Raw genomic sequence first — 57,671 nt, forward strand, 5'->3', positions numbered from 1 at the left:
GGCATGCCGGATACGCTGATATCCGGCACGCCGCATCGAAAAGAAATGTTGGAAGCAGCAAGGGAAATTCTTGACGGCACGCCCGCTATGCACCGGTCCGCAGATACATGCTGGTGCGCATGGGTGAGATAGGCCCTGGAGACGTCAGGGAAAGGTCATGACCGACAGGGCCGAGTCCGGCCCGGTGTCACGAAGAAAGGCGGCTCAGATCACCGCGGAAAAAGGGGTGGCACCAAAGTGCGCACTCCTGGATTTACCCCCGACACTCCTCGCCCCCCGGTGCGAGAAATCACTTTCGAACCCCCCAATACTCAGCCCCGGTCGAGGGCTGACACCCGTAGTCCTGCTATTTCAGCGTATCAGCAGATCGACAGCGCAAAATCGTCCGGTTCTTTTCTTTGCGATTGCTTGGCGATTGCTTGACGTGCCGTCTGGCAAGGGAACGCATAAGCGGGCACTTTCGGTGCCGGGCAGGTCGGAATTTCTCATTCCTTCACAAGGCGAGGCCGCGCCCTGCGAACCCCCGACCGCCGGTCGGCTGTACCGCTGTAGAACAGTGTACGAGTGTCGTACGGCAAGCTCAAGCCTTCTGGCGCATAGCCTCCAGCTAATTTTTTCGCTGGCAGGCGCACGGTCGACCGTGCGATTCCGGCCCGTCGGCCCGGCGGTGATCCACTGGAAGATGTCCGGATCTTGATGCGCCGTGGTGCAGCGGCTCATCAGGGGAGGTGTGGCGCCGTGGCGCGGGCGCCGGGCGCGCCACCGCCCCTCGCGGCCCCGTCAACTCGCCCTGATCGTGCGGTGTCCGTCAGCCCGCGCGCATGAACCCGCGCCGGTGACCGTCGCGTCGGCCGCGCACCGGCCCCCTCGCCGGCTGCTCCTCAGAGCCAGTCCCGCCGCTTGAAGATGAGGTACAGGCTGGTGCACACCACCGCCATGAGGACGATGGCGAAGGGGTAGCCGAACGCCCAGTGCAGCTCGGGCATCTGGTCGAAGTTCATCCCGTAGATGGTCCCGACCAGCGTCGGTGCGAAGAGAATGGCCGCCCACGACGAGATCTTCTTGATCTCCTCGTTCTGCTCGAAGCCGGCCTCGGCCAGGGCGCGCATCTCCGCGTTCTGCTGCTGGTTCACCAGCGTCGCGTTGACGGTGAGGATGTCCTGCAGGGCCTGGCGGAACCCGTCCACGCGGTCCGTGGTGTGCAGCACGTGGTCGGCCACATCGCGCAGGTAGCGGCGCAGCTCCGCGTCGATGGCGTACTTCTCGAAGCCGGCGGTGAGGCTCTCCAGCATGGTGTTGAGGGGGCGGGTCGCGCGCTGGAACTCCACCACCTCGCGGGAGAGTTCGTAGATGCGGCGGGAGACGCGGGGATCGCCGCCGAAGACCTCGGTCTCGATCTCGTCGATGTCGTTCTGGACGCCGGCGACGACCGGCGCATAGCCGTCGACGACCGCGTCGAGGATGGCGTAGAGCACGGCTTCGGGGCCGCGCTTGAGGAGTTCGGGGGCGTCCTCCATGCGGCGGCGCACGGCCGACAGGTCGGGGGCGCCGCCGTGCCGGACGGTGATCACGAAGTCGCGGCCGACGAAGATGTGCAACTCGCCGAAGTCGACCTCCTCGGCGTCGTCCAGATAGCGCGCGGCGCGCAGTACGACGAAGAGGGTGCCGCCGTAGCGCTCCAGCTTGGGGCGCTGATGGGCCTCCAGGGCGTCCTCGACGGCGAGCGGATGGAGGTCGAACTCCGAGGCCAGGGTGACCAGTTCGGACGGAGTGGGGCGGTGCAGCCCGATCCAGGCCAGGGTGTCGGCGGTGGTGCGCTGCTGCCGGCAGGCGTCGGCGAGGGTGTCGTGGGTGCTGACGCGGTGCCCGTCCCGGTACAGGGCGGCACTGATGATGCTGCTGTTGTTCTCGGTTGACGGTTCGGGCGCCTCGGCACCGCCGGCGGGCTCGGCGGGCGGGGGCGCGGCGGCCCCCTTCTTCTTCGCGGGTTTGCGCAGGCCGCGCAGGCCGCGGGGCCGACGGCCGGGAGGTTCAGTGCTCACGACAGAACCGACCTCCGTCACAAGGGGGGATGAACGGGCACACAGAATCTCGACGCAGGATATCTGCCGGGGATGTCGGCACAGGTCAGGGGGCATGGTGCAGGATGGAACGGGCGCGGCGCGGTGTGTGTCGCGTCCCTCAGGCTTTGTATGTTTATCTCTAGAATTGTGCGATGCAGATACCGCAGACAGCCAGCGCTCCTCTGAGTGAGGTGATTCGGTGAACGGCCCCGATGCCACCGACGAGCAGTGGGAAGGGCTCGCCGAGGTCGTCCCGCTCCGCAGCAGCCGTGAATGGCCTTCCTGGCCCGACCACCGCGCCCTCCCCGAGGAGGAGTCGGCGGAGGAGACGCGGCGGTTCATCGTCATCCGCGTCCAGACCTTCGCGGACGCCCGTGAGGTCGCCGAGTACTTGATGGCGCAGATCCCGGTCCTGTTGGACCTCAGCAGCGCGGACACCGATGTCGCCAAGCGCATCCTGGACTTCTCCAGCGGCGTCGTCTTCGGGCTCGGCAGCGGGATGCACCGCGTGGACACCAATGTCTTCCTGCTGGCCCCGGTGGGCACCGAGGTCGACGAGGCCGCAACGGGGGCCGTCCCCCGTTCGTAGGAAGAGCTGTCGGGCGTAACGGTTCTCCGGCCGGGCCGCTGCATAGCTTCCACGCATGAATACCGACAGTGTGCGGCCCGCCGTCACCGAGTTACGGCTGTCCGCCTTCAAGACCCATCGCGGCGTCACCCTGCCGCTCGGCCCGCTGACGCTGCTGAGCGGCGGGAGCGGAAGCGGCAAGTCCAGTGTGCTGCAGGCGTACGAGATGCTCGCCCGGCTCGGTAGCGGGGAGCCGCTCGCACGCGCAGTACAGGAGGTGGTGGGCGGCCCGTCGGCCTGTGTGCCGGCAGGGGCGCGCCCCGATGGGCAGGGGCGGCGCGGGTTCCGTATCGGCTGCACGGTCGACGGCCCGGCCGGCCCCGTCAGCCTCGATCTCGCCGTACAGGCCGAGCCCGAACTCCGCATCGTCGGCGAGCGGTTGACCGGCGGCGGGGAGACGCTGCTGAGCACCGCGCTCACCGACCCCACCCGCCCCGCCGTCCAGGCGGCCTGGCACACCGCGGGCGCGACCCCCGTGACCCGCGCGCCGCTGCCCGACGACCGGCTGGGCACCTCGCTGCTGCCGCTGCGGGTGGCGGGGAAGACCGAAGGCCAGCGGCTGGTCCTGGCGGCGGCCGAACAGGTCGTGGTCGCGCTGCGATCGGCGTTCGTCTGCGATCCCCGACCGGAGGCCATGCGGCTGTCGGGCGCGGGCGAGTTGAGCGGGGGCGACCCCGGTGGACGGGGGCCGGACGGCGGCGCGGGGCGGGGCAGCGGGGCCCGGGGCGGCCGGGCGGGGGGCGCGGGAGGCTGTGCGACGAAAGCGGGCGGGGCCGGTGGGGGCGATGGGGCCTGGGGCACGCGGGGGCGCAGGGGGAGTGGTGGGGTGGGCGAGGCCGGCGGCTGGGGCCGGGCCGCGGAGGAGGAGCGCGACGAGGGGCGGTTGCGGTCGTCCTGCGACAACCTGCCCGCGGTCTTGGAGCGCACCAGCCGCGAGTGCGCGCGCCGGCATGCGGTGCTCGTCGCCGCCGTGAGGGAGGCGTGCACGGGGCCGGTCGACGGGCTGCGCGCCGTGCCGCGCGAGGAGGGTGCCGCGGAGGAGGGGGCGGCCGCGACCCCGCCGGTGCCGGGCCGAGGTGGGCCGGCGGCCGCTCGGCACAAGGGGCAGGAGCCACGGGAATCGGGCGTGCGGGCCGTCCTCGACCGGGGCGCCCTGGGGGAGATGCCCGTCGAGCAGCTCGGTGACGGGGAGCTGCGCTTTCTGGCGCTGGCGCTGGTACTGCTGACCGGGCCGGGGGTGCTGGCGATGGACCCGGCCGGCGAGATCCCGTCGGCCCAGCAGCAGATGACGGTGATGGCGGACGGCATGGACCGCTGCATGGACCGCAGGCAGGCGCGCGAGCTGGTGTCGCTGGCCGTCCGCATGGCGGATCGGGGGCATGTCCGGCTGCTGGGGACGGTGCGCGATCCGTCGGTCGCCGAGGGGCTGCCCGGCGTACAGGTGCTACACCTAGGGACATGAGCGAGGATCTTCATGCGCTGCAGCGGCGGCTGGCCGAATTCGCGGCCGCCCGGGACTGGCAGCAGTACCACACCCCCAAGAACCTGGCCGCGGCGCTGAGCGTCGAGGCGGCGGAACTCGTCGAGATCTTCCAGTGGTTGACGCCGGAGGAGTCGGCGAAGGTGATGTCCGATCCGCGGGCGGCCGGCCGGGTCGAGGACGAGGTCGCGGACGTGCTGGCGTATCTGCTGCAGTTCTGTGAGGCGCTGGGGATCGACGCCCTGGCGGCGCTCGCCGCGAAGATCGAGCGCAACGAGTCGCGTTTCCCCGCGGTCCGCAGGGCGCGGCCGGACCGGGCGAGGGAGGGCGAGGAGCCGCGGGAGGGCGAGGAGTAGGGAGCGGCGCCGTCGCTGTGGAGTGGGGGCGGCCGCCGGGGTGGCGTCGGAGGCCGGTCGGGGCGGGGGTGGGAGCGGTGTCCGTTCCCACCCCGCCCTTTCGTCACGGTGGGCTCCGGGCGCGTCCGGTCCGTACCGGCGCGCCGATTCAGGCCGTTCATGCGTTTTCCGTGACTTATGTCCGTCGTGTGAGCGGTGGGGGCGTTGTGGTGGGTGAGGAGGGGGAAGGGTCCGTACTCGTCAGTCGTCACTCTCCGGAGTGATTGATCTCTCCACAGCGCCTTGGTTGTCCACAGATTTGCGAATTCCCCTGGCTTTTTTGGGCGTTCACCCTCACTCTGGGTAGTGGAAGAAGGAGCAGGGTGCATGCGAATGAGCGGGAAGGAGGGGAACGGATGGATGCGGTGCGGATCATCGAGGCCGGCCGGCGCGGCCTGGCGGAGGCGACCACGGTTCAGGATGTGATCGTCGAGGCGTGGCAGGCGCAAGCGTTGGCGGAGGCGATAGGAAGCCACCTCGCGATATTCGGGCCGTACGAAGTGCGGTCCAGGGCCCAGACTCTGGGTGACGCGGGCGGGCGGTTCAGCGGGGGACTGCTGTGCCCGGCATCGGTCACCGGCGGCCTGCGCGCGGCCCAGCTGACCGAGGTGCGCGACGTCAGAGCCGCCTTGACGAGCCTGAGCCGGCTGCTGCGGCAAGCGTGCGAGGCGCTGGTGGGAGTGGTGCTGCTCGCGGACGAGGAGGGGGCGTACTGGACCTGTGTCGAGGCGATGGACGCCCTCGATGAAGCGAGGGATCGCGTCGCCGGAATCCTGGAGAAGCTGGAGGTGCGCGACCGGAACCCGGCCTGAGCAGGGACCGGGCAGGACAGCAACGCTCACGCTTCACGCGTCGACGGCGCTCACGTCCGCCGACAGGTCACGGTAGGCCCACCGCCGTGCTTGCCTTCCTCACTGCCACTGCCACTGCCACTGCCACTGCCACTGCCACTGCCACTGCCACTGCCACTGCCACTGCCACCGCCATCGCCGCTGTGTGGCTGCTAGCGCCTTCCGTCTCCTCTGCTGCTGACGCCGGTGATCGTCGCCTTCGCGCTTGTACGGTCGCCCCGTGCAGGGGGCTTCGGGCCCCGACGTGCCACGCCACGCAGCCCCCCATGCCACCCGCGTCGGCTGCGTCCCGCCCATCGCCCACACCGTCACCATGACAAGGTCTGACCCGAATTCACCCGGTCCTGACCAGCACTGACCCGAACTGACGTAGCGACTTGATGCATCGACACACCTAACGGTTGGTTTGCCGATCGGTGTGCAGGATGGAGGTATGGACCTACGAATCTTCACCGAGCCCCAGCAGGGGGCTTCCTACGACACCCTTCTGGCGGCCGCCAAGGCCACGGAGGATCTCGGCTTCGACGCGTTCTTCCGGTCCGACCACTACCTGAGCATGGGAAACGTCGACGGGCTGCCCGGCCCGACGGACGCCTGGATCACACTGGCCGGCCTCGCCCGTGAGACCCGGCGCATCCGGCTCGGCACGCTCATGACGGCCGGCACGTTCCGACTGCCGGGCGTTCTGGCCATCCAGGTCGCACAGGTCGACCAGATGTCGGGCGGGCGGGTCGAACTCGGCCTCGGGGCAGGCTGGTTCGAGGAGGAGCACAAGGCGTACGGCATCCCCTTCCCCAGGGAGAAGTTCGCGCGAATGGAGGAGCAGCTGGACATCATCACCGGCTTGTGGGCCACAGAAGCGGGGAGGGAGTTCAACTACGACGGGGCCTATTACCAGCTGGAGAATTCGCCCGCGCTGCCCAAGCCGGCTCAGGGCAAGGTGCCGGTGCTGATCGGTGGGCACGGTAAGACGCGTACGCCGCGCCTCGCGGCGCAGTTCGCCGATGAGTTCAACATCCCCTTCGCCTCGCTCAAGGACACGGAGCGCCAGTTCGGACGGGTGCGGGCGGCCGCCGAAGCCGCCGGGCGGAAGGGGGACGAGCTGGTGTACTCCAACGCCCTCGTCGCCTGCGTCGGCAAGGACGACGCCGAGGTGGCGCGGCGGGCCGCGGCCATCGGGCGGAAGGTGGACGAACTGAAGGCCAACGGCCTGGCGGGCACACCCGCGGAGGTCGTCGACAAGATCGGGCGCTATGCCGCGCTCGGTGCCTCCCGTGTCTACCTGCAGATCCTGGACCTCGATGATCTCGACCACCTTGAGCTGATCTCGGATCAGGTCCAGTCGCAGATGCGGTGAGGTGCGTGGGGTGAGCCGAGGGGAGCTGGCATGAGGGGAGCTGGCGTGAGGGGAGCTGGCGTGTGGGGAGGCGAGGGGAGGGGGGAGGGGAGGGGGAGATGAGGTGAGGTGCGATGAGGTGAGGTGAGGTGAGGTGAGCCGGGTTCGGGCCGGTGCGACCGGCCGGTGCGGGTCGACCGGGGCCCGGGGTGTGAGGGGCGACGCGGTGGGAAAACCGGTGGGGAATCGGGACGGATTGCGGCAATACTCGGGCATGTGTTCCTGACGATAACCACCACTGGCAGCGCCGACCGTCCCGCGACCGACCTCGGGTTTCTGCTGCACAAGCATCCAGACAGGTCGCAGCAGTTCTCGACGTCGCACGGCACCGCACACGTCCTCTACCCGGAGGCGGATGCGGAACGGTGCACGGCCGCGCTGGTGTTGGAGGTCGACCCCATCGCCCTGGTCCGCCGGGGGCGGGGGAAGGGTCGCGGCGGCGCTCCGGACTCGGCGCTCGGGCAGTATGTGAACGATCGGCCGTACGCGGCCTCCTCGTTGCTGGCGGTGGCGCTGCGCAGCGTCTTCGCGAGCGCGATGAAGGGGCAGTGCACGGCGCGGCCCGAGCTGGTGGCGCAGGCGATGCCGTTGCGCATCGAGGTGCCGGTGCTGCCCGCCCGGGGTGGCGCGGAGCTGGTGCGCCGGCTGTTCCAGCCGCTGGGCTGGACGGTGCTGGCCGAGCCGGTGCCGTTGGACGAGACGTTCCCGGAGTGGGGTGACTCCCGCTACGTCCGGCTCGTCCTGGAAGGCGAGCGGACGGTCGCCGAGGCGCTGCGGCATCTGTATGTGCTGCTGCCGGTGCTGGACGACGCCAAGCACTACTGGGTCGCGCCGGACGAGGTCGACAAGCTGCTGCGGGCCGGTGAGGGCTGGCTGGAGGACCATCCGGAGCAGCGGGTGATCGTCGGACGCTATCTCGCCCGGCGCTGGTCGCTGACCCGCCAGGCCATGGAGCGGCTGGAGCTGGAGCGGCTGGCCGAGTCGGACGGGGTGGCGGCCGAGGAGATGGACAACGCGGTGGACGAGGAGGCGGATACCGAGGAGAAGCCGGTGCCGCTCGCCGTACGGCGACGGGAGACGATCCTCGCCGTACTGCGCGGGGCGCAGGCGGCACGGGTGCTCGATCTGGGCTGCGGACAGGGCCAGTTGGTCGGTGCGCTGCTCAAGGAGGGGCAGTTCACCGAGGTCGTCGGCGTGGACGTGTCGATGCGGGCGCTGCACGAGGCGCGGCGCCGGCTGCGACTGGACCGGATGTCCGAGCGGCAGGCCGAGCGCGTACGGCTCGTACAGGGGTCGCTGGCGTACACGGACAGCAGGCTGAAGGGGTACGACGCGGCGGTGCTGAGCGAGGTCGTCGAGCATGTCGACCCCGCGCGGCTGCCGGCTCTGGAGTACGCGGTGTTCGGGTCGGCCAGGCCGCGGACGGTCGTGGTGACGACGCCGAACGTCGAGTACAACGTGCGATGGGAGTCGCTGCCGGCCGGCCATGTGCGGCATGCGGACCATCGCTTCGAGTGGACCCGCGAGGAGTTCCGGCAGTGGGCGCGGGGGGTTGCCGCGCGGCACGGCTACGAGGTGGTCTTCGCCCCGGTGGGGCCGGACGACCCGGAGGTGGGCCCGCCCACCCAGCTCGCGCACTTCCGTCTCTCCGGCGACGACGGCGATGGCGGTGAGGGAGCAGGTGCCCGCGGCGCACGGAACAGCGGCGCACGGAACAGCGGTGGGCGGAACGGCGGTGTGCGTGACGGCGGTGCACGTCACGGCGGTGCGGGTGACGGTGGTTCGGTGAGCGGGAAGGAGGTCGCGGCATGACGGACGCGGATCGTACGGAGTACCAGGACGGGAAGGCGCACGGGCACGAGGACAGCCCGGAGGCGGGGCGGCGCACGCTCGGCGTGCCCGATCTCTCGCTGGTGGTGCTGATCGGGGCCACCGGCTCCGGTAAGTCCACCTTCGCCGCCCGGCACTTCAAGCCGACCGAGGTGATCTCCTCCGACTTCTGCCGGGGGCTGGTCAGCGATGACGAGAACGACCAGAGTGCGAGCGCCGATGCGTTCGACGTGCTGCACTTCATCGCGGGCAAGCGGCTGGCGGCCGGGCGGCTGACGGTCGTCGACGCCACGAATGTGCAGTCCGAGGCGCGGGCGCAGCTGGTGCGGCTGGCCCGGGAGCATGACGTACTGCCGGTGGCGATCGTGCTGGACGTGCCCGAGCAGGTCTGCGCCGAGCGCAACGCGACGCGCGATGACCGAGCCGGGCTCCCGCGCCGCGTCATCCAGCGTCATCAGCGCGAACTGCGCCGTTCCCTGCGGCACTTGGAGCGCGAGGGCTTCCGCAAGGTGCACATCCTGCGCGGTCAGGCGGAGGTGGCGGCCGCCGAGGTCGTCCTGGAGCGGCGGTTCAACGATCTGCGCCATCTGACCGGCCCCTTCGACATCGTCGGCGACATCCACGGATGCCGTTCCGAGCTGGAGACGCTGCTCGGCAGGCTCGGCTATGCGCTGGAGCGCGACGAGCTCGGCAGGGCCGTGGACGCGGTGCACCCGCAGGGCCGGACGGCCGTCTTCGTCGGCGACCTCGTCGACCGCGGACCGGACAGCCCCGGAGTGCTGCGCCTGGTGATGGGCATGGTCGGGGCCGGGCACGCGCTGTGCGTGTCCGGAAATCACGAGAACAAGCTCGGCCGCTACCTCAAGGGCCGCAAGGTCCAGCACACCCACGGGCTCGCCGAGACCGTCGCGCAGCTGGACGGGGAGGACGACGCCTTCCGCGCCGAGGCCGGGACGTTCGTCCAGGGCCTGGTCAGCCACTACGTCCTGGACGGCGGCGGGCTGGTGGTGTGCCACGCCGGGCTGCCGGAGAAGTACCACGGCCGGACGTCGGGCCGGGTGCGGTCCTTCGCGATGTACGGCGACACCACCGGCGAGACCGACGAGTTCGGCCTCCCGGTGCGCTATCCGTGGGCCGAGGACTACCGAGGCCGCGCCGCCGTCGTCTACGGTCACACGCCCACCCCGCGGGCCACCTGGCTCAACAACACGATCTGCCTGGACACCGGCTGTGTCTTCGGCGGCGCGATGACCGCGCTGCGCTGGCCGGAGCGCGAGCTGGTGGAGGTAGCGGCGGAGCAGGTCTGGTACGAGCCGGCGAAGCCGCTCGCCACGGAGGCACCGGGCGGGGCGGACGGCCGCCCCCTCGACCTGGACGACGTGGCCGGCCGGCGGATCGTGGAGACCCGCCAGATGGGCCGGCTCGCGGTCAGGGAGGAGAACGCCGCGGCCGCGCTGGAGGTGATGAGCCGCTTCGCGATCGACCCGCGGCTGCTGCCGTACCTCCCGCCGACGATGGCGCCCTGCGCGACCTCCAAGGGCCGGACCCACGAGGAAGGCGGCGACGAGGGCTTCCTGGAGCACCCCGTGGAGGCGTTCGCCGGGTACCGGGCTGATGGCGTACGGGAAGTGGTGTGCGAGGAGAAGCACATGGGATCGCGCGCGGTGGTCCTGGTGTGCCGCGACGAGTCCGTCGTCGGCGAGCGCTTCGGGGTGCCGAAGGGCGTGTCGGGCGCGCTCTACACCCGCACCGGCCGGCCGTTCTTCGACGACCCGGAGACGACCGAGCGGCTCCTGCGGCGGGTCGGGGCGTGCGTGGAGGAGGCCGGCCTCTGGGCGGAGCTGGAGACGGACTGGCTGCTGCTGGACGCGGAGCTGATGCCGTGGTCCCTCAAGGCGACGGGCCTGCTGCGCAAGCAGTACGCCGCGGTCGGCGCGGCGTCCGGAGCGGCCTTCCCGAGCGTGCTCGGCGCGCTGGAGGCGGCCGCCGCCCGCGGTGTCGAGGTGGGACCGCTGCTCGACCGGCAGCGCGACCGAGCCGCGGACGCCGCGGCGTTCACCGAGGCGTACCGGCGCTACTGCTGGCGCGTCGGGGCGACGGAGCAGGAAGCGGAAGGCGCGGCGGAAAAGACAGCGGAAGGCGCGGCGGGGGAGCCGGCGGCCGGCGCGGATCCGGCCGCGGCGGCACCGTCCGGCGGGCTCGGCGATCTGGAGGGCGTCCGGCTCGCGCCGTTCCAGATCCTCGCCGTGCAGGGGCGCAGCCTCGCGGGGCTGCCGCACACCGAGCAGCTGGCGCTGATCGACCGGATCGTCGCGGCCGAGGGCGCGGTGCTGTCCCGGGACCGTGCGGCTGCACGGGACGGTGCGCAGGACCGGCCGGGGCTGCTCGCCACGACCCGGCGGATCCTCGTCGACACCGAGGACGAGGAGTCGGTCGCGGCCGGTGTCCAGTGGTGGCTGGAGCTGACCGCGGCCGGCGGTGAGGGCATGGTGGTCAAGCCGGTACAGGCGCTGGTCCGGACGGCGGACGGGCGGCTGGTCCAGCCGGGCGTCAAGTGCCGTGGCCGCGAGTACCTGCGGATCATCTACGGTCCGGAGTACACCCGCCCGGAGAACCTCAAGCGTCTGCGCGACCGCCATCTGGGGCACAAGCGCTCGCTGGCCCTGCGGGAGTACGCGCTCGGCCTGGAGGCGCTCGACCGGCTGGCGGAGGGCGAACCGCTGTGGCGGGTGCATGAGGCGGTCTTCGCGGTACTGGCCCTGGAGTCCGAACCGGTCGACCCGAGGCTGTAGGCGGGCCGGAAAGGGGGAGGGGCGATCGCCGTCCCTCCCTCCCCGGGGCCGTCGTCGTGCCCCGCGCCTTGGTCACGCCGCCCGTGCCGTCCGGTACGACCGTCGGTAGTCGATCGGCGGGACGCCCATCACCCGGGTGAAGTGGCGGCGGAGGTTTGCGGCGGTGCCCAGGCCCGAGACCTCGGCCACCCGCTCCACGGGGAGGTCGGTGCCTTCGAGCAACTCCCGTGCGCGGGCGAGGCGTTGGCTCTGGAGCCACTGCATGGGCGTGGTACCCGTCGCGGCGTGGAAGCGGCGGACGAGGGTGCGGGGGCTGGTGTTCGCCCGGCGGGCGAGGTCGGCCACGGTCAGCGGCCGGCGCAGCTGCTCGGCGGCCCACTGCAGGACGGGCGCGAGCGAGTCGTCCCGGCGCTCGGGCAGCGGCGTCTCGATGTACTGCGCCTGGCCGCCGGGGCGGTGGGCCGGGGCGACCAGCTGGCGGGCCAGCGAGTTGGCGACCTCGGTGCCGAAGTCCTCGCGTATCAGGTGCAGGCAGACGTCAATGGCGGCGGTCGAGCCCGCACCGGTCAGCACATCGCCGTGGTCGACGTAGAGGACCGACGGATCGACCCTGACGGCCGGGTAGCGCTCGGTGAGCAGGGACGCGTACATCCAGTGAGTGGTGGCGGTCCGGCCGTCGAGGAGGCCGGTGGCGGCGAGGGTGAAGGCGCCCGAGCAGAGGGAGACCACCCGCGCGCCGCGGCGGTGGGCCTCGCGCAGTGCGCTGACCAGTTCGTCCGGAGGATCGCCGTGCACATCCGCCTGCCCCGGCACGAGGACCGTGTCGGCGGTCACCAACTCCTCGGCCCCGTAAGGGGTCCGGGTGTCGAACCAGGGGCCGGTGCGGGGCGCGGCGCCGTCCGAGCCGATCGCGCACACCCGCAGGTCGTACCAGCCGGGGGGCGCCTGGATCCGGTCGAAGCCGAAGATATGGCAGGGGATGGCGAGTTCGAAGAACGGCATTCCGTCGGTGGCGGCGACCGCGAGGGTGGGCATGGCGCGAGTATGGCAGGACGAGTGGCAGGAATGTAGCGGGTGTTGTCAGGGCTGCCACTCGTGACGGTGGAGCGCGCGGTCGATGCTTGATCGACATGACCACTCCTCTTCCGTGCCGCCGGGGGACGGGTGTGCCCACCGGCACGTCCGACCTGCGCGAACCGTCCAGCCGACCTGAACCGTGCGACGCCCCCGCACCGCCAGGCGCCCCCGCCTCCCGAAATCCGTCCCCGACCCCCGACCCCCGCCGCTGGCTCGTCCTCGCGATCGCCTCCGCGGCCCAGTTCCTGGCCGTGCTGGATCTGATGGCCGTCACCATCGCCTTCCCGGCGATCGGCCGGGACTTGGCGCCGGTGTCCGCCTCCGCGCTCTCCTGGGTGCTCAACGGCTACACCGTCGTGCTCGCCGCGCTGCTCGTCCCGGCCGGCCGGCTCGCCGACGAGGTGGGGCGGCGCCGGTGCTTCCTGACCGGCATGGTGCTGTTCGGGCTGGCCTCGGCGGCCTGTGCCGCGGCACCCGGCCTCACTCTGCTCATCGCGGCCCGTGTGGTGCAGGGCATGGCGGCCGCCGTCCTGATCCCCACCTCGCTCTCCCTCGCCCTGCCCGCCTTCCCGCCCCGGGAGCGGCCGACCGCGGTCGGGGTGTGGACGGCGGTCAGCGCCGTGGCGGCAGGGTCGGGCCCGGTGGTCGGCGGTCTGCTGACGGCCGTCGACTGGCGGTTGATCTTCCTGATCAACGTCCCGGTGGTGCTGCTCGCGGTCGGCGCGGGCGTCCGCGTCCTGCCCCGGTCCGTACGCGGCGAGCGGCACCCGCTCGATCTGCCGGGGGCCGCACTGGTACTGGTCTGCATCGGCGCGTTGGTGACCGCCTGCGTGCAGGCTCCCGAGTGGGGGTACCTCAGCCCGGCCACCCTCACGGTGCTGGCCACCGGAGTGCTGGCCGGCGCGCTGGGGGTGCGCCATGTCCGCCGTGCCGCAGAGCCCGTGGTACATCCCGCGCTGTTCCGGACGCCCGGGTTCACGGCCGCCACGCTGGGACTGCTGAGCTACTTCGTGGCGTACTCGGCCATGGTGCTCGGCGCCAGCCTGCTGTTCACCGACGTCTGGCACTACTCGGTCCGTACCGCCGGCCTCGCGCTGGCTCCGTGGCCGCTCACCGTACTGGTGATCTCGGCGCTCTCCGGCCGGGTCGTCGCGGTGGTCGGGGAGCGGGCCGCCGGCGTCATCGGTGCGCTGTGCTTCGTGGCGGCTGCCCTGTGGTGGTTCGCCCTCGCCGACGACGGCGGTGCGGGCACGCGGTACGGGGTGCACTTCCTGCCCGGGCTGGTTCTCGCCGGTGTGGGCACCGGTCTGTACCAGCCGGTGATGTTCGCCGCCACCGGTCTGCTGCCCGCCCACCGGCTCTCACTGGGGTCCGGCGTGCTGATGGTCGCCCGGCAGGTCGGTACGGCGCTCGGCGTCGCCGTGCTGATCGCCATCATGGGCGCTCAGCAGCGCCCGGGTATCGAGGAGTTGCGGGGCGGCTGGCTGATCTCGGCGGTGGCCTCGGGGGGAGCGGGCGTGGCGGCGCTGGCCCGGCGGCGGTCCGTTCGGTGACCCGGCGGGTGCCCCTCGGGGCCGCCCCGGCCCGGCTCGCCGTCGGCCGGCGGGGCACGGACCCGACCGAGCCGAGATCGTCCGACTCCCTCCCCCGGGCCCGGGAAGCGGCCAAGATGGGTGGATGGGATTCCATGTTGACTCCGAGGCCGGGCTGCTGCGCCGGGTCATCCTGCATCGACCCGATCTGGAGCTGAAGCGGCTCACACCGTCCAACAAGGACACCTTGCTCTTCGACGACGTGCTGTGGGTGCGCCGGGCGCGGGCCGAGCACGACGGGTTCGCCGATGTGCTCCGCGACCGCGGTGTGGAGGTGCACCTCTTCGGGGATCTGCTGGCCGAGAGCCTGCAGATCCCCGAGGCGCGGACGCTGGTCCTGGACCGGGTCTTCGACGAGAAGGAGTACGGGCCGCTGGCCACCGACCATCTGCGTGCCGCCTTCGACGAGCTGCCGGTGCCGGAACTGGTCGAGGCGCTGGTCGGCGGCATGACCAAGCGCGAGTTCCTCGAACGCCACCCGGAGCCGACCTCGGTCCGCTTCCATGTGATGGATCTGGACGACTTCCTGCTGGGCCCGCTGCCCAACCACCTCTTCACCCGCGACACCTCCGCCTGGATCTACGACGGGGTGTCGATCAACTCGATGCGCTGGCCCGCCCGGCAGCGCGAGACCGTGCACTACGAGGCGATCTACCGCCACCACCCGCTCTTCCGCGACGAGGACTTCCACGTCTGGTCGGAGGGGCAGGCGGACTTCCCGTCGACGATCGAGGGCGGCGACGTCCTGGTGATGGGCAGCGGCGCGGTGCTGATCGGGATGAGCGAGCGGACCACCCCGCAGGCGGTCGAACTGCTCGCGCGCGGGCTGTTCGCGGCCGGTTCCGCACGCACGATCGTGGCGCTCGACATGCCCAAGCGCCGCGCGTTCATGCACCTCGACACCGTCATGACCATGATCGACGGGGATACCTTCACGCAGTACGAGGGCCTCGGCATGCTCCGCTCGTACACCATCGAGCCGGGCTCGGGCGACCAGGACCTCAAGGTCACCGACCATCCGCCGGAGCATATGCACCGCGCCATAGCGGCCTCGCTGGGCCTGTCGGACATCCGGGTGCTGACCGCGACCCAGGACGTGCACTCCGCGGAGCGCGAGCAGTGGGACGACGGGTGCAATGTGCTGGCGGTCGAGCCGGGGGTGGTCGTGGCGTACGAGCGGAACGTCACCACGAACACGTTCCTGCGCAAGCGCGGCATCGAGGTGATCACGATCCCGGGCAGTGAGCTGGGGCGGGGCCGGGGCGGCCCGCGCTGTATGAGCTGCCCGGTGGCGAGGGACGCGGTACCCGGGGCAGCCTGAGGCGTGGCACCCGCGGATGCACCCGGCCGCGCCCCGAGGGGTACGCCGAGCGCTTCGCATATAGATACGAGAGGTCGTATATACTTCCAGGGAACGGGGCCGCGCGCCCTCCTGTCATGCGACCGTACGCCTTCGGTACGCACCCGTCCCACCGCCGCGAACCAGGAGCCCACCCATGGCGATAGACCTCAGGGGCCGCCACTTCCTCAAGGAGCTGGACTTCAGCGCCGAGGAGTTCCGCCGACTGATCGACCTGGCGGCCGAGCTCAAAGCGGCCAAGCGCGCCGGCACCGAGGTCCCCCGCCTCCAGGGCAGGAACATCGCCCTGATCTTCGAGAAGACTTCGACCAGGACCCGCTGCTCCTTCGAGGTCGCGGCCGCCGACCAGGGTGCCTCGACCACCTACCTCGACCCGTCCGGCTCGCAGATCGGGCACAAGGAGTCGGTCAAGGACACCGCCCGGGTCCTCGGCCGGATGTTCGACGGCATCGAGTTCCGCGGCAGCCGGCAGTCCGACGTCGAGGAGCTGGCCGCCCACGCCGGCGTACCGGTCTTCAACGGGCTGACCGACGACTGGCACCCCACCCAGATGCTCGCCGACGTGCTCACCATGGTCGAGCACGGCGGCGGCCGCCCCCTGGAGGACACCGCCTTCGCCTACCTCGGCGACGCCCGCAACAACATGGGCAACTCCTACCTCGTCACCGGCGCCCTGCTCGGCATGGACGTACGGATCGTGGCCCCGCGGCAGCTGTGGCCCGAGCAGCCGGTGATCGACCGGGCGCAGGCGCTCGCCGAGGGCAGCGGCGCCCGGATCACGCTCACCGAGGACGTCGCCGAGGGCGTGCGCGGCGCGGACTTCGTCGCCACCGACGTCTGGGTCTCCATGGGGGAGCCCAAGGAGGTGTGGGGCGAGCGGATCGCGCTGCTCGCCCCGTACGCGGTCACGATGGACGTGCTGCGCGCCACCGGGAAGCCGGAGGTGAAGTTCCTGCACTGCCTGCCCGCGTACCACGACCTCGGTACGGCGGTCGGCCGGGAGATCCAGGCCCGGTACGGACTGTCGTCGCTGGAGGTCACCGACGAGGTCTTCGAGTCCGCGCACTCCGTCGTCTTCGACGAGGCGGAGAACCGGATGCACACCATCAAGGCGGTGCTGGTGGCGACGCTCGCCCGCTGAGCGGCGGCGGTATCCGCCATGGGTGGCGGCATCGCATGAAAGATCACATTGCATAGGCATACGTCCGAATGGGCGATCATGCGCGGGGAGCGGCTACCATCGAGCCGCTCGCGGGGTTCGGACCCACCGGTCCGGACCCCGCTCCTGTGTGCGGCCCACCCTCGCCGCGCGCACCGCACCACCAGAAAGAGAACCACCCCCATGCGCCCGCCCGTCTTCCTCCGCCGTCCCCAGGAGGCGCCGCGTGCCGCATCCGGCGCGCCAGGTCCGTCCGGACTGCGCATCAAGTCCCCCGACGCCCTCGTCGCCGAATCCGGCGCGGACCTCGAAGGCAACGGCCTCAAGCGCAGCATGGGCCTCTTCCAGCTCGTGTGCTTCGGTATCGGCGCCATCGTCGGCACCGGCATCTTCGTCGGCCTGTCCGACACCGTCGCCGAGGCCGGTCCCGCGGTCGTCGTCTCCTTCGTGCTGGCGGCCGTCACCTGCGTGTTCACCGCCTTCTCGTTCGGTGAGCTGGGCGGCGCGATACCGGTGTCCGGCAGCTCCTACTCCTACGCCTACGCCACCCTCGGCGAGCGCACCGCCTTCCTCGTCGGCTGGTGCCTGCTGCTCGAATACGGCGTCTCGGTCTCGGCGGTCGCCGTCGGCTGGGGCCAGTACCTCAACGAGCTGCTGGGCAGCCTGATCGGCTGGCAGCTGCCGGCCGCGCTCGCCAACCCGCCCGGTGACGGCGGCATCGTCAACATCCCGGCCGTCGTGGTGATCCTGCTCGCCGCCCTGCTTCTCGTCCGCGGTGTGCGGGAGAGCGCCCGGGCGACCGCCGCGATGGCGGTGCTCAAGCTCGCGATCCTGGTGCTGTTCTGCGCGATCGGCTTCAGCGCCTTCCGGGCCGGTAACCTCTCGCCGTTCGCGCCCGAGGGCATCGCCGGTATCACCTCCGGTGCCTCGCTCGCGTTCTTCTCGTACATCGGCTTCGACGCGATCACCACGGCCGGTGAAGAGGTGAAGAACCCGCGGCGCAACATCCCCGTCGCGATCATGATCTGCATCGGCGTGGTCACCGTGCTCTACTGCCTGGTCGCGCTCGCCGCCATCGGTGCGCTCTCCTCCGACCAGGTCGCGGGCCGGCCCGCCGCGCTGTCGCTGATCGTCAACCGGGTCACCGACTCGGCGCTCGGCGGCGGGGTGATCGCCTTCGGCGCGGTCGTCGCCATCGCCTCCGTCGTCCTCGCCGTGATGTACGGCCAGACCCGCATCCTGATGTCGATGTCCCGGGACGGGCTGATCCCGCGGGTCTTCGAGCGGGTCTCGCCCCGTACGTCCACCCCCGTCGCCAACACCTGGATCGTCGCGGCCGTCTTCGCCGTGCCGGCGGCGGTCGTCCCGTTGGACGTGGTGATGAACCTGACCACCATCGGGACGCTGGCGGTCATGGCGGTGGTCAACCTCAGCGTGATCGTGCTGCGCCGTTCCCGCCCCGATCTGCCGCGCCGCTTCCGCGTCCCGCTCTTCCCGGCCAGCCCGCTGCTCGGCATCGGCTTCTGCCTCTACCTGATGTACGGGACCGGCCCGGCGACCTGGCTGCAGTTCGCCGGCTTCCTGGTGGCCGGCGCCCTGGTCTACGCGCTCTACGGGCGGCGCCGCTCCAGGCTCGCGGCGGCCCCGCAGCCGCCCGCGGAGCCCGCCGTCACCGCTCCCGGTGGCGCCGCAGCTCGGGAAGGGTGAACCAGACCGCCTTGCCCCTCGGCGTCGGGCGGCAGCCGGACGCCGAGCTGAGGGACCGGACCAGCAGCAGACCGCGGCCCCGGGTGCAGAACGGGGCGGCGGTGCCGCCGCCCGGGGGAGGGAGCGTGGGCGGGGCCGGGGGAGGCGCGCCGAGGCCGTCGAGATGCCTGCCGTCCCCGTCGTGCACCTCCACCCGGCAGCCCCCGGCCTCCAGCTCCACCACCAGCTCGATGGGATCGGCGTCGCCGGCGTGCTTGAGGGCGTTGGCGACCAGCTCGGCGGCCAGCAGCTGAGCGGTGGTCCGGTCGGCCGTCGCCCGCAGGTCCTGCATGGCGCAGCGGACCATCGCCCGGGCGACGGGGACCGCGGTCGCGCCCCGCGGCAGCGCGATATGCCAGGTCGTGGGGGTCGGCGGTGCCAACATGAGCGGTACGTTCCGTTCGCAGAAGGCCGGATCGGGTGCCAGGGGCCGGATCGGCGCCGAGGGCGCGGGCCGGGTGCCTGCGGACCGCGCCGGGTGCCTGCGGGCCGGATCCGGTACGTCCACCGTAGGAAGCGCGGCGGGGCCCGCGGCAGAGGCGAGCGGCCGGGGTCGCGGTGACCTAGGTCCCGCGGTGGACGGGACCTTCGTCCGGTCGATGGCCGAGAAACGGCGTATCGCGCCATCGTGACGACAGTCACAAAGCGGTGATAACTTCAAAGGGCATCCGGAAGAGCATCCACCGGCCGACCCGTCAAAGGGGGCAGGCAGTCCGATGAGCCCGTTCACAGGATCCGCCCGCAGCACAGACTCCTGGCAGCACATCCGCGTGACCAGGAAGGACGGGATCGCCACGGTCACCCTGGCGCGCCCGGACAAGCTCAACGCCCTCACCTTCGGGGCCTACGCCGACCTCCGCGACCTGCTGGCGGAGCTGTCCAGGGAACGCTCCGTGCGCGCCCTGGTGCTCGCCGGGGAAGGCCGCGGATTCTGCTCCGGCGGCGACGTCGAGGAGATCATCGGCGCCACCCTGGGCATGGACACCGCACAGCTGCTGGACTTCAACCGGATGACCGGCCAGGTCGTCCGGGCGCTGCGGGAGTGCCCGTTCCCGGTGATCGCGGCCGTGCACGGCGTCGCGGCCGGCGCCGGCGCGGTGCTCGCGCTGGCCGCGGACTTCCGCGTCGCCGACCCCTCGGCCCGCTTCGCCTTCCTCTTCACCCGGGTCGGACTGTCCGGCGGCGACATGGGCGCGGCCTATCTGCTGCCCCGCGTCATCGGGCTGGGCCACGCCACCCGGGTGCTGATGCTCGGCGACGCCGTACGCGCGCCGGAGGCCGAACGGCTCGGCCTGATCAGCGAGTTGGCGGAGGAGGGGCACGCCGACCAGGCGGCCGCCGCGCTCGCCCGGCGGTTCGCCGAGGGGCCCGCGCTGGCATACGCCCAGACCAAGGCGCTGCTCACCGCCGAGCTCGATCTGCCGCTGGCCGCCGCCGTGGAGATGGACGCCGCCACCCAGGCGCTGCTGATGAACAGCGCCGACTACGCGGAGTTCCACGCCGCCTTCACGGAGAAGCGCGCGCCCAAGTGGCAGGGGAAGTAGCCGTGCGGGTCGCCGTCATCGGCGGTGGACCGGGCGGGCTGTACGCCGCGGCCCTCCTCAAGCGCCTCGATCCCGGCCGTGAGATCACCGTATGGGAGCGCAACGCTCCCGACGACACCTTCGGCTTCGGCGTCGTGCTCTCCGACGAGACCCTCGGCGGCATCGAGCACGCCGACCCGGAGGTCTACCGCGCACTCCAGGCGGAGTTCGTCCGCTGGGACGACATCGACATCGTGCACCGGGGCCGCACCTTCACCTCGGGCGGACACGGCTTCGCGGCCCTCGGACGGCGCCGGCTGCTGGCCGTACTGCACCGGCGCTGCCACGACCTCGGCATCGATCTGCGCTTTCGCACCGAGGCGCCGCCCGCCGCCGAGCTGGCCCGCGGCCACGACCTCGTGATCGCCGCGGACGGGGTGCACAGCGCGACCCGCACCGCGCACGCCGACGCCTTCCGGCCGCGGCTGACCACCCACCGCTGCCGCTACATCTGGCTCGCCGCCGACTTCGCCTTCGACGCCTTCCGCTTCGAGATCGCCGAGACCGAGCACGGCGTCGCCCAGCTGCACGCCTACCCCTACGCCGGCCCGTCGCCCGCCCACCACGCCCCGGAGAGGCCCTCCGGGGCGCCCTGCTCGACCGGCGCCAGCACCGTCATCGTCGAGATGCGCGAGGAGGTCTGGCGGTCGGCCGGACTGGACCGCTGCGACGAGCGCGCCTCCGCCGAATGGTGCGCCAAGACCTTCGCCGACGCGCTGCGCGGCCGGCCGCTGCGCTCCAACAACTCCAGCTGGACCGCCTTTCGCACCGTCGTCAACGACCGCTGGTCACACGGCAATACGGTGCTGCTCGGCGACGCCGCGCACACCGCGCACTTCTCCATCGGCTCCGGCACCAAGCTCGCCGTCGAGGACGCCCTGGCGCTGGCCGCCTGCCTCCAGGAGCAGCCCGACACCGCCGCCGCGCTCGCCGCGTACGAGGCGGAGCGCCGCCCCGTCGTCGCCTCCACCCAGCGCGCCGCCCGCGCCAGCCTCGGCTGGTTCGAGGAGCTTTCCACCTATATCGGCCAGCCGCCGCGCCAGTTCGCCTTCAACCTCCTCACCCGAAGCCGCCGGGTCACCCACGACAACCTGCGGCTGCGCGACCCCGGATTCGTCGCGGCCGTCGAGGGCGAGGCGGACACCCCGGCCGGCACTCCGCCCATGTTCACGCCCTTCCGGCTGCGCTCGCTGACCCTGCGCAACCGCGTGGTCGTCTCGCCGATGGACATGTACTCGGCGCAGGACGGCGTCCCCGGGGACTTCCACCTCGTCCACCTGGGCGCGCGAGCCCTGGGCGGGGCGGGCCTGGTGATGACCGAGATGGTGTGCGTCAGCGAGCAGGGGCGCATCACACCGGGCTGCGCCGGGCTCTACACCGCCGATCAGGCCGCCGCCTGGCGCCGCGTCACCGACTTCGTGCACACCCAGGCGCCCGGCACCGCGATCGGTCTCCAGCTCGGCCACTCGGGCCGCAAGGGCTCCACCAAGCTGATGTGGGACGGCATCGACGAACCGCTCGACGACGGCAACTGGCCTCTCGTGGCGGCATCCCCCCTTCCGTACAAGCCCGGCAGCCAGCGCCCCCACGAGCTGACCGCGGACGAACTCACCACGATCCGGGAGCAGTTCACCTCGGCCGCGCGCCGCGCCGTCGACTGCGGCTTCGATCTGCTGGAACTGCACTGCGCCCACGGCTATCTGCTGTCCGGATTCCTCTCCCCGCTGACCAATCAACGCACCGACGCCTACGGAGGTTCCCTCTCCCGCCGCCTGCGCTTCCCGCTCGAAGTCTTCGACGCCCTGCGCGAACTGTGGCCGGATGAGAGGCCGATGACGGTCCGCATCTCCGCCACCGACTGGGCGGCGGGCGGCACCACCGCCGAGGACGCCGTGGCCATGGCGGCGGCCTTCGCCGCACACGGTGCCGACGCCATCGACGTCTCCACCGGGCAGGTCGTCGCCGACGAGCGCCCCGACTTCGGCCGCTCGTACCAGACGCCGTTCGCCGACCGGATCCGCAACACCTTGGGGGTGCCGGTCATCGCGGTCGGCGCGATCTCCTCCTGGGACGACGTCAACTCCCTGGTGCTCGCCGGGCGCGCGGACCTGTGCGCGCTGGCCAGACCCCATCTGTACGACCCGCACTGGACGCTGCACGCCGCCGCGGAGCAGGGGTACACCGGGCCGGGCGCCCCGTGGCCGCCGCCCTACCAGGCGGGCAGCCGCACCCCGCCCACCGGACGCACCGACGCGCCGAAGCCCCGCCTCACGCTGCGGTGACGGGGAGACACGGGCAGCGGGGCGGGGCCGTCCGCGGAGGGACGGCGTCCCTCCGCCGGCGCCACGGCGGCGCCTCAGAGAAGCGGCAGGCTGGTGATCCGCGCCGCGATCACCGGCTTGCCGTGCTGCTCCACGGCCACGTCGACCAGCATGCGGCCGTCACCCGCCCGCGCCTCGCCCGCCCGCGCCCCGGTCGACTCCGGGACGGTCCGGGCCCGTACCCAGCACGGCGCGTCCAGTTCGGCGTACCGCTCGAAAGCGCACTCCATCGCAATCGGCAGGGTGACCCCCGGCGTCACCACCTGCGCGGCCTGCCGGGCGGCCTCGATCATCAGCATGCCGGGGGCGTGGTCCACGGGCTGGTCGAAGAGCACCGGATGAGAGGTGTCCACCCGCAGGCGCCATCGGCCGGCGCGGACGGTGGGGGAGAGCACCACATCGCGCTCGCGGTCCCGGCCGACCAACTGCGGGGCGACGGGCGCGGGCAGCGGCAGCCTGCGCGCGTTGGCCGGCGTCAGCTCGCTGTACCTGCCGCGCAGCCGGCGGTAGACGGACGGGCTGTGGCACGCGTAGTCGAGCGTCGCGGTGGCCAGATCGGCGCCGTCGCGCCGCACCCGGAACTCCTGGCGGGCGCTGAGCAGCCGCTTGCCGCGGCGGCTCACCTCATGGTCGGTGACGTGCAGTTCCACCTCCGTCGGCGCACCGGCGGCGCTCAGCGCCTGCGGCATGAGGTCGTAGCGGATCCGCTGCCAGGTGACCGGGTGGTCGAGCGGCACGCGGTGGGCGAGATGGCTGAGCAGTATCCCGGCCTGCCGCATGGTCTCGATCAGCAGCAGGGGGTCGTGCAGCCGCTCGTGCGGCCCGTCGACCGACCCGTAGAAGCCGTGTGCGCGCGGCCACCGGGCGCTGACGACCCAGCCGTCGGCGGTGTCCCGCCGCCAGTTGGTCAGGAACACCTCGGACACCGCCGCACGGTGGCCGTACCCGTGCGGTGCGGTGGTGCTCAAAGGGGACGGTCGGTTTTCGTCGGCGAACCCGCCTCGGCCGTCGTGGCGCTGATCCGGAGACGACGGCATGAGGATGGCTCTGGCCATAGGTGTCCTCTCTGAAGTGCGGCTCTCAGCGCCCGAGACGGGCCGAGCCACGCTGGCGGCCCCCGCGCCACCAAGATACGGACCATGTGGTTTGTTCACCAGTGCTAAGGGGCGCTCCTCGGCCAGGCCGGGAGGGCGCCGGCGCCGGACGGGCAGCCGTCAGGCCGAGACCCGCGCCGCGCGGCCGCCCGGGTCGAGATGGCTCATCGCGCCGGGCGAGGCGAGACCCGGCAGAGTGTGCTTCCACAGCGCCGTGACGCGCTCGGGGAGATCGGCACGGTTGGTCGCGGCGCGCGAGAACAACTGCACGCCCATATAGGCGGCGACGAAGAACTCGGCTGCCCGGTCCGGCACCACACCGGGCAGCAACTCCCCTTTGTCCCGGGCCTCGCTGAACATCGTGCTGATGATGTCGGTCCACGCCTGGTAGGGCACCAGCGGCTCGTCGCTGAACGTCGTCTCGACCGCGATCCGGGTGCCGGCCTGCAGCAGCGGGTCGCTGCGCAGCGCCAGCGCCACCCGGTGGGTGAAGTCGATGGCGTCCTGCAACCGGGAGTCGCTGACCTGAGGGAGGAACGGGTCGGCCTGCTCGGTGATGACCGCGCGGGCCAGCGCTCCCTTGGAGGTGAAGTGGAAGTACACGGCTCCTTTGGTGACCCCGGCGCGCTGGATGATCTCGGCCATGGTGGCGGCCTGGTACCCGCGGCTGCCGATGACATGAGCCGCGGCTTCGAGGACCGCGCGCCGGGTGCGCACTGCACGTGCCTGCTTGACCACCGAACAGCCTCCGTATGCTCTCTTGGAGTTGCGCCGAGTGCGACCCGTCGCCCTGGCCGCGCAGTCTCTTTCGGCATCATAAAGAAGCCAACCAGGCGGTATTGAATCTGCGCGCCGTGGCGTGTACTACGACTTCGAGGAGCTGTCCGATGTCCCCCACCGCTCTGCCCGCCGCGCAGCGCGAGATCCGGCTCGTCCGCCATGCCGAAGGAGAGCCGACCAGCCGGCACTTCGTGGTGGCCGAGGTGCCGGTGCCCGAACCGGGGCCGGGGCAGGTCCTGGTGCGGACGCGCCTGATGGCGGTGACCGCGGCGATGCGGACGCAGATGAGCGGCGACTCGAAGCCGATGCCGCCCTTCGTACCGGGACGGGCGCTGTGGGGCTCCGCGGTCGGGGAGGTGGTGGCGGCGCCCGGCGGCGGCTTCACCCCCGGCGAGCTGGTGCACCACCGCTTCGGATGGCGGGAGTTCGCGGCGGTTGACGAGTCGCAGGTGCGCCGGCTCGACCTGGACGCGCTACCGGACCCCGCCGCGCACCTCTCCCAGGGCGCGACGGCCTGGGGCGCGCTGCGCCGGGCCGCCGAAGTCCGCCCGGGGGACACGGTGTTCGTCTCCGGGGCGGCCGGCGGTGTGGGCAGCCTGGCCGGGCAGCTGGCGCGGCGGCTGGGCGCCGCCCGGGTGGTCGGCAGCACCGGTTCGGAGCGCAAGGCCGCCCGGCTGCGCGCGGAGTTGGGGTACGACGACACCATCGTGCGCGGCGCCGGCCCGATCGAGCGGCAGCTGCGCCGGGCCGCCCCGGACGGCATCGACGTACTGCTCGACACCGTGGGCGGCGAGCAGTTGACCGCGGCGCTCGCGGTGGCCCGTCCCGACGCCCGCTTCGCGCTGGTCGGCGCGCTCTCCAGTCAGCTGGGCGCGACCGGCTCCAGCACCGCCCCAGTGGTGCTGGACACGGGACTGATCATCGCGCGGCGGGTGGCGCTGCGCGGTTTCGGGCTGCATGCGCACCCGGATCTGCCGCAGGAGTGGGCGAAGGAGTTCGGCCAGGGCCTGCGGGACGGTTCCCTGGTCTTCCCGCACGCCCTGCTGAAGGGCATCGAGCAGGCCCCGCGGGCGCTGTGCGAGCTCACTCAGGGCCGCCATGTCGGGGCCGTGCTGGTCGAGTTGTGATCCGCCCGCGCCCGCTCGTGGCGTACGGCCCCTGACGGCCCGCCGGGTCAGCCGGCGGCCGGCAGGCGGGCCGGCTCGGGCAGGCCGCCGGCCGGGATCCGCTCCGGCGAGGCGGACAGCAGCCCCCACAGGCCGACCACGGCCTCCCGGTCCCACCACGTCCCGTCCTCGCCGCCCAGATGCAGCAGACCCACCACGATCGAGGTCAGCAGCTGGGCGGTGCGGCGCGGTTCGGCGTCCGAGGTGTCCGCCGCGCTCGGCCGACCCGGCTCGCCGGTCCCGCAGGTCACCGCCTTGTCGAGGAAGAGCGCGTACCAGCGCTGCTCCAGGGCGTAGATACCGAGACCCGGCGCGGTCTCCGGCCGCAGGCGCAACCCGGCGCGCAGTACGGCGTCCGACTCCACCCGGCTGAACAGCTCGACGGCGAAGTCCTGCACCGCGGTCGCCAGCGGCTGCGGGGAGCGGGCGAAGCCGTTCTCGATCTCCTGAAGGGTGGCGAGTGCGGCGTCGCGCACCGCGAGGGTGAGGTCGTCCTTGGACGTGAAGTGGAAGTAGAGGGCTCCCTTGCTCAGCCGGGCCCGCCGGCTGATCTCGACCATGCCCGCGGCGGGAACCCCCTTCTCCAGGAAGGTCTCTGCGGCCGAGCGGATGAGTGCCTGGCGGCTCTGGATGGCGCGATGCTGGGTGGGCACGGTGTCCGTCCCGTCTCTAGTACGGCTGCGAAGCTGATTGCAGTCTACATAGAAAACCAACCATGCGGTTCGATATGGTCGGGGTGAATGGCCTGAACTGGTGCGCCCTGGCGAAAAGCTGACGTCGGGCCGTGGATTTCGGGCCTCCGGTGGCGCCTGCGGGCGCTGTGCCGCCAGTCTGGCCTTGCGGGGGAGCGTTGTCGACCCGTCAGGATGTGACAAAGGCACATTGACAAACAGCGCAGGCGGTTTTTAAATCTCCGAAGGCGGTAAACGGGACGATCCGTTCCGATGGAGCCGCCGCGACGGTCGCGTACCGCCCTTGGACAGCGTGTGCGCCATGGCGAGACCGCCTCTGCCTCTTACCAGTCGCCGACCGCAGGCCGCTCAACCAGCCGAGCCAGCAACGTCACCCGAACCCCCGTACCCCGCACCCCCATCGGAATCCGGAAAGGTCTCCAGCCATGCGCGTAGCAATGGAAGTCGGCGAACGTCCCGCGAGAGGCGCACGGGGGGCAGGAGGCGAGACGATCAGGGCGGCCGTCTTCGATCTGGACGGCACCCTCGCCAACACCATGCCGGCGATCAGCAAGCTGCTGGTCAAGGTGGCCTCGGAGCAGGGCTGTTCGGTGACCGCGCGGCAGGCGGCCTCCGCCATCGGCAAACCTCCCGGCCCCGCCTTCGGCCGGCTGCTGGGCAAGCCCGAGGACGACGGCCGGGTGCAGGCCGCCATCTCCCGCTACCGCGAGCTGTTCTCCTACGAGGTGCTGTGCCAGGGGCCGCAGCTGCTCTTCCCCGGTGTGACGGCGGGGCTGTCCGCGCTGCGGGCCCACGGTGTCGAGCTGGCCGTCGCCACGTCCAAGACCACCCGCAGCGCCGAGGCGCTGCTCGACGTCATGGGCATCCGCGACCTGGTCGGCCCGGTCATCGGCCAGGACATGGTCCGGCGCGGCAAGCCGCACCCGGAGATGGTGCTGCGGGCGGCCGGCCGGCTGGGTGTCGCGCCCTGGCAGAGCGCGTATGTGGGGGACACCGTGGGGGACATGCGGATGGCGGTCACCGCGCGGATGGCGCCGGTCGCGGTGACCTACGGCGTCGGTACGTTCGGCGAGCTGGCCGCGGTCGCCGGCACCCGGATGTGCAGCTCGTTCAAGGACGTGGTCTCGGTGATCGCCGCGGCCCGGCCGCGGCCGGCCGTCGCGGTGGGGGCTCAGGCGCGCCGCCGCTGAGGCGCGGACGCCTTACGGACCGGCGGTCGCCTGGTGCGCGTAACGGGCGCCCGTGGTCCGCAGCATGCCGTGCAGACTGCTGAACACCTCTGCCGCGCGGCCTCCCGGCCAGTCCTCCGGGAGGAGGGGAGCGGGCAGCCCGGGATCGGCGTACGGGAGGCGGCGCCAGGCGTCCAGGGCCAGCAGATAGTCGTGGTAGGCCGCCTCCGGCGGCACCGTGCGCCGTCGTGACCAGCGGCGCAGGACCGGCTCCTGCTCGTCCAGGAACGCGCGGTACTGCGCGGCGATGGCATCCAGGTCCCACCAGCGTGCCACCGCGTCCGCCGTGGCGGCGAAACCGGCGTGCGCGCCGGTGAACAGATCGACGTACGGGGCCAGTTGCAGCCGCTCCAGGGTGTGCCGGGTCTCCTCGTAGAGCTGTGCGGGGGCGATCCACACGCCCGGCGCGGCGGTGCCGAAGCCGAGCCGGGCCAGCCGGGAGCGGAGCAGATGCCGTTTGTGCCGTTCCTGCTCGGGGACGGAGAACACGGCCAGTACCCAGCCGTCGGCGGGCCGCGCGGGCGGCCGGCCGAAGATCCGCCGGTCGCCGTCCTCCAGGAGCTCGCGGGCCGCGTCGGACAGTCCGTAGGCGGCCGCTCCGGTGGCCGTGCGCGCGGGGACCAGCAGCCCGCGCCGCTTGAGCCGGGAGACCGCGGAGCGCACCGACGGCGGATCCACCCCCAGCGCCCCGAGCAGCCGGATCAGCGCGGCGACCGGCACCACGGCGGCCGCCTCGTCCGCCGCGCCGGGCTCGCCGCGCCCGTAGGCGCCGTAGAACGTGACGATCAGGGACCGCGGGGTGTGCTGTGCTTGCTGGTCGATCACCGGGTCACTCTAGGGCCTGTCCGATGGGTCCTGGCCGGGCCCGCGACGCCTGGCACGGCACCTCGCGGCGTTGCCGAATCATCCCGATAGCTCCGCTATCGAGACGCTCCGGCGCCTTGCGATGCACCGCACCAGACGCCGCGGCCTTTCCGACCCCGACCCATCGGACAGGCCCTAGAGGGGGGCACGCAACCGGAAGCGCTGGAGCTTGCCCGTAGGGGTGCGGGGGAGGGCGGTGTGGAAGACGATCTCGCGGGGGCATTTGTAGGGCGCGATACGGGTCTTGGTGAAGGCGCGCAGCGCGGCGATGGTGTCCGCCCCCTCGGGGACGCCGGCCCGCAGCACGACATGGGCGACGACGACCTGTCCGCGGTCCTCGTCGGCCCGCCCGACCACCGCGGCCTCGGTCACGTCGGGGTGCTGCAGCAGGGCGTCCTCCACCTCGGGCCCGGCGATGTTGTAGCCGGCCGAGATGATCATGTCGTCCGCGCGGGCGACGTAGCGGAAGTAGCCGTCGGGCTCGCGGACATAGGTGTCACCGGTGAGGTTCCAGCCGCCGCGGACGTACTCGGCCTGCCGGGGGTCGGCGAGATAGCGGCAGCCGGTCGGCCCGCGCACGGCCAGCAGGCCCGGTTCGCCGTCCGGCAGCGGTGTGCCGTCCGCGCCCACCACCCGGGCCTGGAAGCCCGGCACCGGCAGGCCCGTCATGCCCGGCCGGATCGCGTCGTCGGCGGCCGAGATGAAGATGTGCAGCAGCTCCGTGGCGCCGATGCCGTTGATGATCCGCAGGCCGGTCGCCCCGTACCAGGACTGCCAGGTCGCGGCGGGCAGGTTCTCACCGGCCGACACGCACCGGCGCAGCGAGGAGACGTCGTGCCCGTCGAGTTCGGACAGCATCGCCCGGTAGGCGGTCGGCGCGGTGAACAGCACCGAGATGCGGTGCGCCGCGATATCGGCGAGCAGCCGCCCGGGCCCGCCCCAGTCGGCGAGCAGCGTCGAGGCGCCGGCCCGCAGGGGGAAGACCACCAGCCCGCCGAGGCCGAAGGTGAACCCCAGGGGAGGGCTGCCGGCGAACACGTCGTCAGGGGACGGGCGCAGCACCCGTGCCGAGAAGGTGTCCGCGATGGCGAGGACATCGCGGTGGAAGTGCAGACAGCCCTTGGGGCGGCCGGTGGTGCCCGAGGTGAAGGCGATCAGCGCGACGTCGTCGGCCGAGGTCGCCACCGCGGTGTACGGCGCACCGCCGGGCCGGGCCAGCCGGCGCAGATCCTGCGGCCCGTCCCCGCCGTAGGTCGTGATCCGCAGCTCCGGGACCGCGGCCGCGGCGAGGTCGTCGACGGAGCGGGCGTCGCACAGTGCGTACCGCACCTGGGCGATCTCGCAGATCGTGGCGAGCTCCTTGGGGCGCTGCGTGGCCAGGACGGTCACCGCGACCGCCCCCGCCTTCATCACGGCGAGCCAGCAGGCGGCCAGCCACGGGGTGGTGGGTCCGCGCAGCAGCACGCGGTTGCCCGGCAGCACCCCGAGCCGGTCGGTGAGCACCTGGGCGATCGCGTCGACCTGCGCCCGCAGCTGCCCGTAGGTCCACACCGGACCGCTCGCGTCGCGCACCGCGGGACGGTCCGCGCCGAGCCGGGCGATGGTGCCGTCGAGGAGTTCGGCGCCGCAGTTCAGGCGGTCGGGGTAGCCCAGATCGGTGAGGTGCGGCCACTGCTCGCGAGGCGGCAGCCGGTCGCGCGCGAAGGTGTCGGCGTGGGCCGAGGACCGTAGCTCCATGGCGGATACGCCCCCTAGGGCGGCCGGGTGGCCGACTCGGTCGGCTGCTCGCCGGGCCGGCCGGGACCGGTGCGACGAGTGGTCGAGGACTGCCGTTCGGATGCTTCGTCAGCGTAACGTGTTGGTGACGGCAGTCAACAGACCGCGATAGAGGACCGCTACCAGGGAGCCGCCTCGTGACTGTATTCGCGCTGGGACCGGACGAGCGGCAATGGTGCGCCGAACTGCGCGCCATGACGGCCGAACGGCTGAGCCCGCTGGCGGAGAAGGGCGCGGCGGGCCGGGTCAACCGCCCGCTGGTCGCCACCCTCGGCGAACTGGGCCTGCTGCGCCGCCTGTTCCCCGCCGACGGAACGCTGCGCGCCCTGGACCTGTGCCTGCTGCGGGAATCCCTCGCCCAGGAGTGCACCGAGGCGGAGACCGCGCTCGCGCTCCAGGGCCTGGGCGCCTACCCGATCGTCCAGGCCGGCACCGACGCCCAGCGCGCCCGGTGGCTGCCCGAGGTGGCGGCCGGGCGCGCCGTCGCGTCCTTCGCGCTGAGCGAGCCGGGCGCCGGCTCGGACGCCGCCGCGCTGTCCCTGGCCGCCGAACCGGACGGCCCCGGCGGCTGGCGGCTGACCGGCGAGAAGTGCTGGATCTCCAACGCCCCCGAGGCCGACTTCGCCACCGTCTTCGCCCGCACCGGGGGCGAGGCGGGCGCGCGCGGTGTGACCGCTTTCCTCGTCCCCGCCGACCGGCCGGGTCTGACCGGCGAGCGCCTGGACATGCTCAGCCCGCACCCCATCGGGACGCTGGTGTGCGACGGCACGCCGGTGACCAGGGCGGATGTGCTGGGCGAGGTGGGCTGTGGATTCGCCGTCGCGATGGCCACCCTGAACCTCTTCCGGCCGAGCGTGGGCGCCTTCGCGGTCGGCATGGCGCAGGCCGCGCTGGACGCGGCGCTGGCGCACGCGGGCGCGCGCACCGCGTTCGGCGGCCCGCTGAAGGACCTGCAGTCCGTGGGCCACCAGCTCGCCGAGATGGCCACCCGGGTCGAGTCCGCCCGCCTCCTGGTGTACGCGGCCGCCTCCGCCTACGACACCGGGGCCCCGGACATCGCCCGCCGCTCGGCCATGGCCAAACTGCTGGCGACCGAGACCGCCCAGTACGTGGTCGACGCCGCCGTCCAGATCCACGGCGCCCGCGCGCTGCGCCGCGGCCACCTCCTGGAGCACCTCTACCGGGAGGTCCGCGCGCCGCGCATCTACGAGGGCGCGACGGAGGTGCAGCGCTCCATCATCGCCAAGGAGCTGTACCGGCACTGAACGCCAACCGCCCGTGCCGGCCTCGGACTCCGCCGCGCGGCCCCGCCGCGGCCGGCCTCAGCCGTTGAGCTTCCACACGCTGCCCAGCGTGCACTTGCCCGACAACGTGCCCTGCTCGCTGGGGCTCTTGATGAACGTGCCGGTCACCGTGGTGGGCAGGGTCTGGCCGGCGGCCACCTTGAGCGACGTGATCTGCACGACGCCGACGTAGCCGCCGGAGGAGTCGGTGAAGCGCACGCTGCCGTTGTACGTCGCCGGGCTCGTGGAGTTGCCGTTGGTCACGCTCAGCTTGGCGGTCAGCGTGGCGGCCGCGCTGTCGACCTGGCAGTCGGTGATGCGGATGTCCGACTCGGGCGGCGTGGTGGACCCGGAGGACGGCGAACCGGTCGTCGTCCCACTGGTGGTGGTGCCGCCGCTGGTGGTGCTGCCGGAGCTGCTGTATCCGCCGCTGGACGTGCTGCCGGAGCTGTACTCGCCGCCGGAGCTGCTGCTGGAGCTGCTGGAGCCGTGGCTGCCGCCGCAGCCCCCACCGTGCGAACCGCGCGCACCGGTCAGCGCGACGACCACCAGTGCGCACACGGCGACAGCGCGGACATGGCGAATCTTCATCCTGAGATCTCCCCCGTGACAGACGGCCGCCTCCCTGGGCGGCCACCGCGTACGCGTAGCCGTACGCGTACCCGATCGATGATGCGCCCGCGGGTCCCGCCGATGCGGGATTCCTTGACGAGCGCGCGTCAGGCTAGCAAGCGGACGCCCGGACGCCGAATCCCGGGCGGCAGGCGGCCGACGGGCGAGTGTCAGTGCCGGATGTCAGGCTGAAACCACGAAGGATCCGCGAAGGGAATCGCCATGATCACCACTGACTTCGTCCCCGGCTCCCCGTGCTGGATCGATCTCGGTACGCCCGATGTCGAGGTCGCGGCGGCCTTCTACCGAGCCGTGTTCGGCTGGCGGGCCGAACCGCAGGGCGAGCAGGGCGCGAGCGGATACACCCTCTTCCGGCTCGACGGGAAGGCGGTCGGCGCGGTCGCCCCGCTCACCGGGGACGGCGCCCGCTCCGCCTGGACGATCTACTTCCACACCCCCGACGCGGATGCCACGGCCGAGGCGGTGGCGCGGGCGGGTGGCGCGGTCCGCACGGCGCCGGCCCCGGTCGGGGCGGACGACGGCCGGTGCGCCCGGCTCGCGGATCCGCAGGGCGCGGAGTTCGCCGTCTGGCAGCCGGCGAGACATCCGGGCATCGAGGCCGCGGACGGCCCGGGCAGTCTGGGCTGGACGGAGCTGTACACCACCGACCCGGCCGCCGCGCAGACCTTCTACCGGACGGTCTTCGGCTGGCACACCCAGGACATGCAACTCCCCGGAGGCGGCGGCACCTACACCCTGCTCCGGCCCGCGAACTGCGGCGAGGAACGGATGCACGGCGGCCTCATCGGCGTCCCCGCCGACCTGCTCGGGCCCGGCGGAAAGCCGTACTGGCACCCGGTGTTCGTCTCGAAGGACTGCGATGCCACGGTCGGGCTGGTGACGGGCAACGGCGGCTCGCTGTCGATGGGCCCGGAAACCGCCGAGGACGTCGGCCGGCTGGCCGTCTGCACCGACTCGTCGGGCGCGGAGTTCGTCGTCCTCGCGCCGCAGGAGGGCGCTCTGGGCTGAGCACCCCTCGCCGGAAGTCCGACATATGGCGCCCCGGGCGCCGGGCCCTGCTCTTCGCCGGGCTCGGCGCCGCCGCCGTGGCCGTTCCGCTGGGCCTGTCCTCCACCTCCTTGCCCGGAGGCACCTCCCCGGGCAAGAAGACCGCACCCGCCGCGGGCGCGGGAGGCACCCGCCCCGCGCGTACCCCGTACGCCACGCTGCACGGACGCGGGGTGATGCATGCGGCGTTCAGCCCGGACAGCGAGGTGCTGGCCATCGGCACCGGCGACGGGACCACCGCCAACTCAGCCAGGCCATGGGGCACTTCATCGACGTCGCCCGTGTGGCGTTCAGCCCGGACGGCCGCACCCTGGCCACCGGCAACTGGGACCACACCGCGCGCCTGTGGGACGTGGCCGGCCAATGGAACATCGCCAAGCTCGCCGACACCTCCCTCGTCACCGGGCTCGCGTTCAGCCCGGACGGCACCGCCGTCGCCACAGGGAGCGGCGACAACGACGGCACCGTGCAGGTGTGGGACGTCAAGGACGTCCACTGACGCCCTGCCGAGCCCCGATCGGCGCCCGTGGCCGCGCGCCCAGACTCGGCGCGTCGGTCAACGGGGTCGGCGAATTTGCGATTAGCCTTTCGTAACTGTACGAGGTTGATCAATTACTGATCGCATCCGTTCAAAAACCGGAGATGACATGCACAAGTTCCGTAAGGCTGCCGTCGTGGCGGCAGTCCTCGGCAGCGTCGCCTTCCTCGGTGCCGGCTCGGCCCACGCCGACGGCGGCAGGCACGGGAAGGGCACCGAGTTCAACATCAAGCAGGGCAGCTCCTGCCGCTCGCACGACCTGAACGTCGACGTCCTCGGCGAGGTCGGCATCCTCAACGGCGTGCTGGGCAACGCGCTCGGCGGCGAGGGCTCCCCCGGCGCCCAGGAGACCAAGATGGGCTCCTCGGTCGGCTGCAACAACAGCTTCGCCGACGGCGGCGACAAGGGCGACAAGGGCGGCAAGGACGACAAGGACGAGAAGGACTACTGAGGGTGGCCAACGGCCCCGGGCAGCCGAGCCGCAGGCTGGGCGCCGGGGGCCCGCTCTCTCTCTTCGGCAGGGGCCGGGCGTCATCGCCCGGCCCCTGCCGGGCTGCTGAAACGCCGCCGACCAGGTTTCGCGGGGGAGTCTGGTCACCACCTGGCGTTCGGGCTCCGGCGTCAGGGAGGGGGTGTCCTTGGGGGTTGTCGAGGTGAGCCCATCGGGGCCCCGGGGCGCTCTTCGGTTCTGACGGGGGTTCAGTGCGCGGTCCCGGGCCCGGCCCGGCGATATGCGTGTGCGTTACACGCAGTCTTGGCGACGCGATCAGGAGGCGTTAGGTTAGCCTCACCTAAGCACTTGCCTGAATTCGTGTGTCCGCCAGGCAGTTGTGTACCCCCTGGGAGCCTCCGTGACTCGTTCGAGCAAGTCAATCGCGCCAGCGCCCTCGCCGGCGAGGGCGTCGGCCGAGCTTGTGATCGAGCATTACGACGGCACGGCCGTCACCTCGGACGTCGGGCGGTGGGCAGCCGCCTACGAGGACGTCTACGCGGACGCGCTGGGCCTCAGCGACCATCAGGACCCGCCCGTCTCGGACCGCCTGCTGCGGCATGCCGAGCGCCCCGGCTTCGGGCTGATGGCGGCTCTGCACGGCGATGAGGTAGCCGGATTCGTCTACGGATACACGCTTCCGCCGGACTCGCTGTGGTGGGACGGCCTGGTGCCGGATCCCGGTGCGGAGTTCACCCGGGAGTACCCCGGACGCACGATCGGGGTGTGCGAGTTGCTGGTCCGGCACCGATGGCGGCGCTCGCGCATCGGGCACGCGCTCTTCGAGGCGTTTCTCGCGGAGCGACCGGAGGAGCGCGCGGCGGCCTTCGTGTCCGAGGGCAACGACGTGATGCTCGCCACGTACGCCAAGTACGGCTTCACGCCCGTCGGTCGGATGGAGCCGTACCCCGGCTGGCGTCCCCATGTGGCGATCGTGCGTCCGCTCGATGGTGTGCGCCCGCTCGACGGAGTGCGTCCGCTCGCCCGCGGCTGAAGGCCCTTGCCGCTCCGGGCCCGCCCGGAAACCGAACTTTCCCCCGTCCCCGCCCCCGACCTGAGGCATCACCGTGTCCATAGAGTTGCCGCCGTCCGCAGCCCCGCGATCCGTCTACCCCGTGGACGTGGTCCCGGAGAGGGTTCGCGGCCGTCTTCTGGAACTGGCGCAGTCCCAGCCGCCGGTCTCCACCTACGTCTACGACGGAGACGTCGCCGCCGAGCGTGCCCGGGAGCTGCGCAGCGCCCTTCCCGAGTGGGCGGCCGTCTACTACGCCGTGAAGGCGAACTCCTTCCCCGGAGTCGTCGCGGCACTGGCGCCGTATGTCGACGGGTTCGAGGTCGCCTCCCGCTCGGAGCTCGAACTCGCCCTGTCGGCCAAGCCGGTTGCCGAGGGCGCCACCGCGCCCGTGGTCGCCGCGGGGCCCGCGAAGTCCGTTCCCGTCCTGACCGCCCTGGTCCGGGCCGGGGTCGAGGCGATCAACGCCGAGAGCCTGCTCGAACTGCACCGGATCAGCCGGATCGCGGTCGCGGAGGGCGTCCGCGCCAAGGTGGCGCTGCGCGTCAACCCGGAGACGATCCCGGTCACCGGCTCGCTGCACATGGGCGGTGTGCCCTCCCAGTTCGGTGTGGCGGAGCCGGACGTGCCCGGTGTGCTGAGGGAGGCCGTTCGGCTGCCCGGCCTGGACCTGGTCGGCTTCCACATCCACGCCGCCTCCAACAACCTCGACGCCGACTCCCATGCCGCGTATCTGCGCTGGTGCGTGGAGTGGAGCGGGCGGACCGCCCGCGAGAACGGGATCGAGCTGCGCCATGTCGACATCGGCGGCGGCATCGGCGTCGCCTTCGAGATCGGCGAGAAGCCCTTCGACGTCGTCCGCTTCGGGGAACTCGCCGCGCAGGTGGAGGTCCCCGAGGGCGTCAAGGTCGTGCTGGAGCCCGGCCGCTTCCTGGTCACCGACTGCGGCTGGTACGCCGCCGAGGTGACCGACGTGAAGGCTTCGTACGGCGAGTCCTTCGTCGTGCTCCGGGGCGGTATCAACCACTTCCAGCTGCCCACCTCCTGGGACATCGTGCACAACGTCGCGGTCCTGCCCGTCGAGGAGTGGCCCGAGGGCTGTCCCCGTCCCGCTGCCGAGGGCACCCGGGTGACCGTCGTCGGTGAACTGTGCACCCCGGAGGACACCCTGCTGCGCGACGTCAAGGTGGACCGGGTGCGCGCCGGCGACCTGGTCGTCTTCCCCAACGCGGGTTCCTACGGCTGGGAGTTCGCCATGCACGGCTTCCTCGGACACCCGGTCGCCGAACGACTTCTGCTCTGAACGAGCACCCGGCCGCCGCGGCCAGCCCCCGCGGCGGCACCGCCACCGCGCCGCGCCTCCTTCGGCCCCACCGGTGCGGCCGCCCCCGCTTATGTCCCCCTCCTTGGAGCCAGCCCTCATGACCCTGCAGCCCACCGACCTGCCCGCGACACAGCGGACCGCGCCCAGCACAGCGGCCATTCTGGAGCGCCAGCGCGGACGCGAATCCGCCGCCCGCACCTACGCCCGCTCGTTCCCCATCGTCCCGGCCCGCGCCCAGGGCATGACGATCGAGGACACCGACGGCCGCCGCTACCTCGACTGCCTCTCCGGCGCCGGCACGCTCGCCCTCGGCCACAACCACCCCGTCGTGCTGGAGGCCATCCAGCGGACCGTCAGCAGCGGTGCCCCGCTCCACGTCCTGGACCTGGCCACCCCGGAGAAGGACGAGTTCACCGACGCGCTGTTCGCCACCCTGCCCGGTGACTTCGCCGACAAGGCCCGGATCCACTTCTGCGGACCGGCCGGAACCGACGCCGTCGAGGCCGCGCTCAAGCTGATGCAGACGGCCACCGGACGCCGCGGCGTACTGGGCTTCACCGGCGCCTACCACGGCATGACCGCGGGCGCGCTGGCCGCCTCCGGCGGTGTCGGCACGAAGACGCCGGTGCCCGGGATCGCCGCGGACGTGACCCGGCTTCCCTACCCGTACAGCTACCGCTGCCCGTTCGGTGTCGGCGGTGAGCGCGGTGCGCGGATCTCGGCCGACTACGTCGAGCGGCTGCTGGACGACCCCAACGGCGGAGTGGTGCCGCCCGCCGCGATGATCCTGGAAGCGGTGCAGGGCGAGGGCGGCGCGGTGCCCGCCCCGGACGCCTGGCTGCGCGAGATGCGGCGGATCACCGCCGAGCGGGAGATTCCGCTGATCGTCGACGAGGTGCAGACCGGTGTCGGCCGCACCGGCGCCTTCTGGGCCGTGGAGCACAGCGGGATCGTGCCGGACGCCATGGTGATGTCCAAGGCGATCGGCGGCAGCCTGCCGCTGGCCGTCATCGTCTACCACGAGGACTACAACGGCTGGCTGCCCGGCGCGCACACCGGCACCTTCCGCGGCAACACCCTGGCCATGGCGACCGGTACCGCCACCCTGCGGTACGTCTCCCGCGAGGGCCTGGTCGAGCGGGCCGCGGCCGTCGGTGCCCGGATGACCGAGCGGCTGACCGCGCTGCGCTCCGAGCTGCCGGTGATCGGCGACGTCCGCGGCCGCGGCCTGATGATCGGCGTCGAGCTGGTCGACGCCGAGGCCGAGCCGGACGCGTGCGGCGCCCGGCCGTTCGCGCCGCAGCTGGCCGCGCAGGTCCGTGACGCGTGCCTGGAGCGCGGCCTGATCGTCGAACTCGGCGGCCGCTTCGACTCCACGGTGCGGCTGCTGCCGCCGCTGATCATCACCGACGAGCAGGTCGAGGCCGTACTGGACCGGCTGACCGACGCCATCGCCGCGGTGACGGCCACTCAGCACGCGGGAGCGGGCGCATGACCGGCAAGGTGCATGAACTGCCCGCGGCCGGCGGGGAGTCCGCGGTCGCCGGCGGTGCGGAGGACCGGCACGGTCTGCGGCTCGTCCCCGAACCGGCCGCCCCGCCGGCCGACGCCCTGGAGCAGGAGATGGCCGGACTGCTGCGCGCGGCCGCTCCGGCACCCTCCGGCGCCCCGCACACCGCGCTGTCCGGGGGCACGGGCGGCCCCGGCGCGCTCACCCCGCTGCTGCGCACCGTCCTTGCCTCCCTCGCCGAAGGGGCCGGACGGCGCGGCGGACCGCTGGCCGCCGGGACGCCCGCGGAACTGGCCGCCGACGTCGCCCGGGTGTTCGCCGAGGCGGACGGCGACGAGGCCCTGGGCAGGCTGACCGACGTGCTCGCGCACGGCAGCGCCGACCCGGCCGACCCGGCCTGCGCGGCGCATCTGCACTGCCCGCCGCTGGCCGTCGCCGTCGCCGCCGACCTCGCCATCTCCGCGCTCAACCCGTCGCAGGACTCCTGGGACCAGGCGCCCGCCGCCACCGCCCTGGAGACGTTGCTGCTGGGGGAGTTGGCGCAGCTCGTCGGCTACGACCCGGCCGAGGCGGCCGGTGTCCTCACCTCGGGCGGCACCGAGTCCAACCTCATGGGCCTGATGCTCGCCCGCGACCGGGTGCTCGGCCGGGAGAGCGGGCGCCAGATCGAGCTGAGCGGTGTACCGGGCGGCGGCCCCCGGCCACGGATCTTCACCTCCTCCGCCGCGCACTTCTCGGTGCAGCGGTCGGCGGCCCTGCTGGGCCTCGGCGAGGACGCGGTCGTCGCCGTCCCCGTGGACGACCGGCTGCGGATGAAGCCCAGGGCGCTGGCCGCGGCCCTGAGCGCCTGCGTCGCGGAGGGCGACCTGCCGGTGGCGATCGTGGCCACCGCCGGCACCACCGACACCGGGGCCGTCGACCCGCTGCGCACCTGCGCGTCGCTGGCCGCCGAGTACGGCGCCTGGCTCCACGTGGACGCCGCGTACGGCGGCGGCGCGCTGCTGTCCGACCGGCTCGCCCCGCTGATGGGCGGGATCGCACTGGCCGACTCGGTGTCGCTGGACTGGCACAAGCTGGGCTGGCAGCCGGTCGCGGCGGGCATCTTCCTCGTCAAGCGGGCGGAGACCTACGCGTCGCTGGCCCGGCGGGCGGTCTACCTCAACCCGCAGGACGACGAGGAGGCCGGCTACCCCAGCCTGCTCGGCCTCTCGCTGCGCACCACCCGCCGTGCCGACGCCTTCAAGATCGCCGTCACGCTGCGGACGCTGGGCCGAGCGGGCCTGGGCCGTCTGGTGGACGCCTGCCACGAGCTGGCGCACTCCGGAGCGGCGGCGGTCCGTGCCCATCCGCGGCTGGAACTGCACGCCGACCCCGTCCTGACGGCGTTCCTGTTCCGCTATCTGCCGGAGAACCCCGAGCACACCGACCCGGAGCACATCGACCGGATCAACGCGGCACTGCGGCGCAGGCTGCTGCGCGAGGGGCGGGCGGTCGTCGGCCGCACCGAGCTGCCGGGCGAGGGACCGGGCCGGGTACGCCTCAAGCTCACCCTGCTCAACCCGCACACCACCAGCGACCAGGTCCAGCGGCTGCTGGACGCGGTCGTGGCGGCGGGCCGGGCCGAGGAGGAGCGGTGAACGACCCCGTCGAAGCCCGCCCCGCGGCCCCGGCCGTCTCCGGGCCCGCCCCCGGCCCCGACCCGCTCGACGACGCCGACGCCCTGCGCGCGGGCGACGCGGCGGCGATGGAGACGCTGCTGCGCGCCTACGTACGCGAGACCGGCACCGACGTGCCCGCCACCGGCCAGGCGCTCCCGCTGGACCTGCCGGCCAGTCAGCTGACCCTGTCGGTGCCCGTCCGGTACCGGTCGGCCACCGGCTGGCACCGCTTCGGAGCGCCCCGCCTGGCCGCCGGCGACGGCAGCGGCCTGCCCGCCGACGCCTCGCTGGTGGCGGCGGCGCTGATCCGCGAGACCACCCTGGGCCGCGGCGCACCGCCGCACCACGGCACGGACGCGGCCGCGCGGGTGCTCAACTCCGCGCGGCGCACCGCCGCCCACATCGAGCACCGGCGCGCCGAGGCCCCGGACGCCGAAGGCCCGACGCCGTTCCTCGACGGCGAGCAGGCCCTGCTGCTGGGGCACCCGTTCCACCCCGCGCCCAAGAGCCGCGAGGAGGCGTCGGACGCGGAACTGGCGGCGTACTCGCCCGAGTTGCGTGGCTCCTTCGCACTGCACTGGTTCGCCGCCCACCCCGAGATCGTGGTCGGCGAGAGCGCGGACGGCCGGCCGGTCGCCGAGCGCCTGCGCTCCCTCGCCGCCGGGCTCGACCTGCCCGAGGGCATGGTGCCGGTGCCCGCGCACCCCTGGCAGGCCCGCGACGTGCTGGGCCGGCCGGAGGTCGCCGCCCTCGTCGACGCCGGGCTGCTGCGCCCGCTCGGCGCGGCCGGGCCCGAGTGGTACCCCACGTCCTCCGTGCGGACCGTCCAGCGGCCGGACGCCGAGGTGATGCTGAAGCTGTCGCTGGGCATGCGGATCACCAACTCCCGCCGCAACAACCTGCGCAGCGAGATGCGGCTCGGCGTCCGGGCCGCCCAGCTCCTGGCCGCCGGACCCACCCACTGGCTGCGCGCCGAGCACCCCGAGTTCGGCATCCTGCGCGACTTCGCCTGGATATCGGCCGGTGCCGACGGCCCGGAGACCGGTCTGGAGACCGCGATCCGCGACAACCCCTTCCGCCGCGACGGCATCCAGGGACTGTGCGTGGCCGGGCTGCTGGCCGAGCGGACCGGTCCCGGCGACGGCACACCGCCCCGCCACCGCGCCCTGCTGTGCGCGGCGGTCGAGCGCGCCGCGGGTGCGCTCGGCGTCTCCACCGCCGAGGCGTCGGCACGCTGGCTGGAGCGCTATCTGGACGTCCTCGCCGTGCCCCTGATCCGCCTCCAGGCCCGGTACGGCATCGCCCTGGAGCCGCACCACCAGAACACCCTCGTCGCCCTCGACGCCACCGGGCTGCCCTGCGCGGGCTGGTACCGCGACAGCCAGGGCTACTACCTGGCCGAGTCCCGCACCGCCGATATCGAACGGCTGCTGCCGGGCGCGACCGACGGCGTCGACCTGGTCTTCGAGGACGCCTTCGTCGACGAACGCGTCGCCTACTACCTGGGCATCAACAACCTGCTGGGGCTCATCGGCGCGTTCGGCGCCCTCGGTCTGGCCGACGAGGGCGACCAACTGCGCGTGCTGCGCGGGGCGCTCGCGCGGCTGCGCACGGCCGAGCCCGCCGCCCAGGGCCTGCTGGACCTGCTGCTCGACGCGCCCGTGCTGCGCTGCAAGGGCAACTACCTCACCTGCGTGGACGGACTCGACGAACTGGTCGGCGACGTGCACACCCAGTCCGTCTACATCGATCTCCCCAACCCCCTTACGGAGGCACAGCGGTGACCGCGCCCTCGACTTCCCCCGACCACGACGCCCCCTACGACCTGGTCGGTGTCGGCATAGGCCCGTTCAACCTGTCGCTCGCCGCGCTGGCCGACGGCGCGCCCGGCTTCCGTTCGCTCTTCCTGGACGCCAAGCCGGCGTTCTCCTGGCACCCCGGCCTGCTGATGGAGGGCACCACCCTCCAGGTGCCGTTCCTCGCCGACCTGGTCACCATGGCCGACCCGACCAGCCCCTGGTCGTATCTGAACTACCTCCGCGCCCACGACCGGATGTTCAAGTTCTTCTTCTCCGAGCGCTTCCACATCCCGCGCCGCGAGTACGACCACTACTGCCGCTGGGTCGCCGAGCAACTGCCCTCCTGCCGCTTCGACGCGGCCGTCACGGCGCTGGAGTGGGACGAGCGCGCGGACGCCTTCGCCGTCACCCACCGCTCCGCGGCCGGCGAGCAGACCCGCGTGCTGGCCCGCCAGGTCGTGCTCGGCGTGGGCACCGACCCCGTCGTGCCCGAGCCGCTGCGCCCGCTGCTGACCGACGCCCACACCGGCCGCGTCCTGCACAGCGCCGACTACCGCACCCACCGCGCCCGCCTCGCCGCGGCCGACGACGTCACCGTCGTCGGCGCGGGCCAGTCCGGCGCCGAGGTCGCGCTCGACCTGCTGCGCAACCAGGACGGCGAGGGCAACGGCGGCCCGTACGTGCGCTGGCTCGCCCGGACCACCGCGTTCGCACCCATGGAGTACTCCAAGATCGGCCTGGAGCACTTCACCCCGGACTACATCCGCTACTTCCGCGCCCTGCCCGAGGCCACCCGCGAGCGGCTGACGGCCGAGCAGTGGCAGCTCTACAAGGGCGTCAGCGAGGAGACGCTGGGCGAGATCTACGACGAGATGTACGAGCGCACCATCGGCGGCGGCGCGCCGCGCGCCGCGCTGCACCCGGCCGTGGAGGTCGTCGCGGCCGAGGCCGACGGCGACGGATACCGGCTCACCTGCCGCAGCCGGCAGCAGGACGAGCTCTTCGAGATCCGCACCTCGGCCGTGGTCTCGGCCACCGGCTACGCCGCCTCCCGCCCGGCCTTCCTGGAGTCGATGGCCGATCTGGTCGACTGGGACGACAAGGGCCGCTACCAGGTCGACGGCGACTACCGGGTCGCGCTCGACCCCCGGGTCTCGGGCAGCCTGTACGTCCAGAACGCCGAGATGCACACGCACGGTGTGGGCGCCCCCGACCTCACCCTGGGGGCCTGGCGCGCCGCGACCATCCTCAACGCCGCCGCCGGCCGCACCCTCCTGCCCAGCGCCCCGCGGCAGGCGTACACCACCTTCGGCGCGCCGCAGGAGCCGGCGCCCGTCCCGGACCGGGCGCCCGCCGCCGTCCCCGCACCGGCGGAGATACCGCGATGACGGCCGCTGCGACGAAGATCGGCGCGCCGGCCCGCGACGGGTCGGCGCGCCGCGCCAAGTCCGTGCTCCTGTCGGTCATCGGCCTCCACCTGGTCGCCGAGACCGCCCTGACGCCGTTCCTGCCGCAGCTCTTCGAGCGGCTGTACGGGATCGAGGACCCCGAGGCGACCGGGCTGTACCTCTGGATCTGCCGGATCGCCGGCCTGCTCGCCCTCCCGCTGTGGGGGCTGGCGGCCCGGCGCTGGTCCCTGCACCGGCTCGTGCTGGCCGGGCTGTGCGGCTCCGCCGTCCTCGACCTGCTCCTGGGCATGGCCCCCAGCTACCCGGCGTACCTGGCCCTGTCCACCTTGATCGTCACGACCAACAGCGCGCTCCTGCTGGCCTATCCGGCGTTCATCGCCGAGCACGGCGACGAGTCGTCCGAGGACGGCACCCGGGCGCGGCTCACCGGTATCTGCTCGCTGGTGGTCGTCTTCCATCTGTCGGTGGTCGTCTCCACGATGGTGGGCGCCGGCGTCCTCGCCCTGCCGGAACCCCGCATCGGCATCTCGGCGTTCGCGGTGCTGGACACCCTGCTGGCCGTGTTCACGTACCGGATCCTGGGCAGGCGCCCGGACACCCGGGACGACGCGGCCGCCGCCGCCCGCGAGGACGGCGCCGCCGCACCTCGTACCCGCCGCCTGCCGTGGCTCATGGTGCTGGCCTACGTCGCGCTGATCGGCGTCGCGTTCGACTTCTCGGTCAATGTGGCGCGCCCCTTCTTCACCGAGTTCGCCGAGGGCCTGGGCAGCGGCTCGGTCGGCGGCGCGGTGCTGTTCTTCCTGCCGAGCCTGTCCGCGCTGGCCGTCCTGCCCGCCGTACGCCGCTGCCACGATCTGCTCGGCGAGCGGCTGCTGCCGCTGTCCCTGGCGGTGGGCGCGGCCGGGCTGGCCTGGAGCTGGCTGGCCGGCTCGCTGCCCGGACTGCTCGGCGGGCGACTGCTCTTCGGCGTCGGCCTGGGGCTGGGGCAGGTCGCCGTCGAACTGCGCATGTTCCGCGCGACCGGAACGCAGGGCCCGGCCTTCACCGCCGTGGAGACCGCCCGGTCCGCCGGTCTGCTGGCCGCACCGATCGCCGCCACGGCGGCCGTCTCCTACGACCTCGCCCTCCCGCTGGCCGTCGCCGCCGCCGTCCAGGCCCTCGCCGCCGTGGTGTCCCTGCGGAGCCCGCGGACCGCAGCCGTCGCCGCGGCACCGCTCACGCCGCTCGCGGGCCTGCCGGAGACCGCGGGCGCGCCCGCCGTGCCGCTGCAGATCCGGCGCGGGACGCGGGAGTCCGCGCAGGCCGACGACCGCCCCCTGACCGCCGCCACCGCCGCCCCCGCGCACTCCGAGGAGAACCACCGATGAACCGCACCACACGAGACGCCTGGGCGCAGGCGGGCCGACGGCTGCTCGCCAAGGCCGTAGAGGAGTTCGCCTACGAGGAGCTGCTCGTCCCCGAGCCCGACACCTCGGCCGACACCCCCGACGCCTACCGGCTGGACTTCACCGACGGCGTCCACTGGACCTTCCGGGCGAACCGCGGCACCTTCGGCACCTGGCGGCTGGTGCCCGGCACCCTGCGGCGGCACCCCGCGCCCGCGGAGGCCGAGAGCGGTCCCGAGCGGCTGCTGCTCGACGCCCGCCCGGTCCTGGGCTGGGACGGCCCCACCACGGCCGAGGTGCTGCGGGAACTCACCGCCACCCGGCGGGCCGAGGCCGAGGTCCTCGCCCGCGCCCTGCCCGCCGCCGCCCTCGCCGACCTGGACCATCTCGACCTCGAAGGCCACCAGGACGGTCACCCCTGCATGCTCCTCAACAAGGGGCGGCTGGGCTTCTCCGCCTCCGACGCCGCCGCCTACGCCCCCGAGGCGGCCGGGACGGTGCACCTGCTGTGGGCCGCCGTGCACGGCAGCCTCGCCTCGTACTCCGGCGTGGACGGCCTGGACGAGGGCACCCTGCTGGGCGAGGAGCTGGACGAGGAAACCCGCAAGCAGTTCGCGGCCGTCCTCCAGGAGACCTGCGCCGAGACCGGCTATCACACCGTCGACTTCCACTGGCTGCCGGTGCACCCCTTCCACTGGGACGAGGCCGTCGCCACCCTCTTCGCCCCCTACCTCGCCGACGGCAGGATCGTGCTGCTCGGCGAGGGCCCCGACCGCTACCGGCCGCTGCAGTCCATCCGCACGCTGGCCAACCTCGACCATCCGCACCGCCGCAATGTGAAGGTGCCGCTGTACATCCGCAACACCCTCGTCTGGCGCGGTCTGTCCACGAAGCCGACCGAGGCGGCGCCGGACGTCAGCGCCTGGCTGCACGCGGTCCGCGACGCGGACCCGTACCTGCGCGACGAGCTGCGCTTCCACCCGCTGGGCGAGGTCGCGGGCGTGGCCGTGCGCCACCCGCTGTACGAGTCCGTCAAGGACGCCCCGTACCGCTACCACGAACTCCTCGGTGCCGTCTGGCGCGAGCCGGTCGCGGCGCTGCTGGGCGAGGGCGAGCAGGCCCGCACCATGGCCGCGCTGCTCAAGGTCGGCTCGGACGGCCGGGCACTGGCCGCCGAGCTGGTCGAGCGGTCCGGACTTGCTCCCCGCGCCTGGCTGGAGCGCTTCTTCTCGGCCCTGCTGCCCGGCCTGCTGCACTACCTCTACCGCTACGGCACGGCGTACTGCCCGCACGGCGAGAACACCGTCGTCCTCTACGACGCCGCCGACACCCCGATCGGCATCGCCGTGAAGGACTTCGCCGAGGACGTGAACCTGCTGCCCGGCGAGCACCCCGAGTACGCCGGACTCTCCGAGCGCGCCGACGCGCTGCTGCTGCGCTGGCCCGCGGGCGAGCTGGCGCACTCCCTCCTCAGCGCCGTCTTCGCCGGGCACTTCCGGTTCTTCGCCCCGCTGGTCGCCGAGCACCTGGGCGTACCGGAGGACGAGTTCTGGGGCCTGGTCCGCGCCGAGATCGAGCGCTACCACGCCCGCTTCCCCGAACTGGCCGACCGCTTCGGCGAGTTCGGGCTGCTGGCCGCCGAGTTCGACCGGGTGGCGCTCAACCGGGAGCAGCTGCTCGGCGGCGGCTTCCACGACCGCGCCGAGAAGGACGAGGGCTTCGACGTCGTCCACGGCGCCCTCACCAACCCCCTCGCCACCGCAACCGCCCCCGCGCGAGACACCCAGGAGCAGAAATGACCAGCTCGCCGTACGCACGACTGCGCGCCGAGGCCGACGCAGGACGCATCGAGGACGTGATCGTGAGCGTCCCCGACCTCCAGGGGCGGCTCCAGGGCAGCCGGCTGTCCGTGCCGTACTTCCTCGACGAGGCGGCCGAGCAGGGCTTCGGCGCCTGCCTCTACCTCCTGGCCTCCGACGTGGAGATGAACACCGGCCCCGGCTACGCCATCGACGCCTGGCAGAGCGGCTTCGGCGACTTCGTGCTGCGCCCCGACCCGGCGACGCTGCGCACCCTGCCGTGGGACGAGGGCACCGCGCTCGTGCTCGCCGATGCCGTCTGGCCGGACGGCCGGGCGGTCGAGGTGGCCCCGCGCCAGATACTGCGCAGTCAGCTCGACCGGCTCGCCGAGCGCGGACTGGCCGCGTTCGCGGGCACCGAGCTGGAGTTCCTGGTCTTCCGCGAGACCTACCGTCAGGCGTGGGACCGCCGCTACCACGGCCTGGAGACGGCCACGGCCTACAACGTCGACTACTCCCTCCAGGGCCTCGCCGAGATCGAGCCGGTGGTGCGCCGTATCCGCCGGGAGATGGTGCGGGCCGGGCTCACCATGGAGACCGCGCGCGCCGAATGCCATGCGGGCCAGTACGAGATCGTCTTCCGTTACGACGAGGCGATGACCACCTGCGACAACCACGTCCTGTTCAAGAACGGCGCCAAGCAGATCGCCGCCCAGGAGGGCGTCGCGCTCACCTTCATGCCCAAGTTCGACGAGGGCGAGGGCAATTCCTGCCACATCCACCTGTCGCTGCGCGGCACCGACGGCTCGGCCGTACTGGCCGATCCGGCCGCGGACGACGGCATGTCCGAGCTGATGCGCCACTTCGTGGCCGGCCAGCTCGCCTGCCTGGCCGACTTCGCGCTGCTGATGGCGCCGAACATCAACTCCTACAAGCGCCTGCAGCCGGGCGGGTTCGCGCCCACCGGCATCACCTGGGGCCGGGACAACCGCACCTGCCCGGTCCGCGTCGTCGGCTCGGGCCACTCGATGCGCATCGAGAACCGGGTGCCCGGCGGCGACGCCAACCCGTACCTGGCCGTCGCCGCCGCGGTGGCCGCCGGTCTGCACGGCATCGAGAACCGCCTGCCGCTCCCGGAGCCGCACACCGCCAACGCCCTGGCCGACCCTTCGGTGCCGCGGCTGCCCACCACCCTCACCGAGGCACTGCACCGCTGGGAGAACAGCGAGATCGCCGCCAAGGTCTTCGGCGAATCGGTGGTCGCCCACTACGCCCAGGCCGCCCGTACGGAGCTGGCCGCCTTCGAGGCGGCGGTGACCGACTGGGAGCGGGTCCGCGGCTTCGAGCGGCTGTAGGCGTCGCACCGGACCTCGCACGGACGCCGGCGGCCCGACACGAACTGCGTGTCGGGCCGCCGGCGTTGTGGCGCGGTGGTGTGGCCGCCTGGGCCGGACGGCCGGACGGCCGGCCGCCGGGCCGTCAGCCGAGCTTCTGCTCCATGTCGTCGAGGACCTTGTTGGCGCCGGTGTAGCCGATGCCGAGCATCCACACGTCGTCGTTGACGCCGAAGACCTTCTTGTTCTTCACCGCGTCCAGCTTCTTCCAGAGGTTGCCGCCGGTGATGGTGGTCTCCTTGGCCTTCTCCGGGTCGCCGTAGGTGGAGTGGAAGATGACGTCGGCGTTGGCCTCGTCGACCTTCTCCGGGCTGATGTCCAGGGAGAAGCCGGTGTTGTCCACGTTGGCCGGGCGGCCGACCTTCAGGTCCTTGAGGATGCTGCCGACGAAGGTGTCGTCCTTGTACAGCCGGGTGTCCGCGCCCTCGACGAACCGGACGAAGCCGACCTTGGTCCGCTTGGCCTTCTCGGGGCCGCCGAGCGCCGCGGTCACCTTGGCGATGTGCTTGTCGTAGTCCGCGACGACCTTCTTGACCTGGTCCTTCTTGCCGAGTGCGTCGGCGTGCAGGGCGAAGTTCTCGCGCCAGGCGGGGCCGGTGGTCTTGGTGAAGACGGTGGGGGCGATGGTCGAGAGCTCCTTGTAGCTCTTCTCGTCGCGCTCCTTGCTGCTCAGGATCAGGTCCGGCTTCAGCCCGGCGATCGCCTCCAGGTTGGGCTCGGAGATGAGGCCGACCTTCTTGATGCCGGACAGCTTGTCCTTCGGCAGGTACGAGGACAGCGGTGCGCCGGCCTCCGGCTGGACGGCGCCGACCGGCTTGACGCCCAGGGTGATCGCCGAGTCGAGGGAGTCGGTGTCCAGGACCACCACGCGCTTGGGGGCGTCGTTCACCTCCACATTGCCCATGGCTGTCCTGACGGTGTGCTTGCCCCCCTCGGCGGACGCCTTCTTGGCGTCGTCCTTGGCGCCCCCGCAGGCAGTGGCGGTGACGGCGAGCGCAGCGACGGCAGCGACGGCTGCGGCGCGGCGGGTGAAGGAGCGGGACATGAGCGGCCTTTCCAGTACGGGGACGAGGACAGCGGGGGGTGAACTTAGGTAAAGCTAACCTTATGTGGATCGGTGGACAAGCTCGCCCGCATCACAACTCGATCTCCGTGCCGGGCCGGGCAGCCCAAGGAGCCCGGCCCGACACGGAGTTGACGGATACGGGTACGAGGTCAGCCGGACTCCGCCGAGGAAGCACCTGTCGCGACCGGGGTGTCCGACGCTGCGGAACCCTTGTCGCCGTCGCCCTCCGCCTGCCAGGGCGCGCCGGGCACGACCAGCGGGCTGCCGGTCACCGGGTCGGGTACCACGACCGAATCGAGCCCGAAGACGTCCCGGACCAGTTCCGCCGTGACCACCTTCGACGGGGGGCCCTGTGCGACGATCCGCCCCGCCTTCATCGCCACCAGGTGATCCGCGTACCGCGCCGCCTGGTTGAGGTCGTGCAGCACCGCGACGACCGTCCGGCCGCGCTCGCGGTTGAGCTGCCGCACCAGGTCCAGCACCTCGACCTGGTGCGAGATGTCCAGATACGTGGTCGGCTCGTCGAGCAGCAGCAGATCCGTCTCCTGGGCGAGCGCCATCGCGATCCATACGCGCTGCCGCTGACCGCCCGACAGCTCGTCCACCGCCCGCTCGGCGAGCTGCGCCACGTCCGTACGCTCCATGGCGCCGGTGACCGCGCGCTCGTCCTCCTCCGACCACTGCTGCCACCACCGCTGATGCGGCTGGCGCCCGCGCGAGACGAGATCGGCGACCGTGATCGCCTCCGGCGCGACCGGTGTCTGCGGCAGCAGCCCGACGGACTGCGCGATCGTCCGGGTGGGTATGCGGTCCAGGTCCTTGCCGTCCAGCAGCACCGACCCCTGCCGGGGCTTGAGCAGCCGTCCGAGCGCGCGCAGGAGCGTGGACTTGCCGCAGGCGTTGGGGCCGACGATGACGGTGACCCGGCCGTGCGGGACATCCAGGTCCAGGTCCTCGACGACCGTGCGCTCCTCGTAGGCCAGGGTCAGGCCGCGGGCTGTGAGCCTGCTTTCGGTCACGCTCTTCCTCCAGTACGGCTGCGGATGATCAGCCAGATCAGATACGGGGCCCCGATGGCCGCGGTCAGTACGCCCACGGGCAGTTCCACCGGCGCGAACAGCAGACGCGCCGGCAGGTCGGCGGCCACCACGATGAACGCACCGAGCAGGGCCGAGCAGAGCAGGGGGATCTGCGACGTGCGCGTCAGACGGCGGGCGATCTGCGGGGCGAGCAGCGCCACGAAGTCCACCGGACCGGCCGCGCCCGTCGCGATCGAGGCGAGGAACACGCCCAGCAGCGCCAGCCCGAACCGGGTCCGCTGGAGCGGTACGCCCAGCGCCGTGGCGGTGTCGTCGTCCAGCGCGACATTGCGCTGGGCCCGCGCCGCCCAGGCCACGAACGGCACCACCGCGAGCAGGGTCCAGCCCAGCGGGGCGGCCTCGTCCCAGCCCCGCCCGTTGAGCGAACCGGTCAGCCACACCTGCGCCTGCTGGGCCACCAGGTAGTCGCCCTTGGTGATGAACAGGTGGACGATCGACCGCAGCGCGATGGCGATGCCGATGCCGATGAGCACGAACCGCCCGGCGTGCAGCCCGCCGCGCCAGGCGAAGAGGTAGACGAGCAGGGCGGCGAGCATGCCGCCCGCGACCGAGACGTACGGCAGGACACCGAACGACGAGACGCCGAAGGTGAGCGCGCCGATGGTCAGCGCGCTCGCGCCCTGCGACACACCGATGATGTCGGGGCTGGCCAGCGGATTGCGGGCCACGGTCTGGATCAGCGCGCCGCCCACGCCGAAGGCCGCCCCGACCAGCAGCCCCAGCACCATCCGCGGCAGCCGCAGATCGCCGACCACGAGCGCGGCCCACGACGGCCGGCCCGCCAGGATGTTCAGGACCTCACCCGGCGCGACATCCGTCTCCCCGAGGCAGAGGTAGGCGACACACACGGCCGCCGTCAGCAGCGCCAGCGCGACCGCGACCACCGCCGCCCGCCGGTGGACGAGGAAGGAGCCGCGTCCCTGGCGCGCGAGCGCGTAGCCGGCAGGGCGGACGCGCACGGCTGCCGGGCGCTCCGTGGCGGAGGCCGTCATGCGCTCACCGCCTTGCGGCGGACCAGGACGATCAGGAACGGCACACCGATCAGGGCCGTCATCACCCCGGCGGGTACTTCGCTCGGCGGGAAGGCGACCCGCCCGATCACATCCGACACCAGCAGCATGACCGGCCCGAGCAGCGCCGCCATGGGCAGCACCCAGCGGTGGTTGCTGCCCACCAGGGCGCGCGCGATATGGGGCACCGCGAGCCCCACGAAGGCGATCGGTCCGGCGGCCGACACCCCGACGCCGGTGAGCACCGTCGCTCCGATGCCGCCCACGATCCGTACGGTCCCGACCTTGTGTCCGAGCCCCTTGGCGACGTCCTCGCCCAGCGCCAGGGCGTCCAGCCCCCGCGTCACCGACAGCGCCAGTACCGCGCCGACGACGAGGAACGGCCAGATCTGGCCCGCCATCTCGGCGTCCCGCCCGGCGATCGACCCGACCTGCCAGAACCGGAACTCGTCCAAGGTGGCCGCGTCCGTCGTCAGCATCCCCTGGATCACGGCGATCAGCAGCGCGTTGACGGCGGCACCGGCCAGCGCCAGCTTCACCGGACTGGCCCCGCCGCGCCCGCTTGCGGCGACGGCGTACACGGCCACCGACGCGATACCGGCTCCGACGAAGGCGAACCACACATAGCCGGTGAGGGTGTGGACCCCGGCGACCGCGATGGCCAGCACCACGCCCGCCGCCGCGCCCTGACTGATCCCCAGGACGCCGGGATCGGCGATGGGATTGCGGGTGATGCCCTGCATCACCGTGCCCGCGATGGCCAGCGCCGCGCCGACCATCAGGCCGACGAGGGTCCTGGGCACCCGCATGGACCGTACGACCTCGGCGGCGTCGCTCGTACCACCGTGCAAGAGGGCGTCGAAGACTTCACCCGGGGCTATCTGGCGGGCGCCGACCGCAAGGCTGAGCAGCACCGCAAGCAGCAGTGCTATGACGGCCGCGGCCGTCCAGCCGATGCGCCGGCTGACCAGAGCGCCTCGCGGGCTGCTGATCGTGGCAGCTGACATCGCATCCATTTCGACAAGACGGAGACCGATTCGACAAGACGAAGACCGACCGGTCTTACTGAGCAAGAACTTAGGCGACCCTAAGTGTAGGGGGTGCCCTCTCGGCGCGTAACCGACTGCCGGGATGGATGACCGCTGCGGCCTGCGGCGGGGTGGCCACTGTCCGGCCGTCAAGATGCTTCGCGCCTCCGAGGTGCACACGGCGGCCACCTGCCGCCGTCCGTCCCCGAACGGCGCATCGGTTCGCCGATACCCGTTACGGGCCTCTTCATTGGCGCGGAGACGTCGACAGCCCTAGGTTCGAGGAGCCAGAGCGCTGCCGTTCCGAGCGCGGAGCGTCAGGGCGTGAACCCCGGCTCTCGGAGACCACCATGTCGAAGATCCTTTTCGTGCTGACCGGCGCCGACCACTGGACGCTGGCGGACGGCACCCGGCGCCCGACCGGCTTCTGGGCGGAAGAGGCGGTCGCCCCGTACCAGGCGTTCACGGCCGCCGGCCACGAGATCGTCGTCGCCACTCCCGGCGGCGTCGTGCCGCCCCTGGACCGGGGCAGCCTGGAGCCGCAGTTCACCGGCGGCGAGGAGGGCGCGAAGAAGATGGCGGACGACCTCGCCGCGATCAGCGAGATCCAGCACCCGGTCAAGCTGGAGGAGGTCGCCCTCGCCGACTACGCCGCCGTCTTCTACCCCGGTGGACACGGCCCGATGGAGGACCTGTCCGTCGACGCCACCTCCGGCAGGCTCCTCATCGACACCCTCTCCTCGGGCAAGCCGCTCGGTGTGGTCTGCCACGGCCCGGCCGCGCTGCTGGCCGCCACCGACGCCGACGGCGGCAACGCCTTCACCGGCTATCGGCTCACCGGCTTCAGCAACGCCGAGGAGACCCAGACCGGACTGGCGGCCCACGCCAAGTGGCTGCTCCAGGACCGCCTGGTCGAGATCGGCGCCGACTACCAGGAGGGCGAGCCCTGGGGCCCGAACGTCGTCGTCGACCGCAACCTGGTCACCGGTCAGAACCCGGCCTCCGCCGGGCCGGTCGCAGCCGAAATGCTCAGGAAGCTGGGCTGACCGGCGAACCCGGAGCCGACTCATCTGCGCCGGTAGCGGGCGGCCGCCCACACGCCGGCCGCGAGGGCGAGGACGACGGGCGGCCAGCCGCTGTCCGCGCTCATGTCCGCATACCCCGCACCCGTCACGGCCGATGTGAGGGCCGACAGGGCCAGGAAGACGGCCACGGTCACACCGGTGCCGATCGCGACTTCCGCCCACCAGTTCCGGTGGCTACGACTCATGCTCGTGCTCATCCTCCGTCCCGCTGCTACTTGGTGATGTAGTGGCACTGGACGGCCTTGCGCTTGCCGTTCACCCACAGCTGCGCGCAGGTCTTGCCCGCCTTCACCGTCTTGGCTCCCTTGCTCAGCATGGGGACGGTGCCAGTCTTGCACGAGCTGTTGAGCGGGCCCTTGTGGCAAGACGGCGTTACCTTCTGCTGACTTCCGGCAGGGCGGCTGCCCTGCAACCGCCTGCGCGGTCGTCCGCTCCGGCCGGCTCGACGCGAGTACGCGCACCGTTCCCGTGGCCTTTGCCGGTCCGTACGCAGCGGACATGGGCGGATCCGGGTACACGAGAAGGCCCGGATGCCTCTCGCGTCCCCGGTTTGACCGTCTGAACCTAAAGGGAAGGTCTTGGGCAAGTAAAATCCTGTTTGATCGTTAAGTCCGGATACTTCGCGACTGAGGTATCGACCGTGGCTCCCTCACATCCGGACGGATTCGTCACGACGCAGAAGTCCCACAACTGCCGCCGCATCCTGTTCGGACCCACATCAGTGCAGGTCAAGGGGTGTGCGGCGGCGTTGCCTTGAGGGCGTCAGATGTCCCGGAAGAGACCAGGGGGTGCCGTGACCTGGCGCGATGGGCCGTTGCGGGTCGCTGACCAGCAGGAACGGGTTTTCAGGTCTTTCACGCCGATGCCCGTTGATCTGGCCGAAAACCCCAGAGAAGTCCCAGGGGGCTCCCACGCTTAGGTGTCGCCCGCTGACGGGGTCTCGGCGAAGGCGCCGGCGGCTGCGGCGAGGGTGGCGGTTCTGGCTGCATGGCCGGGCAGTTGCGGGTCGGGTGGCGTGCGGAGGAGTACCAACTGGTGGTACACGGGCGCGGTGGCGGCGAGGAGCAGTCGTCGAGCGTCGGTGTGCCGTGGGAGTTCGCCGCGTCGGACGGCCCGGCTGACGACGGTCTCGCAGCGGGCGTACCGGTCCTCCCAGAGCCGCTGTTGGGCGTGGGCGGCTTTCTCGGAGCGGAACGAGGCGGCGATCAGGGCTGTCACGATCGGTGGCTGTGCCGTCAGGGCTGCCTGGATCTCCTGGTTCAGTGCTGCCAGATCGCCTTCCAGTGAGCCGGTGTCCGGTGGTCGCCAGTCGTCGTCGCTCGCCGCGTCGAGGACGTCGGCGAGCAGCCCGCCGACGTCCCCCCAGCGCCGGTACACCGTTGTGCGGTGCACGCCGGCGCGGGCGGCGACGGTGTCCGTGGTGAGCCCGTCATAACCGTGTTCGCCGAGCTCCGCGAGGACTGCGTCGAGCACCTGCTTACGGATTCGGGCGGTGCGGCCCCCGGGGCGGCGCAGGGTCGGCGGCCTGGTGCCTTCTGGCTCTGGGTCTGTGGGAGTCGTCACTGGAAGTCCCTTTGCTCAGTGGGTCGGCAGTATGGCAACATCTTAAAGCAGCAACTGTCGCACTAGTGGAGTGATCGATGTTCTTCCGAAGCGTTCGCCCGGCCACGCGGCCCTTGACGGCCGCCTCGTTCCCGAATGCTTCGGAGTCCCCCGCATGCCTACACAGATCACCGCGCTCGCTGTCAGCAAGTCCTTCAAGGGCAGGCTCATCCTTGACTCGGTGACCTGCTCGCTCGCCGCGGGCGAGCGCACCGGGATCATCGGTGAGAACGGATCGGGCAAGACCAGCTTGCTGGGCCTGCTCGCCGGGCGGGAACGGCCCGATCAGGGCGAGGTCGTCGTCGAGGCCACCGGCGGCGTCGGCTATCTCGCCCAGGACGAGCGGATGGAGCCGCAGGCGACCGTCCAGCAGATCACCGACCGGGCCCTGAGTGATCTACGCGCCGTCGAGCAGCGAATGCGTCGCCTGGAGGCCGCGATGGCCGACGGAGACGAGTCGGGCATGGCCGAGTACGGCGAACTGATGACGGTCTTCGAGCTGCGCGGTGGCTACGACGCCGACGCCCGCGTGGAACGTGCTCTGCACGGTCTCGGCTTAGGGCTGGTGGGCCGTGACCGTACCGCGGGCAGCCTGTCCGGCGGAGAAGCGGGTCAGGTTGCGACTGGCGGCCGTCCTGGTGGCCGCGCCGGAGGTGCTGCTGCTGGACGAGCCGACCAACCATCTCGACGACGGCGCCCTGAGCTGGCTGGAAGAGCACCTGCGCTCCCGGCGGGGCACCACGGTGGCGGTCTCCCACGACCGGGTCTTCCTCGAACGGGTTGCCACCGGCCTGCTGGAGGTGGACGCCGATCGGCGCCGCGTCGTCCGGTACGGGAACGGCTACACCGGCTACCTCGCCGAGAAGACGGCTGCCCGGCAGCGCTGGGCCCAGGCACACGACCAGTGGCAGGCCGACATCGACCGGCTCCGCGAGGCCGCCGCGACCACCGCCCGCCAGGTGGCCCCCGGCCGTCCGATGAAGGACGGCAACAAGATGGCCTACGACCGGGCGGGCGGCCGGGTGCAGCAGTCGCTGGCCAGCCGGGTGCGCAACGCCGAGGAACGACTGCGCCGCCTCCTTGCCCACCCGGTCCCGCCCCCGCCGGAACCGCTGCGCTTCACCCCGTACTGCGGGCCCGCCGCCTGCAGGGCGTCGTACTCGACGCCGCCGACATCGCCGTCACCGACCGGCTCGACCGCACGAGCCTCACCGTCACGGCGGGCGAACGCCTGCTGATCACGGGGCCGAACGGAGCGGGCAAGAGCACCCTGCTCCGCGTCCTGGCCGGGGAAGTCGCCCCGGACAGCGGGTGCGTCACCCGCCGCGGCAGGATCAGCTACCTCCCCCAAGAGCCGCAACCCGGGGAACCGGACGAGACCGTGCTGGCCGCCTTCGCCCGTGGACGGGTGGGGGAGGCCGCCGGGTACGCCGAACGGCTGCTGTCCCTCGGCCTGTTCGACCGCGACCAGCTCACGGTTCCGGTCGGCCGGCTGTCCACCAGGCAGTTGCAGCGTCTCGCCCTGGCGCGATCGCTCAGCGAGCCGTCAGACGTCCTGTTGCTCGACGAACCCACCAACCATCTGTCGCCCGCCCTCGTCGAGGACCTGGAAACCGCTCTGACCGGGTACAACGGCGCCATCGTCATCGTCAGCCATGATCGTCGGCTGCGTCGGCGCTGGCGGGGCGCCCACCTGGACATGTGCGCGACTTCGACATCCGCCACCAAGTGCTGAGGTCCTCCGGACCCGCAGACATCTCTTCAGTAAGGAAGCAATTCGTGATGCCGGCTGTTCCTGCCGACCCGACCGTGGTGCATCCGATGCCCGAGCAGCCGCGGGTAGTGCTGCTCAAGCCGCTGATCACCTCGCCGCTGATCGACGTCGGAGAGTTCTCCTACTACGACGATCCCGATGATCCGACCGCCTTCGAGAGCCGCAACGTGCTGTACCACTACGGGCCGGAAAGGCTGGTCATCGGGAAGTTCTGCGCATTGGGCGAGGGCGTGCGGTTCATCATGAACGGCGCCAACCACCGCATGGACGGCCCCTCGACGTTCCCTTTCCCCATCATGGGCGGTTCCTGGTCCGAGCACTTCGACCTCATCACCGGCCTGACCGGACGGGGGGACACCGTGGTGGGCCATGACGTCTGGCTCGGTTACCGGGCCATGGTGATGCCCGGTGTCCGCATCGGCCACGGAGCGATCATCGCTTCCGGCTCCGTCGTTGTCGACGATGTCCCCGACTACGGCATCGTCGGCGGCAACCCCGCCCGCCTCATCCGCCGCCGCTACAGCGACGCCGACATCAACCGACTCCTCGCACTGGCCTGGTGGGACTGGCCGCTCCAGCACATCACCGAACACGTCCGCACCATCATGTCCGGCAGCATCGACGACCTGGAGAACGCGGCGCCCGAGCGCACGGGAAAGGCGCCTCACGATCCATCGCCCCCCAGCCCTACGGGCCGTTGAACGAACCCGGCACAGGACGACCGGCTCTGCGGAGGCCGACCTGCGGCCGGCGAAGATCTTCGCCGGCCGCAGGCTCCCCGTATCGACGATCCACCACTCCAACACCGAGAATCGAGCTGTCAGCATGCCTGCTTCGCCCCACCACAACCCCTTCGCCGACTGGCTTCGCACCCACGCCGTCCCCCTCACCCACCTCGACCCCGAGGCGCCGCTCGATGACCTGGAGCCGCTGCGCGCCGTCATCGGCGACGCCCGCGTCGTCGCGATCGGCGAAAGTTCCCACTTCATCACCGAATTCGCCCTCATGCGCGAGCGCATTCTGCGGTTCCTGGTCGAACGCTGCGGCTTCACCGTCCTGGCCTTCGAATACGGCTTCAGCGAAGGCTTCCCCCTCGAAGCCTGGGCCCAGGGCGAGGGAGCGGACGATGACCTGTCAGCTCACCTCGCCGAGGCGATCCCCATAGGACTCGATGAGCCGCTGCGCTGGATGCGCCGGCACAACCGCACAGCCTCACCACCGGTGGGCTTCGCGGGCATCGACATCCCCGCGGCCGGTGGGTCCTTGCTTCCCGCCCTGGCCCCGGTCGCCGACTACCTGCGCCACATCGACCCCGAAACCCTGCCAGCGGTCCAGGAGGCGATGCGGATCGCCGAAACGTTCGCCGGGGGCTCCGGGGCCGTCGCCGCGCCCGCATGGGCACGCCTGGCCACCGCAGAACAGGACGCCCTCAGCGCGACCTTGACGCGTCTGCTCATCCGGTTCCGCTCCGTGGAACCGCTGTACGTCTCCCGCGGCGACCAGCGCAGCTACGACATCGCCGTGCGCCGCCTCGAAGGGGCCTGCCACGCCGACTACACCTTCCGCGCCATGGCCGACCTCTTCGCCGGAAAGGGGCTGGCCGCCGACACCTCGGCCCGCGACGTCTACATGGCCGAGTCAGTCCTGTGGCACCTGGAGCGCTTCGAACCCGGGACCCGCGTCGTGCTGGCAGCTCACAACGCCCACATCCAGAAAACACCGATCTCGTTCAACGGCCACCTCACGGGACTGCCCATGGGACAGCACCTGCACCGCGCGCTCGGTGATGAGTACTTCGCCCTCGGCCTGACGAGCACCACCGGACACACCGCAGACATGCCCCGCGACGAG

General features: G+C 72.2%; 46 protein-coding genes and 1 pseudogene (1 of these 47 cut by a window edge). 32 read left to right on the forward strand and 15 right to left on the reverse strand.

What is annotated here, in order from left to right; all coding sequences use genetic code 11:
* Nucleotides 1-881 precede the first annotated feature (881 nt).
* Nucleotides 882-2,042 (reverse strand): magnesium/cobalt transporter CorA, encoded by a 1,161-nt coding sequence (gene corA, locus ACZ4NB_RS13320; protein ID WP_467660971.1) that lies wholly within the window; start codon nt 2,040-2,042, stop codon nt 882-884.
* A 220-nt stretch (nt 2,043-2,262) separates the two neighbouring features.
* Between corA and ACZ4NB_RS13325 the strand changes: the two genes are divergently transcribed.
* The 7 genes from ACZ4NB_RS13325 (at nt 2,263) to ACZ4NB_RS13355 (ending at nt 11,435) form a co-directional block, all read left to right on the forward strand.
* On the forward strand, nt 2,263-2,652 hold the full coding sequence (locus ACZ4NB_RS13325; protein WP_467660973.1) for a cell division protein SepF: 390 nt from the start codon (nt 2,263-2,265) through the stop codon (nt 2,650-2,652).
* Between the two features lie 55 nt (nt 2,653-2,707).
* On the forward strand, nt 2,708-4,153 hold the full coding sequence (locus tag ACZ4NB_RS13330; protein ID WP_467660975.1) for a biotin transporter BioY: 1,446 nt from the start codon (nt 2,708-2,710) through the stop codon (nt 4,151-4,153).
* Nucleotides 4,150-4,527 (forward strand): nucleotide pyrophosphohydrolase, encoded by a 378-nt coding sequence (locus ACZ4NB_RS13335; protein WP_467660977.1) that lies wholly within the window; start codon nt 4,150-4,152, stop codon nt 4,525-4,527. The genes ACZ4NB_RS13330 and ACZ4NB_RS13335 overlap by 4 nt, the downstream gene beginning before the upstream one ends.
* A 395-nt stretch (nt 4,528-4,922) precedes the next feature.
* Complete coding sequence (locus ACZ4NB_RS13340) at nt 4,923-5,378, forward strand: DUF6099 family protein (protein WP_467660979.1); 456 nt, start codon at nt 4,923-4,925, stop codon at nt 5,376-5,378.
* Nucleotides 5,379-5,850: 472 nt separating this feature from the next.
* The gene (locus ACZ4NB_RS13345) at nt 5,851-6,774 is read left to right on the forward strand and encodes an LLM class F420-dependent oxidoreductase (protein ID WP_467660981.1); all 924 of its coding nucleotides are present in this window, start codon (nt 5,851-5,853) and stop codon (nt 6,772-6,774) included.
* 255 nt (nt 6,775-7,029) lie between these two features.
* Nucleotides 7,030-8,625: a 3' terminal RNA ribose 2'-O-methyltransferase Hen1 gene (locus ACZ4NB_RS13350; RefSeq protein ID WP_467660983.1), complete on the forward strand. Its 1,596-nt coding sequence runs from the start codon at nt 7,030-7,032 to the stop codon at nt 8,623-8,625.
* Nucleotides 8,622-11,435, forward strand: a complete 2,814-nt coding sequence (locus ACZ4NB_RS13355; protein ID WP_467660985.1) for a polynucleotide kinase-phosphatase — start codon at nt 8,622-8,624, stop codon at nt 11,433-11,435. The genes ACZ4NB_RS13350 and ACZ4NB_RS13355 overlap by 4 nt, the downstream gene beginning before the upstream one ends.
* A gap of 72 nt (nt 11,436-11,507) precedes the next feature.
* Here the strand turns inward: ACZ4NB_RS13355 and ACZ4NB_RS13360 are convergent, their stop codons facing one another.
* Nucleotides 11,508-12,470, reverse strand: a complete 963-nt coding sequence (locus tag ACZ4NB_RS13360) for a helix-turn-helix domain-containing protein (RefSeq protein WP_467660987.1) — start codon at nt 12,468-12,470, stop codon at nt 11,508-11,510.
* A gap of 95 nt (nt 12,471-12,565) precedes the next feature.
* On the opposite strand from ACZ4NB_RS13360, the gene ACZ4NB_RS13365 reads away from it, so the two are divergent.
* The 4 genes from ACZ4NB_RS13365 (at nt 12,566) to ACZ4NB_RS13380 (ending at nt 18,330) form a co-directional block, all read left to right on the forward strand.
* Nucleotides 12,566-14,065 carry an MFS transporter gene (locus tag ACZ4NB_RS13365; RefSeq protein ID WP_467660989.1) on the forward strand — a complete coding sequence of 500 codons (1,500 nt, stop codon included), beginning with the start codon at nt 12,566-12,568 and terminating at the stop codon, nt 14,063-14,065.
* Nucleotides 14,066-14,189: 124 nt separating this feature from the next.
* On the forward strand, nt 14,190-15,425 hold the full coding sequence (locus ACZ4NB_RS13370) for an arginine deiminase (protein WP_399146170.1): 1,236 nt from the start codon (nt 14,190-14,192) through the stop codon (nt 15,423-15,425).
* Nucleotides 15,426-15,600: 175 nt separating this feature from the next.
* Nucleotides 15,601-16,605, forward strand: coding sequence for an ornithine carbamoyltransferase (argF, locus tag ACZ4NB_RS13375; protein WP_467660991.1), 1,005 nt, complete (start codon nt 15,601-15,603; stop codon nt 16,603-16,605).
* 201 nt (nt 16,606-16,806) lie between these two features.
* The gene (locus tag ACZ4NB_RS13380; RefSeq protein ID WP_467660993.1) at nt 16,807-18,330 is read left to right on the forward strand and encodes an amino acid permease; all 1,524 of its coding nucleotides are present in this window, start codon (nt 16,807-16,809) and stop codon (nt 18,328-18,330) included.
* Here the strand turns inward: ACZ4NB_RS13380 and ACZ4NB_RS13385 are convergent.
* Nucleotides 18,293-18,754 (reverse strand): ATP-binding protein, encoded by a 462-nt coding sequence (locus ACZ4NB_RS13385; RefSeq protein WP_467660995.1) that lies wholly within the window; start codon nt 18,752-18,754, stop codon nt 18,293-18,295. The genes ACZ4NB_RS13380 and ACZ4NB_RS13385 overlap by 38 nt on opposite strands.
* Before the next feature lie 331 nt (nt 18,755-19,085).
* Between ACZ4NB_RS13385 and ACZ4NB_RS13390 the strand changes: the two genes are divergently transcribed.
* Nucleotides 19,086-19,913, forward strand: a complete 828-nt coding sequence (locus tag ACZ4NB_RS13390; RefSeq protein WP_467660997.1) for an enoyl-CoA hydratase family protein — start codon at nt 19,086-19,088, stop codon at nt 19,911-19,913.
* Nucleotides 19,898-22,234, forward strand: a complete 2,337-nt coding sequence (locus ACZ4NB_RS13395; protein ID WP_467660999.1) for a bifunctional salicylyl-CoA 5-hydroxylase/oxidoreductase — start codon at nt 19,898-19,900, stop codon at nt 22,232-22,234. The genes ACZ4NB_RS13390 and ACZ4NB_RS13395 overlap by 16 nt, the downstream gene beginning before the upstream one ends.
* Nucleotides 22,235-22,308: 74 nt before the next feature.
* Here the strand turns inward: ACZ4NB_RS13395 and ACZ4NB_RS13400 are convergent, their stop codons facing one another.
* Entirely contained in the window at nt 22,309-23,328 is a 1,020-nt protein-coding gene (locus tag ACZ4NB_RS13400) for a ScbA/BarX family gamma-butyrolactone biosynthesis protein (protein WP_467661001.1), read from the reverse strand.
* Between the two features lie 159 nt (nt 23,329-23,487).
* On the reverse strand, nt 23,488-24,105 hold the full coding sequence (locus ACZ4NB_RS13405; protein ID WP_467661003.1) for a ScbR family autoregulator-binding transcription factor: 618 nt from the start codon (nt 24,103-24,105) through the stop codon (nt 23,488-23,490).
* A gap of 149 nt (nt 24,106-24,254) precedes the next feature.
* Between ACZ4NB_RS13405 and ACZ4NB_RS13410 the strand changes: the two genes are divergently transcribed.
* On the forward strand, nt 24,255-25,274 hold the full coding sequence (locus tag ACZ4NB_RS13410; RefSeq protein ID WP_467661005.1) for an MDR family NADP-dependent oxidoreductase: 1,020 nt from the start codon (nt 24,255-24,257) through the stop codon (nt 25,272-25,274).
* A gap of 47 nt (nt 25,275-25,321) precedes the next feature.
* Here the strand turns inward: ACZ4NB_RS13410 and ACZ4NB_RS13415 are convergent, their stop codons facing one another.
* Nucleotides 25,322-25,966 (reverse strand): TetR family transcriptional regulator, encoded by a 645-nt coding sequence (locus tag ACZ4NB_RS13415; RefSeq protein ID WP_467661007.1) that lies wholly within the window; start codon nt 25,964-25,966, stop codon nt 25,322-25,324.
* Between the two features lie 464 nt (nt 25,967-26,430).
* Between ACZ4NB_RS13415 and ACZ4NB_RS13420 the strand changes: the two genes are divergently transcribed.
* Nucleotides 26,431-27,195: an HAD family hydrolase gene (locus ACZ4NB_RS13420; RefSeq protein ID WP_393488648.1), complete on the forward strand. Its 765-nt coding sequence runs from the start codon at nt 26,431-26,433 to the stop codon at nt 27,193-27,195.
* A gap of 12 nt (nt 27,196-27,207) precedes the next feature.
* On the opposite strand, the gene ACZ4NB_RS13425 is transcribed toward ACZ4NB_RS13420, so the two are convergent.
* On the reverse strand, nt 27,208-28,059 hold the full coding sequence (locus ACZ4NB_RS13425; protein ID WP_467661009.1) for a PaaX family transcriptional regulator: 852 nt from the start codon (nt 28,057-28,059) through the stop codon (nt 27,208-27,210).
* A 174-nt stretch (nt 28,060-28,233) separates the two neighbouring features.
* Complete coding sequence (locus ACZ4NB_RS13430; protein ID WP_467661011.1) at nt 28,234-29,835, reverse strand: AMP-binding protein; 1,602 nt, start codon at nt 29,833-29,835, stop codon at nt 28,234-28,236.
* Between the two features lie 176 nt (nt 29,836-30,011).
* Here ACZ4NB_RS13430 and ACZ4NB_RS13435 point away from each other — a divergent pair, with 176 nt between their 5' ends.
* Nucleotides 30,012-31,139: an acyl-CoA dehydrogenase family protein gene (locus ACZ4NB_RS13435; protein ID WP_467661013.1), complete on the forward strand. Its 1,128-nt coding sequence runs from the start codon at nt 30,012-30,014 to the stop codon at nt 31,137-31,139.
* A gap of 57 nt (nt 31,140-31,196) precedes the next feature.
* On the opposite strand, the gene ACZ4NB_RS13440 is transcribed toward ACZ4NB_RS13435, so the two are convergent.
* Nucleotides 31,197-31,748: a hypothetical protein gene (locus tag ACZ4NB_RS13440; RefSeq protein WP_467661015.1), complete on the reverse strand. Its 552-nt coding sequence runs from the start codon at nt 31,746-31,748 to the stop codon at nt 31,197-31,199.
* Nucleotides 31,749-31,991: 243 nt separating this feature from the next.
* Between ACZ4NB_RS13440 and ACZ4NB_RS13445 the strand changes: the two genes are divergently transcribed.
* From ACZ4NB_RS13445 to ACZ4NB_RS13500, 12 genes are all read left to right on the forward strand, one after another.
* Complete coding sequence (locus tag ACZ4NB_RS13445) at nt 31,992-32,798, forward strand: VOC family protein (RefSeq protein WP_467661017.1); 807 nt, start codon at nt 31,992-31,994, stop codon at nt 32,796-32,798.
* A 295-nt stretch (nt 32,799-33,093) separates the two neighbouring features.
* On the forward strand, nt 33,094-33,336 hold the full coding sequence (locus ACZ4NB_RS13450; RefSeq protein ID WP_467661018.1) for a WD40 repeat domain-containing protein: 243 nt from the start codon (nt 33,094-33,096) through the stop codon (nt 33,334-33,336).
* 148 nt (nt 33,337-33,484) lie between these two features.
* Nucleotides 33,485-33,826, forward strand: coding sequence for a hypothetical protein (locus ACZ4NB_RS13455; RefSeq protein ID WP_467661020.1), 342 nt, complete (start codon nt 33,485-33,487; stop codon nt 33,824-33,826).
* Between the two features lie 463 nt (nt 33,827-34,289).
* Complete coding sequence (locus ACZ4NB_RS13460; protein ID WP_467661022.1) at nt 34,290-34,859, forward strand: GNAT family N-acetyltransferase; 570 nt, start codon at nt 34,290-34,292, stop codon at nt 34,857-34,859.
* Nucleotides 34,860-34,980: 121 nt separating this feature from the next.
* On the forward strand, nt 34,981-36,180 hold the full coding sequence (locus ACZ4NB_RS13465) for an alanine racemase (RefSeq protein WP_467661023.1): 1,200 nt from the start codon (nt 34,981-34,983) through the stop codon (nt 36,178-36,180).
* A 118-nt stretch (nt 36,181-36,298) separates the two neighbouring features.
* On the forward strand, nt 36,299-37,696 hold the full coding sequence (locus ACZ4NB_RS13470; protein ID WP_467661025.1) for a diaminobutyrate--2-oxoglutarate transaminase: 1,398 nt from the start codon (nt 36,299-36,301) through the stop codon (nt 37,694-37,696).
* A gap of 128 nt (nt 37,697-37,824) precedes the next feature.
* The gene (locus tag ACZ4NB_RS13475) at nt 37,825-39,348 is read left to right on the forward strand and encodes a pyridoxal phosphate-dependent decarboxylase family protein (RefSeq protein WP_467661268.1); all 1,524 of its coding nucleotides are present in this window, start codon (nt 37,825-37,827) and stop codon (nt 39,346-39,348) included.
* Nucleotides 39,345-41,153, forward strand: coding sequence for an IucA/IucC family protein (locus ACZ4NB_RS13480; RefSeq protein ID WP_467661027.1), 1,809 nt, complete (start codon nt 39,345-39,347; stop codon nt 41,151-41,153). Before ACZ4NB_RS13475 ends, ACZ4NB_RS13480 begins: the two co-directional genes overlap by 4 nt.
* Nucleotides 41,150-42,556 (forward strand): lysine N(6)-hydroxylase/L-ornithine N(5)-oxygenase family protein, encoded by a 1,407-nt coding sequence (locus ACZ4NB_RS13485; RefSeq protein WP_467661028.1) that lies wholly within the window; start codon nt 41,150-41,152, stop codon nt 42,554-42,556. The genes ACZ4NB_RS13480 and ACZ4NB_RS13485 overlap by 4 nt, the downstream gene beginning before the upstream one ends.
* Nucleotides 42,553-43,944 (forward strand): MFS transporter, encoded by a 1,392-nt coding sequence (locus ACZ4NB_RS13490; protein WP_467661030.1) that lies wholly within the window; start codon nt 42,553-42,555, stop codon nt 43,942-43,944. The genes ACZ4NB_RS13485 and ACZ4NB_RS13490 overlap by 4 nt, the downstream gene beginning before the upstream one ends.
* Nucleotides 43,941-45,761, forward strand: a complete 1,821-nt coding sequence (locus ACZ4NB_RS13495; protein WP_467661032.1) for an IucA/IucC family protein — start codon at nt 43,941-43,943, stop codon at nt 45,759-45,761. Before ACZ4NB_RS13490 ends, ACZ4NB_RS13495 begins: the two co-directional genes overlap by 4 nt.
* On the forward strand, nt 45,758-47,116 hold the full coding sequence (locus ACZ4NB_RS13500; RefSeq protein WP_467661034.1) for a glutamine synthetase family protein: 1,359 nt from the start codon (nt 45,758-45,760) through the stop codon (nt 47,114-47,116). The genes ACZ4NB_RS13495 and ACZ4NB_RS13500 overlap by 4 nt, the downstream gene beginning before the upstream one ends.
* A 124-nt stretch (nt 47,117-47,240) precedes the next feature.
* On the opposite strand, the gene ACZ4NB_RS13505 is transcribed toward ACZ4NB_RS13500, so the two are convergent.
* The 4 genes from ACZ4NB_RS13505 to ACZ4NB_RS13520 form a co-directional block, all read right to left on the reverse strand.
* Entirely contained in the window at nt 47,241-48,200 is a 960-nt protein-coding gene (locus tag ACZ4NB_RS13505; protein ID WP_467661036.1) for an ABC transporter substrate-binding protein, read from the reverse strand.
* A 170-nt stretch (nt 48,201-48,370) separates the two neighbouring features.
* The gene (locus ACZ4NB_RS13510) at nt 48,371-49,240 is read right to left on the reverse strand and encodes an ABC transporter ATP-binding protein (protein WP_467661037.1); all 870 of its coding nucleotides are present in this window, start codon (nt 49,238-49,240) and stop codon (nt 48,371-48,373) included.
* On the reverse strand, nt 49,237-50,313 hold the full coding sequence (locus ACZ4NB_RS13515; RefSeq protein ID WP_467661039.1) for a FecCD family ABC transporter permease: 1,077 nt from the start codon (nt 50,311-50,313) through the stop codon (nt 49,237-49,239). Before ACZ4NB_RS13515 ends, ACZ4NB_RS13510 begins: the two co-directional genes overlap by 4 nt.
* Nucleotides 50,310-51,338 (reverse strand): FecCD family ABC transporter permease, encoded by a 1,029-nt coding sequence (locus tag ACZ4NB_RS13520; protein ID WP_467661040.1) that lies wholly within the window; start codon nt 51,336-51,338, stop codon nt 50,310-50,312. Before ACZ4NB_RS13520 ends, ACZ4NB_RS13515 begins: the two co-directional genes overlap by 4 nt.
* 371 nt (nt 51,339-51,709) lie before the next feature.
* On the opposite strand from ACZ4NB_RS13520, the gene ACZ4NB_RS13525 reads away from it, so the two are divergent.
* Nucleotides 51,710-52,405, forward strand: coding sequence for a type 1 glutamine amidotransferase domain-containing protein (locus ACZ4NB_RS13525; protein WP_467661042.1), 696 nt, complete (start codon nt 51,710-51,712; stop codon nt 52,403-52,405).
* 20 nt (nt 52,406-52,425) lie between these two features.
* Here ACZ4NB_RS13525 and ACZ4NB_RS13530 read toward each other — a convergent pair whose 3' ends face one another.
* Both ACZ4NB_RS13530 and ACZ4NB_RS13535 read right to left on the reverse strand, forming a co-directional pair.
* On the reverse strand, nt 52,426-52,629 hold the full coding sequence (locus tag ACZ4NB_RS13530) for a hypothetical protein (RefSeq protein WP_467661043.1): 204 nt from the start codon (nt 52,627-52,629) through the stop codon (nt 52,426-52,428).
* A gap of 730 nt (nt 52,630-53,359) precedes the next feature.
* Nucleotides 53,360-54,007 (reverse strand): TetR/AcrR family transcriptional regulator, encoded by a 648-nt coding sequence (locus ACZ4NB_RS13535; RefSeq protein ID WP_467661045.1) that lies wholly within the window; start codon nt 54,005-54,007, stop codon nt 53,360-53,362.
* A 154-nt stretch (nt 54,008-54,161) separates the two neighbouring features.
* On the opposite strand from ACZ4NB_RS13535, the pseudogene abc-f reads away from it, so the two are divergent.
* The 3 genes and pseudogenes from abc-f to ACZ4NB_RS13550 all read left to right on the forward strand — a co-directional run.
* Nucleotides 54,162-55,781: pseudogene (abc-f, locus tag ACZ4NB_RS13540) on the forward strand (ribosomal protection-like ABC-F family protein).
* Nucleotides 55,782-55,828: 47 nt separating this feature from the next.
* Nucleotides 55,829-56,521: a CatB-related O-acetyltransferase gene (locus tag ACZ4NB_RS13545; protein WP_467661046.1), complete on the forward strand. Its 693-nt coding sequence runs from the start codon at nt 55,829-55,831 to the stop codon at nt 56,519-56,521.
* 124 nt (nt 56,522-56,645) lie between these two features.
* Nucleotides 56,646-57,671 carry the 5' portion of an erythromycin esterase family protein gene (locus ACZ4NB_RS13550; RefSeq protein ID WP_467661048.1) on the forward strand. Its footprint extends 273 nt past the window's final position, so 1,026 of the gene's 1,299 nt are visible here — the first part of the coding sequence; it begins with the start codon at nt 56,646-56,648; the stop codon falls past the right edge of the window.

It is taken from the genome of Streptomyces sp. NPDC026575 (assembly GCF_055567415.1).

Coding starts and splice junctions, on each gene's coding strand:
- ACZ4NB_RS13390 (WP_467660997.1), top strand. CDS start 19,086: ATGAGCCCGTTCACAGGATCCGCCCGCAGCACAGACTCCTGGCAGCAC.
- ACZ4NB_RS13335 (WP_467660977.1), top strand. CDS start 4,150: ATGAGCGAGGATCTTCATGCGCTGCAGCGGCGGCTGGCCGAATTCGCG.
- ACZ4NB_RS13505 (WP_467661036.1), bottom strand. CDS start 48,200: ATGTCCCGCTCCTTCACCCGCCGCGCCGCAGCCGTCGCTGCCGTCGCT.
- ACZ4NB_RS13530 (WP_467661043.1), bottom strand. CDS start 52,629: ATGAGTCGTAGCCACCGGAACTGGTGGGCGGAAGTCGCGATCGGCACC.
- ACZ4NB_RS13520 (WP_467661040.1), bottom strand. CDS start 51,338: ATGTCAGCTGCCACGATCAGCAGCCCGCGAGGCGCTCTGGTCAGCCGG.
- ACZ4NB_RS13355 (WP_467660985.1), top strand. CDS start 8,622: ATGACGGACGCGGATCGTACGGAGTACCAGGACGGGAAGGCGCACGGG.
- ACZ4NB_RS13410 (WP_467661005.1), top strand. CDS start 24,255: ATGTCCCCCACCGCTCTGCCCGCCGCGCAGCGCGAGATCCGGCTCGTC.
- ACZ4NB_RS13455 (WP_467661020.1), top strand. CDS start 33,485: ATGCACAAGTTCCGTAAGGCTGCCGTCGTGGCGGCAGTCCTCGGCAGC.
- ACZ4NB_RS13345 (WP_467660981.1), top strand. CDS start 5,851: ATGGACCTACGAATCTTCACCGAGCCCCAGCAGGGGGCTTCCTACGAC.
- ACZ4NB_RS13500 (WP_467661034.1), top strand. CDS start 45,758: ATGACCAGCTCGCCGTACGCACGACTGCGCGCCGAGGCCGACGCAGGA.
- ACZ4NB_RS13400 (WP_467661001.1), bottom strand. CDS start 23,328: ATGGCCAGAGCCATCCTCATGCCGTCGTCTCCGGATCAGCGCCACGAC.
- ACZ4NB_RS13450 (WP_467661018.1), top strand. CDS start 33,094: ATGGGGCACTTCATCGACGTCGCCCGTGTGGCGTTCAGCCCGGACGGC.
- ACZ4NB_RS13380 (WP_467660993.1), top strand. CDS start 16,807: ATGCGCCCGCCCGTCTTCCTCCGCCGTCCCCAGGAGGCGCCGCGTGCC.
- ACZ4NB_RS13365 (WP_467660989.1), top strand. CDS start 12,566: ATGACCACTCCTCTTCCGTGCCGCCGGGGGACGGGTGTGCCCACCGGC.
- ACZ4NB_RS13340 (WP_467660979.1), top strand. CDS start 4,923: ATGGATGCGGTGCGGATCATCGAGGCCGGCCGGCGCGGCCTGGCGGAG.
- ACZ4NB_RS13370 (WP_399146170.1), top strand. CDS start 14,190: ATGGGATTCCATGTTGACTCCGAGGCCGGGCTGCTGCGCCGGGTCATC.
- ACZ4NB_RS13490 (WP_467661030.1), top strand. CDS start 42,553: ATGACGGCCGCTGCGACGAAGATCGGCGCGCCGGCCCGCGACGGGTCG.
- ACZ4NB_RS13330 (WP_467660975.1), top strand. CDS start 2,708: ATGAATACCGACAGTGTGCGGCCCGCCGTCACCGAGTTACGGCTGTCC.
- ACZ4NB_RS13440 (WP_467661015.1), bottom strand. CDS start 31,748: ATGAAGATTCGCCATGTCCGCGCTGTCGCCGTGTGCGCACTGGTGGTC.
- ACZ4NB_RS13545 (WP_467661046.1), top strand. CDS start 55,829: ATGCCGGCTGTTCCTGCCGACCCGACCGTGGTGCATCCGATGCCCGAG.
- ACZ4NB_RS13385 (WP_467660995.1), bottom strand. CDS start 18,754: ATGTTGGCACCGCCGACCCCCACGACCTGGCATATCGCGCTGCCGCGG.
- ACZ4NB_RS13430 (WP_467661011.1), bottom strand. CDS start 29,835: ATGGAGCTACGGTCCTCGGCCCACGCCGACACCTTCGCGCGCGACCGG.
- argF (WP_467660991.1), top strand. CDS start 15,601: ATGGCGATAGACCTCAGGGGCCGCCACTTCCTCAAGGAGCTGGACTTC.
- ACZ4NB_RS13495 (WP_467661032.1), top strand. CDS start 43,941: ATGAACCGCACCACACGAGACGCCTGGGCGCAGGCGGGCCGACGGCTG.
- ACZ4NB_RS13475 (WP_467661268.1), top strand. CDS start 37,825: ATGGCCGGACTGCTGCGCGCGGCCGCTCCGGCACCCTCCGGCGCCCCG.
- ACZ4NB_RS13470 (WP_467661025.1), top strand. CDS start 36,299: ATGACCCTGCAGCCCACCGACCTGCCCGCGACACAGCGGACCGCGCCC.
- ACZ4NB_RS13515 (WP_467661039.1), bottom strand. CDS start 50,313: ATGACGGCCTCCGCCACGGAGCGCCCGGCAGCCGTGCGCGTCCGCCCT.
- ACZ4NB_RS13420 (WP_393488648.1), top strand. CDS start 26,431: ATGCGCGTAGCAATGGAAGTCGGCGAACGTCCCGCGAGAGGCGCACGG.
- ACZ4NB_RS13525 (WP_467661042.1), top strand. CDS start 51,710: ATGTCGAAGATCCTTTTCGTGCTGACCGGCGCCGACCACTGGACGCTG.
- ACZ4NB_RS13445 (WP_467661017.1), top strand. CDS start 31,992: ATGATCACCACTGACTTCGTCCCCGGCTCCCCGTGCTGGATCGATCTC.
- ACZ4NB_RS13360 (WP_467660987.1), bottom strand. CDS start 12,470: ATGCCCACCCTCGCGGTCGCCGCCACCGACGGAATGCCGTTCTTCGAA.